This is a genomic window from Microbacterium sp. 4NA327F11 (assembly GCF_005503465.1).
Classification (GTDB): Bacteria; Actinomycetota; Actinomycetes; order Actinomycetales; family Microbacteriaceae; genus Microbacterium; species Microbacterium ginsengisoli.
In genome coordinates, this window is record NZ_SCOB01000005.1 from 114183 (window position 1) to 163712 (window position 49530).

Genomic DNA, 49530 nt, shown 5'->3' on the forward strand with positions numbered 1-49530 from the left:
CTCGTCTGGGTGCGCAGCACCAGGTGGCGATCCACCGGGTCGACGTAGAAGGTGTCCTGCATCTGGCGCGCCGGGTGGTCGGGGTCGACGTTCAGCGCGTCGAAGTTGAACCACTCGTGCTCGAGCTCGGGACCCTCCGCGATCTCCCACCCCATGCCGACGAAGATGTCGCCGATCTGCTCCTGCAGGAGGGTCAGCGGATGCCGCGCCCCCACGCGCGTGCGCTGCGGCACGGCGGTGATGTCGACGCGCTCGCCCTCGAGCTTGGCGGCGAGCTCCGCTTCGGCGAGCGCGGTCTCGCGGGCGGCGAGCGCCTGCGTGACCTGCCCGCGGGCCTGGCCGACGAGCTTGCCGAACTCCGCCTTGCGGTCCGCGGGCACGTCGCGCATGCGCGCGTTCAGGCGCGCCAGCGGCGAGCCCTCCGCGACGTGCGCCTGTCGCGCCGCCTTCAGTTCGGCGGAATCGGATGCCGCGGCGATCGCCGCGACCGCGGCCTCGGCCGCAGCCGTCACCGCCTCGGGCGTGATCTCGTTCTCGGGTGCGTCGGACACGGGAATCGAGTCTACCGAGCGCCCAGGCTGTCTCAGGGCGCGGGCGGGGCGCCTTCGGCGCGCGGGGCGGCGAGGGACTCCGTGGTCGTCGCGGGGGCCGCGGCATCCGTGCCCGTCGCTCGCGGCGACCGGCGGGTGCGGCGCTCGACGACGTACGCGACGTAGGAGAGCGCCAGGCACAGGGCGACGTAGATCGCGCCGGCGATCAGCGCCGAGGGGATCAGCGGCGAGCCGAACTGCGGATTCGAGCCCAGCAGACGCGCGTAGTAGAGCAGCTCGGGGTAGGTGATGATGAAGCCGAGCGCGGTGTCCTTGAGCGTGACGACCAGCTGCGCGATGATCACCGGCAGCATCGCGCGCAGCGCCTGGGGCAGCAGGATCAGGCGGAGCACCCCAGCCTTGCGCAGCCCGATGGCGTATCCCGCCTCCTTCTGACCGCGCGGCAGCGCCTCGACACCCGCGCGGATCACCTCGGAGAGCACGGAGCCGTTGTAGGCGATCAACGCGATCACCACCGCTCCGTAGCTCGGCAGCCGCAGCCCGAGCACGGGGAGCCCGTAGTAGAGCAGCAGCATGAAGACGAGCACCGGGATGGCGCGCAGCACCTCGACGACCGCGGTGACCGGGATGCGCACCCACGCGTGGTCGGAAAGACGCCCGATCGCGAGCACGAAGCCGAGCACGACCGAGCCGAGCGCGGCCGCGGCGAACGCCGACAGCGTCGCGATGGTGGCCTGTCCGAACTGCTCCCACACCCGGCTGTAGGTGAACAGCTCCCACTTCCGGGCAGAGAACTGACCGGTCTCGGCGAGACGCCAGATCGTCCAGGCGACGCCCGCGGCGACGACGAGCACGGTGACGACGCCGAGGATCCGGTTGCGCAGTCGCGCCCGAGGGCCGGGCACGTCGTAGAGGACGGAACTCATCGGGCCACCTTCCAGCGACGTTCGAGCACGCGCTGCAGCCACGCCAGCAGCAGCACGAGCACCACGAACACGACCATCACCCAGAGGATCGTGACGAGCTGGTTCTCCCCCAGCTCGCTCATGTTCGCGCGGATGTTGCCGAGGTTGACGACCGAGAAGCCGCTCGCCACGGTCGTGTTCTTCAGCAGGGCGATGAGCACGCTCATCATCGGCGGGATGACCGATCGGGTCGCCTGCGGCAGCACGACGTAGCCCATCACCTGCCCGAAACCCATCCCGAGGGCGCGCGCGGCCTCGGCTTGCCCGACCGGCACGGTGTTGATGCCCGAGCGCACGGTCTCGGCGACGTAGGTGGCCGTATAGATCCCGAGGGCGGTCGTCGCGAGCAGCACGAAGTCGGCACGGCCGGGCACGAGGAGCGGGACACAGAACGCGAAGAAGAACATCACGAGTGTGAGCGGGGTGTTGCGGATCCAGTTGACGTACACCGCGCCGACCGCGCGCGCGATCGGCACCGGGGAGACGCGCATGGCACCGACGATGAGCCCGAGGAGGAGGGCGATCGCGCCGCCGCCGAGGAACAGCACCAGAGTGCCGCGCAGTGCCTCACCCCACAGATCGGGGTAGTCGGTGAGGATGTTCACCGTCGTCGTCCTTTCGGAGGGAGCCGGGGCGGCCGCTGCGCGGCCACCCCGGCGATGATCACGAGACGGGATCGACGGCAGGCTGGGTGGCCTGCACGCCGGACGCGCCGAGGTTCTTCTCGAAGATCGCGGTCCAGGTCGACCCTCCGTCGGTGAACATCGTGTTGATGAATGCCGCGAAAGCGGTGTCGTCCTTCGCGAGCCCGACACCGTAGCGCTCGGTCGAGAACGGCTCCCCGACGACCTTCAGGTTGTCGGGGTCGGCCGCCGCGTACCCGATGAGAATGGCCTCATCGGTCGTCACCGCATCGGCCTGGCCGCTGATGAGGTTCTGGACGCACTCGGAGTAGCCGCTGAACTCGACCGTCTTCGCATCGGGGTGCTCGTCCTTGATGCGCTGGATCGATGTGGATCCGGTCGCCGAACAGACCGTCTTGCCGGCGAGCGCGTCGACGCCCGTGATCGAGTCGTCGGCCTTGCGCACGAGCAGTCCCTGGCCGGTCACGAAGTAGGGACCTGCGAAGTCGATCTGCTCCTTGCGACGATCGGTGATCGAGTAGGTCCCGACGTAGTAGTCGATCTGCCCGTTCTCGATGGCCTGCTCACGGTTCGCGGAGGCGATCGCGGTGTACTCGATCTTGCTCTCGTCGTAGCCGAGCGACGCCGCGATCCACCGGGCGATGTCGATGTCGAAGCCCGACCTCTCACCCGTGGTCGGGTCGAGGTAGCCGAGACCCGGCTGGTCCTCCTTGACGCCGATCTTGACGACGCCGGCGGCCGAGATCTTCTCGAAGGTCGGGCTGCCGGCGATCTCGACATTGCTCGCGACCTCGAACAGCGGCGCGGCCGAGGCATCCGCGCTTCCCGAGGCACCCGGGGTGCCGCTGTTGCACGCGGTGAGCGCGAGCGCCGCGACCGCGAGTCCCGCAGCCGCTCCCATCATTCGTCTGATGCGCATGTGAATCTCTCCTGTTTCGTATCTCTTCTTCTTCGTCCGGCGCCGGGGACGGGCGCGCGGGTCTGGGGGCGTCAGTGGGTGATGAGCTTGGAGAGGAAGTCCTTCGCTCGGTCGCTGGCGGGGTTCGTGAAGAACGCGTCCGGAGTCGCCTGCTCGACGATCTGGCCGTCGGCCATGAACACGACCCGGTCGGCGGCCTTGCGCGCGAAGCCCATCTCGTGGGTGACGACGATCATGGTCATCCCTTCGTGCGCGAGCGAGGTCATCACGTCGAGCACCTCGGTGATCATCTCGGGGTCGAGGGCGCTCGTGGGCTCGTCGAAGAGCATCACCTTGGGGGCCATCGCGAGCGCCCGGGCGATGGCGACACGCTGCTGCTGTCCGCCGGAGAGCTGCGCCGGCAGCTTGTCGGCCTGCGCCCCGACGCCGACGCGGTCGAGAAGTCGACGACCGGATGCCTCCGCCTCCGCCTTCTTCTGCTTCTTGACCTTGATCGGTCCGAGGGTGACGTTCTCGAGGATCGTGAGATGGGAGAACAGGTTGAACGACTGGAACACCATGCCGACGTCGGCACGGAGCGCCGCCAGCGCCCTCCCCTCGCTCGGAAGCGCCACGCCGTCGATCGCGATCGTTCCCGAGGTGATGGTCTCGAGCCGGTTGATCGTGCGGCAGAGCGTCGACTTCCCCGATCCGGAGGGGCCGATCACCACGACCACCTCGCCTCGGTTGACCGTCAGGTCGATGTCCTTGAGGGCGTGGAAATCGCCGTAGTGCTTCTGCACGCGCTCGACGACGACCAGCGGATCGCCGCGTCGCACGCTGATGTTCGATGTCGCCGGGCCGGGGGAATCCTGGGAAGACATGATGTCCACTCTATGAACGGGATGTGGACGATCGCGACCCGTGGCGGATTCTCCCAGGGGGATGTAACCTCCGCGGAACCTGCCTCGGCCGGCTTCCGCGACACGGCATCCGGCCGGTCAGCCGCGCTGGGCGAACGCCGATTCGTAGAGGCAGACGCTCGCCGCAGTTGCGAGGTTCAACGACTCGGCCTGCCCGTAGATCGGCAGGCGCAGCGCGGCATCCACCCACTCGAGCGCCTCATCGGGCAGCCCGTGCGCCTCGTTTCCGAACACCCAGGCGGTCGGGCCGTCGAGTTCCCCGGCTCGCCGCGCGTCGAGCAGATCGTCGCCCTTGACGTCGGCGGCGACGACGCGCAGTCCTGCCGCGCGTGCCGCGTCGATCACGTCTTCCAGTGACTCGACGCGCGCCACCGGCACGTGGAACAGAGACCCGGTCGTCGACCGCACGACCTTCGGGTTGTAGGGATCCACCGTGCGCCCGGTCAGAACCACCGCATCGGCGCCGACGGCGTCGGCCGCGCGGATGATCGTGCCGAGATTGCCCGGATCGCGGATCTCTTCGCAGATCGCGAGCAGTCGCGGTGCACGGGCGAGAACGTCGTCGATGGATGCCTCGTCCTGGCGGGCGACAGCGATGATGCCCTGAGGAGTGACGGTGTCAGCCATCGCCTCGATCACCGCGTCGGACGCGAGCTCTACGCGGAGCCCCGCGCGCGATGCCGCCTCGCGGAGGTCGGCGTGGCGATCCCAGGCGGCGGGCGTCGCATAGAGCTCGACCAGGCCGTCGGCACGGAAGGCGAGCGCCTCGCGCACGGCCTGCGGACCCTCGAGGAGGTACAGGCCGGTCTCGTCGCGCGCCGCCCGTTTGGCGAGCTTCGCGACCGCTCGGGCGCGCGGCGATCGGGGATTCTCGAGCACGCGGCCAGTCTAGAGCGGTGGGGTGCCTCGCCCGGGAACGACGAACGGGGCGCCCTCCCGAAGGAGGACGCCCCGTGCAGCGTGTGACGCTTAGGCCGAGACCTTGGGCGCGTTCACGTCGGCCGGAAGGGCGGCCTTCGCCGTCGCGACCAGCGACGCGAACGTCGCGGGCTCGTTCACCGCGAGGTCGGCCAGGATACGGCGGTCGACCTGCACACCCGCGAGGCCGAGGCCCTGGATGAAGCGGTTGTAGGTGATGCCGTTCTGACGGGCAGCGGCGTTGATGCGCTGGATCCACAGACGGCGGAAGTCGCCCTTGCGCTTGCGACGGTCGCGGTACGCGTAGACGAGCGAGTGGGTGACCTGCTCCTTCGCCTTGCGGTAGAGGCGCGACCGCTGGCCACGGTAACCCGAGGCGCGATCGAGGATGGTACGACGCTTCTTCTGGGCGTTGACGGCCCGCTTGACTCTAGCCATTTCTTGTCTTCCTCACGTGGGTCGGCGCGCTCAGCGGCCGAGGAGCTTCTTCGCGACCTTGGCGTCGCCCGGGGCGAGCACCTGCTCCTGCGACAGACGGCGGGTGCGCTTGGTGGGCTTGCCCTCGAAGTTGTGGCGCAGGTTGGCCTGCTGCTTCATGAGCTTGCCGGTGCCGGTGATCTTGAAGCGCTTCTTGGCACCCGAGTGGGTCTTCTGCTTCGGCATGTCGGTTTCCTTCTGTGTTGTGTCCCGCGGACGGGAATCGTGGCGCCCTACTCGGCCGGAACCGGAGCGGGCTGCTCGTCAGTGGGGGTGTCGCCGCGGGCGGCCGAACGGGCGGCCTCCTTGTTCGCGGCACGCTGGGCGTTCTGCTCCGCCTTCGCCTCGGACTTGTTCTTGTGAGGCGCGATCACCATGACCATGTTGCGACCGTCGATCGTGGGGTTCGATTCGACGGTGCCGAACTCGGAGACATCCTCGGCGAACTTGCGAAGCAGGCGCACACCCAGTTCCGGACGCGACTGCTCGCGACCGCGGAACAGGATCATCGCCTTCACCTTGTCACCCGACTTGAGGAATCCCTCGGCGCGCTTGAGCTTGGTGGTGTAGTCGTGAGCCTCGATCTTGAGGCGGAACCGCACCTCCTTCAAGACCGTGTTCGCCTGATTGCGCCGGGCCTCCTTGGCCTTCTGCGCGGCCTCGTACTTGAACTTGCCGTAGTCCATGATCTTGACGACGGGCGGCTTCGAGTTGGGGGCCACCTCGACCAGGTCGAGGTCTGCCTCCTGGGCCAGACGCTGCGCAACCTCGATACGGACGACGCCTACCTGCTCGCCGTTCGGACCCACGAGGCGGACCTCGGGGACGCGGATGCGCTCATTGGTGCGGGGATCGCTGATGCGGAACTCCTCTTACGTAGCGGGTGCCACCGCGACGCGGGTGCGAAGCGGGCGGAAGATTCGCACACTCCACCCACGCGACGTCACGACGTTCGCGCCCGCACGCGCCACAAGGCCGCCACCGGAGAACCGGAGCTGTGCGTTCGACCCGGTAACCTTGGGCGGCAAGCGCGGGTGGGATGTGATCCACTTTCGATCCGAAGCAGACGCTCGGATGCCCGCACAGTCTAGCAGAGAGAACGACGTGCACACGAGCCCCGACGACAACGCCTTCACCGACGACGAGCGCCACGCTCGCTGGGAGGAGCAGGAGCGCGCCGCGTCGAGCGCCGTGCGCGACATCGCCGACGTGGCCGCGGTCGAGATCATCACCACGACCGCCGTGCACCTCATGAGCGCGGCCGCCGTCAAGGTCGGCCTCGCCGACGACCCGGAGTCGCAGACCGACCTCGACGAGGCCCGCAAGCTCATCAACGCCCTGGCCGGCCTCCTCACCGCCGCCGCCCCCGAGGTCAGCGACATGCACGCGCGGTCACTCCGCGACGGCCTGCGCTCCCTGCAGCTCGCCTTTCGCGAGGCATCCGTCGTTCCCGACCCGATCGGCAAGGGACCCGGCGAGAAGTGGACCGGCCCGGTCACCTGACCCCGCCCCGGCGCGCACTCGTCCGGTCGCGATGGCAGAGCGGCGGCGCGACGCAGCTCAGCGCGCGCGGTGCAACTTGACCGACAGCGAGTCGACCAGGGTCGCCACCGCGTCATCGGCGGCCCACCGGCGGGCGAGTCGCGCGAGCACGGCGTCGAGCTCCTGCTGATCGAGGCCCGCCGCGAGATTCAGGTGCACGACGAGTTCGGAGCCCAGACCCCGCGCGCGCGGATCCCCGGGAGCCACCTGCAGATCGAGCACCGCGAGCTCGTGCGCGATGCTGCGCTGAAGGCCCAGGAACACCGCCGGCGAGGCGAAGGACGGCTCCCATTCCTCACCCTTGGCGATCGCCCACACGGCGGGGCGCCGCAGCACGAACTCTGTGTCCGAGCCCGGGTCGATCACGATCAGGTCGGTGTCGTCGTTCGCGGCCGCGAGCGCCGTGCGCACGCCGTCGGCGGGCACCGGGCGAGCCGCGGCATCCCAGGCGCTCATGGTCGCCACCGATGTGAACACCGGCAGCACGCGTCGCCCGTCGGGCGCAGCCACCGTGACGATCGACAGCTCCTGCGTCTTGTCGACGACGAGGCCGGTCGGGCCCACACCCTCGTCTCCCTTCTCGGCGATGAGCGGGATCAGCAGGCGCGCCGTGCGGTACGCGGTCGCGACGGCGACCTGATCGCCCTCGCCGGCATGGAAGGCCTCCAGCGCCGCCCGCAGAGCGGGGTCGGCCGAGCCGTCGTCGCCCGCGTGCGGGTTCGGCTCGAAGCTGCGACCCGCCCACGGAGTGCCCGCCGAATCGGTCAGGTGAGGATCGTGCGCCGAGCCGTGGTCGTGGCCGCAGGCCCCGCCGTGACCGGGATGCCGCGACTCAGGCTCCGGCGACATCCAGCGCCTCGCGCAGGGTGAACGCCCCCGAATAGAGCGCCTTGCCGACGATCGCGCCCTCGACACCGTGCGGCACGAGCTCGCGCAGCGCCGCGATGTCGTCGAGGCTCGAGATGCCGCCGGACGCGATGACCGGCTTCGGCGTGCGGTCGGCGACGGTGCGCAGCAGGTCGAGGTTCGGGCCGCGCAGCGTGCCGTCCTTGGTGACGTCGGTGACGACGTACCGCGTGCAGCCGGCCTCCTCCAGCCGGTCGAGCACGGCCCACAGGTCGCCGCCGTCGCGCGTCCAGCCGCGGGCGGCGAGGGTCGTTCCGCGCACGTCGAGGCCGACGGCGACCGCGTCACCGTAGCGGCCGATGACATCCGCCGCCCACTCCGGGTTCTCCAGGGCCGCGGTGCCGAGGTTGATGCGCGCCGCGCCCGACTCGAGAGCCGCCTCGAGCGAGGCGTCGTCGCGGATGCCGCCGGAGACCTCGACGTTCACACCCTTGACGTGCGTGATGACCTTGCGCAGCAGGGCCGCGTTGCTGCCCCGACCGAACGCCGCGTCGAGGTCGACGAGGTGGATCCACTGCGCACCCTGGCGGGCCCACTCGAGGGCGGCCTCGACGGGGTCGCCGTAGCTCGTCTCGCTGCCGGCCTCCCCCTGGGTGAGGCGCACAGCCTTGCCGTCGGCCACGTCGACCGCGGGAAGGAGGATCAGTTCGGGCGTGGAAGCGAAGTCGTTCATGGGTCCTCGGGTGAAGCGAACAGGCGGATGCCGCGGCGCGCCGACGCGCGCCCGGGAGAGGTTATCCCGCGGAGAGCGAGCCGATCCAATTGGACAGCAGTCGGATGCCGGCGGCCCCCGACTTCTCCGGGTGGAACTGGGTCGCCGACAGCGCGCCGTTCTCCACGGCTGCCAGGAACCGGGACCCGTGGGTCGCCCAGGTCAGCGACGGCGTGGGGAAGGGCGGCTGCACCTCGAGCGACCACTGCTGCGCCGCGAAGGAGTGCACGAAGTAGAACCGCTCGTCCTCGACGCCGGCGAACAGCGTCGACCCCTCGCCGGGCTCGACGGTGTTCCATCCCATGTGCGGGAGCACCGGGGCATCCAATTCGGTCACCACGCCCGGCCACTCCCCCAGACCCGGGGTGTCGTCGCCGCGTTCGACCCCGCGGCCGAACAGCACCTGCATGCCGACGCAGATTCCGAGCACGGGACGTCCTCCGGCGAGGCGCCGGTCGATGAGCTCGTCTCCCCCGCTGGCGCGGAGCGCCTCCATGACGGCTCGGAACGCGCCGACCCCTGGCACCACCAGACCGTCGGCCTCGAGCACGAGCGCGCGATCGGCGGTGAGGCGCGCGTCGGCGCCGGCCGCCGCGAGCGCCTTCACCGCGGAGTGCACGTTGCCCGACCCGTAGTCGAGCACCGCGACGAGCGGCGTGCGCGTCACAGAGCGCCCTTGGTGCTGGGGATGCCCTCGACGAGCGGGTCGAGCGCCTTCGCCTGACGGAACGCGCGCGCGAACGCCTTGTACTCGGCCTCCGCGATGTGGTGCGGGTCGCGACCCGAGAGCACGCGCACGTGCACGGTGAGGCCCGCGTTGAACGCGATCGCCTCGAACGTGTGGCGCACGAGCGAACCGGTGAAGTGGCCGCCGATCAGGTGGTGCTCGTACCCCTCCGGCTCGCCGGTGTGCACGAGGTACGGACGGCCGCTGATGTCGACCACAGCCTGCGCGAGGGCCTCATCGAGCGGCACGAGCGCGTCGCCGTAGCGCGAGATGCCGACCTTGTCGCCGAGCGCCTGGCGGATCGCCTGACCGAGCACGATCGCGACGTCCTCCACCGTGTGGTGCGCATCGATGTGCGTGTCGCCGCTCGAGCGCACGGTGAGATCGGTGAGCGAGTGCTTCGCGAACGCCGTCAGCAGGTGGTCGAAGAACGGGACGCTCGTGTCGATGCTGCTGCGCCCGGTGCCGTCGAGGTCGAGGGTGAGCTCGACCGACGACTCGCTGGTGCTGCGGGTGATCGACGCCGTACGGGATGCTGCGGGTGCGGCGCTCATGCGCCCGATTCTAGCGAGGCCAGGGCATCGAGGAACGCCGTCGTCTCCTGCGCGGTGCCCGCCGTCACCCGCAGGTGGTGCGGAATGCCGACGTCGCGGATCAGCACGCCCCGGTCGTACAGCGCCTGCCAGGTCGCCCGCGGGTCGTCGACGTCGCCGAACAGCACGAAGTTGGTCCACGACGGGTGGGCGCGGAAGCCCAGCGCCTCGACTGTCGCCGAGATGCGGTCACGCTGCGCGACGATCTCGTCGACCATCCCGAGCATGACGTCCGCGTGACGCAGCGCCGCCGATGCGGCGGCCTGTGTGAGCGCACTCAGGTGGTACGGCAGGCGCACGAGGCGCAGCGCGTCGATGATCGCCGGGTCGGCGGCGAGGTAGCCCACGCGCGCACCGGCGAAGGCAAACGCCTTGCTCATGGTGCGGGAGACGACCAGGCGCTCCCGGCCCTCGAGGAGCGAGATCGCCGAGACCGCGTCGCGCGGGGCGAATTCGATGTAGGCCTCGTCGACGATGACGATGCCGCGGCTCGCCTCGTAGACGGCGGTGATCACATCGATCGGCAGCGGCGTGCCGGTCGGATTGTTGGGAGCGCACAGGAAGACGACGTCGGGGTCAGCGGCGGCCACCTGGTCGGCCGCGGATTGCGGAGACAGCGTGTAGTCGCTGGCCCGGTCGCCGGCGACCCACTCGGCGCCGGTCGCCCGGGTGAGAAGCGGGTACATCGAGTACGTCGGCGTGAAGCCGAACGCCCGACGTCCCGGGCCGCCGAAGGCCTGCAGGACGTGCTGGAGCACCTCGTTCGACCCGTTCGCGGCCCAGATCTGCTCGGGGAGCAGCCCGTTGCCGAGATAGTCCGCAAAGCCCTCGCGCAGCGCGGTGAACTCGCGGTCGGGATAGCGGTTGACGTCGCGCAGCGCGCGGGCGATGAAATCGAGGATGTCGCTGGCGACCTCATCCGGAACCGGATGCGTGTTCTCGTTGACGTTCAGAGCGACGGGGAGCGCGACCTGCGGGGCGCCGTAAGGGACGAGCCCGCGCAGGTCGTCGCGTATCGGAAGGTCTTCGAGACGGGTCACCGTTCCATCGTAGAGGCGGGATACGCGCCGACCCGACGGTCGAGATCAGCGAGCCGGAGCGTACTCGGTGGGGATCGACAGCTGCTCGCCGGCCACCACCGTGCCGTTTCCGAGTGCGTTGAGCTGCACGAACGCGTCGACCACGTCGCGCGGATCTGCCTGCGGCGCGACGCGCTCCGCGATCGACCACAGCGAGTCACCGGCCTCGACCGTGACGGTCTGGTAGGTGCCCGCCGGAGCACCGGCGTCGCGCGACGCGAGAGCCGCCCCGCCCGACACGATGCCCGCCGAGACCCCGATGAGGAAAGGCAGTGCGGCGAGGAACACGAGCACGCGGCGGCCACGACGCGTCATCCGCAGTCGGGTGCGCGGTGCGAGCGTGAGCGGGATCGTCGTCATGTCTGCCTCCTCAGAGTGGTGAAGTGTCGCAAGACCGGACCCGGCCGGGGGCCGGTCTTGCGAACTTCTTTTCCGAATCTATCTTCGATATTGTCGAGTGTCAACCGGCTCTCGCCTTCGAGGACTTTCGAACGCGACACGCGTGCTCGCTCCCGCGAAGGGCGCCGAGAGCCGGATAGGTTTTCGACATCTGAAGCACATCACCGACCTCCGACATTCGAACGGGAACGACGAGGCGGCCCAGGGAAGGAGCGTGCGATGCCCGGTCGGGAGAAGCCGCAGACGCGTCGGCGCAAGAGCCTCAGCGACAAGCAGCTGGCGATCCTCGAGGTCATCCAGCGCTCCATCGCGCGCCACGGATACCCGCCGAGCATGCGCGAGATCGGCGACGCCGTGGGACTCAAGTCGCTCTCGAGCGTCACGCACCAGCTGAACCAGCTCGAGCTGAGCGGCTACCTGCGTCGCGACGCGGGCAAGACCCGTGCGATGGAAGTGCTCATCGACCTCCCCGGTACCGCGGCCGAGAACCCCGCCGACACGGCCCCCTCGGTCGGCGACGCCGCCATGGTGCCCCTCGTCGGGCGCATCGCCGCCGGCATCCCGATCACGGCCGAGCAGCAGGTCGAGGAGATCTTCCCCCTCCCCCGCCAGCTCGTCGGCAAGGGCGACCTGTTCATGCTCAAGGTGCAGGGCGAGTCGATGATCGACGCCGCCATCTGCGACGGCGACTGGGTGGTCGTACGCTCGCAGTCCACCGCCGAGAACGGCGACATCGTCGCCGCGATGCTCGACGGCGAGGCCACCGTCAAGGCCTTCCGCCAGCGGGACGGCCACACCTGGCTGCTGCCGCGCAACTCCGCGTTCGAGCCGATCCTCGGCGACGAGGCGGTCGTGCTCGGCAAGGTCGTCGCGCTCATGCGCGCGGTCTAACGACACCGAGACGACGAGAGGGCGGCGACCGGAAGCATCCGGTCGCCGCCCTCTGTCGTGCGAGGGGCGCTCAGCCCTGGGGCGCGCCCACCTCTTCGCGCACCGCGACGGTCGCGGCGACGAGGTTGCGCAACGAGGCCTTCGTCTCGGCGTAGCCACGGGTCTTCAGACCGCAGTCGGGGTTGACCCAGATCTGGCGGGTCGGGATCGCCTTGACCGCGCGCTCGAGGAGCTCGGTCACCTCTTCGACGCTCGGGATGCGGGGCGAGTGGATGTCGTAGACACCCGGGCCGATGCCGTGGCTGAAGCCCGACGCCGAGATGTCGTCGATCACGTCGCCGCGGCTGCGGGCCGCCTCGATCGAGGTGACGTCGGCGTCGAGGGCGGCGATCGCGTCGATCACGACGGCGAACTCCGAGTAGCACAGGTGCGTGTGCACCTGGGTGGCCGTCTCGGCACCCGCCGTCGCCAGGCGGAACGATCCCACCGACCAGTCGAGGTAGGCCGGCTGGTCGGCCTTCTTCAGCGGAAGCAGCTCGCGCAGGGCGGGCTCGTCGACCTGGATGATCGCGATGCCGGCCTGCTCGAGGTCGCCGATCTCGTCGCGCAGCGCCAGGGCGACCTGGTTCGCGGTCTCGCCCAGCGGCTGGTCGTCGCGCACGAACGACCACGCGAGGATCGTCACCGGGCCGGTCAGCATGCCCTTGACGGGCTTCGCGGTGAGCGACTGGGCGTACTCGGCCCACGCCACCGTGATCGGCGCCGGACGCGACACGTCGCCCCAGAGGATCGACGGACGCGTCGCACGCGAGCCGTAGGACTGCACCCAGCCGTTCTGCGTCACCGCGAAGCCGTCGAGGTTCTCGGCGAAGTACTGCACCATGTCGTTGCGCTCGGGCTCGCCGTGCACGAGGACGTCGAGACCGAGATCCTCCTGCAGCGTGATGACCGCGGCGATCTCGTCGCGGAGGAACCCGTCGTACTCGGCCGTGGTGAGCTCGCCCTTCGCGTGGCGGGCGCGGGCACGACGGATGTCACCGGTCTGCGGGAACGACCCGATCGTGGTCGTCGGGAGCGCCGGAAGGTGCAGCGCGGCATCCTGCGCCGCGGCACGCTCCGCGTAGTCGCCGCGCGAGAAGTCGGCGTCGGTCAGGGCGCCGGTGCGGGCACGCACCGCGTCGACACGCACGCCCGGTGCCGAACGACGGTCCTCCAGCGCCGCCGTCGCGGCGGCGAGGTCGTCGGCGATCGCGTCACGACCCTCGGCCAGGCCACGCGCGAGCACCGCGATCTGGCCGACCTTCTGGTCGGCGAACGCGAGCCACGAGACGAGACGCTCATCGAGCCCAGGCTCGTCGGCGACGTCGTGCGGCACGTGCTGCAGCGAGGTGGTGGTGCCGGCGACGACGGATGCCGCGCCCAGCCCCTTCAGCGCCTCGAGCTTCTGCCAGGCGGCCTCGAGGTCGCCACGCCAGATGTTGCGGCCGTCGACGACGCCGCCCACGAGGGTCTTGGACTCGAGCCCGGGGACGGCCGCCGGAAGCGCACCGCGGCCGAGGTCGATCGCGAGCGCCTCGACGGGGGCCGCGGCCAGAACCTGCCACGCCTCGGGCGAGAGCTGCGCGTAGCCGGCGGTCACGAGGATCGACGGGCGGTCGGCGGCACCGCCGAGCACGGCGTAGGCGCGCTCCGCGAGCGCCGCGAGAGCGGCGGGGTCGACGTCGACGCTCTCGCTGACGAGGGCCGGCTCGTCGAGCTGCACCCACTCGGCTCCGGCCGCCTTCAGCGACGCGAGCAGCTCGACGTAGACGGGCAGGAGGTCATCGAGGCGGCTCGTCGGAGCGAAGCCGGCGGGCGCGGCATCCGTCGCCTTCGCCAGCGCGAGGAACGTGACGGGGCCGACGACGACGGGGCGCGTGACGAAGCCGTCGGCGCGGGCCTCGGCGACCTGGCGGGCGAATCGGTCGCTCGTGAGCGCGAAGCGGGTCTCGGGACCGATCTCGGGAACCAGGTAGTGGTAGTTCGTGTCGAACCACTTGGTCATCTCCAGCGGCGCGTCATCGCCCTCGCCGCGGGCGGCCGTGAAGTAGGCCGACAGCGGCACACTGCCGTCACTGTCGCGCAGACGCGTGAAGCGGGCGGGCAGGGCGCCGACGGTCGCGGTGACGTCGAGCACCTGGTCGTAGTACGAGAACGACTCGGGGATCGAGGAGTCCGTGCGGCCGAGACCGAGCTCGGCGAGACGCTCACGGGTGGCGCGGCGGAGGTCGGCCGTCGTGGCCTCGAGGTCGGCCTCGGAGAGCGCGCCCGCCCAGTGCGACTCGACGGCGCGCTTGAGCTCACGGCGGCGGCCGATGCGGGGGTAGCCGAGGATGGTTCCCTCGGGCAGGGCGGGTGCAGTCATCGACGTGACTCCTTCACTGGGGTGGAGGCGGGGCCGGAGGCGCCCGCGGTGAGAATACCTGCTTCACGGAGGACCGAGAGCACGGTGTCGTGGTTGTTGAACGCGTAGAGGTGCACACCGGGCGCTCCCCCGGCCAGCACCTCCTCGGCGAGACGCGCGGCGTGCGCGATGCCGATCTCCCGCTGGCCCTCGGCGGTCGGCTCGACCTCGAGCGCGATCGCAAGGTCGGCGGGGATCTCCTCGCCGGTCAGCTGCAGCACACGGCGCAGCCGTGCCGGGCCGGTGATCGGCATGATCCCCGGCAGGATCGGGATGGTGACTCCCGCCGCACGGGCGCGGTCGACGAACCAGACGTAGTCGTCGGCGTGGAAGAACAGCTGGGTGATGGCGAGGGTCGCACCGGCGGCCTGCTTCGCCAGCAGCGCGTCGATGTGCTCGCGCGGGTGCCGCGACCGCGGGTGGCCGTTCGGGAAGGCCGCGACGGCGATGTCGACCCGCGGGCGCGGATCGACGCGGGCGGCGCCGGGCATGCCGGGGATCCCGGACTCCTGGTAGGGGGCGCGCTCGGCCTGGACGCGGTCGATGAGCTGCACGAGCTGGGCGGCGCTCTCCAGGTCACCCAGGTACACGTCGTCCTCGGAGGTGCCCGCGGGCGGGTCTCCGCGCAGCGCGAGGAAGCTGCGGATGCCGGCGTCGAGGAACTCGCGGATGAGACGGTTGGCACCCGCATAGGTGTTGCCCACGCACGTGAGGTGCGCCAGCGGCTCGACATCGGTCGTGGCGCGAATGTGACGCAGCACCTCGAGCGAGCGTCCGCCGGTGGATCCGCCGGCACCGTACGTCACCGAGATGAACCGCGGCCCGACCTCGGCGAGGCGCGCGATCGTCTCGTGCAGAGCCGCCTCTGACGCCGCCGTGCGAGGAGGGTACAGCTCGAACGAGAACGGCGCAGGCGCGGGCACGGAGTCGACGGAAGAGGTCATTTCACACGGTGGAAGAGGTGCGCAGAATGCGCATACGGGTGGGATCAGAGCATAAAGCACCGAGCGATGTGCGCAGCCGTGTGTGACGCCCGGAGTCACGCGAGCACCGCGCACGCGTCTCCCGCTCCGCGCCGAGCGGGCGGATGCCGCGGCCCGCGGCTAGCGTGGAGGGATGCCGCAGACTCTCCCCCACGGCTCCTGGCCGTCGCCGCTGTCCGCCTCCGACATCGCCGGTTCCTCGCCCCGCTTCGACGGCGCGCGCCTGGTCGGATCGGAGATCTGGTGGGGCGCGTCGGTGCCCGAGGAGGGCGGCCGCGGCACCGTGCGCCGGCGATCCGCGGGCGGAGAGGTGGCGGAGATTCTTCCGGCACCGTGGAGCGCACGCTCGGCGGTGCACGAGTACGGCGGCGGCGCGTGGGCTCCTCGCGGCGACGGCGGGCTGGTGTTCGTCGAGAAGGGCGACCAGCGGGTCTACTCGCTCACCCCGGGTGAGGAACCTCAGCCCCTCACGCCGGGCGGGCTCGGACAGCGCTTCGGTGGACTCACCGTCACGGGCGGTGCGCTGCTCGCGGTGCGCGAGACCCAGGACGCGCGCGGCACGACCCACGACGCCGTGCGCATCCCGCTCGACGGATCTGCCTCCGACGACCCGACCGCGCTGCAGGTCGTCGCATCCGGCACCGACTTCGTCGCCCAGCCCGCGCTCTCCCCCGACGGGGGTGAGATCGCCTGGATCGGCTGGAACCACCCGCACATGCCGTGGGAGCGCAGCGAACTCCGGCGCGCTCCGCTCGGGCGGCCGGACGAGGCATCCGTCGTCGCCGGCGGCGCGAGCGCGCCGGTGCAGCCGACGTGGGAGCCGGACGGCGCGCTGCTCTACTCCGACGACGAGACCGGGCGCTGGAACCTCCGTCGGGTGCGCGGCGGCATGGTGACGGAGGTCGCGCCCGCCGACGCCGACACCGGCGGCGCGCTGTGGGTGCTCGGCAGTCGCTGGTTCGCGCCGCTCGGTGGCGGCCGCATCGCCGCCCTCCGCACCAACGGCCGGGACGAGCTCGACGTCATCGAGGCGGACGGGACGAGTCGCGGCATCCCGCTGCCGGTCTCGAGCCACCTGCTCATCGAGGATGCCGCGGGCTCGCGCGTGCTGCTCACGGGCGCGGGCTCGGCCGTGTCGAGCGGACTGTGGCTCGTCGACGTCGAGACCGGCGCCGCGGAGGCCGTGGTCGGCGGCGCCGCACCGCTGCCCGACGCCTGGCTGCCGACCCCGCGTGCGGTCACCTACCCCGGTCCGCACGGGCCTGTGCACGCGTTCGTCTACCCGCCGACCGCTCCCGGAATCGTGGCGCCCGCCGGCGAGCGCGCGCCGTATGTGGTCACCGTGCACGGCGGACCCACCTCCCACGTCGCGGGGGGCTTGTCGGGATCGATCGCCTACCTCACGAGCCGCGGCATCGGCGTGCTCGACGTCAACTACGGCGGGTCCTCCGGCTACGGACGCGCCTACCGCGAGCGCCTCGACGGTCAGTGGGGCATCGTCGACGTCGACGACGTCCTCGCCGCGGTGGCCGGTCTCGTCGCGGAAGGCGACGCCGACGCCGCCCGCATCGCGATCGCCGGCGGCTCCGCCGGCGGATGGACCGTGCTCGCCGCCCTCGCCGGCAGCGACGTGTTCGCGGCGGGCATCTCGCGCTACGGCGTGGCCGATGCGCGCGCCCTGGCCGCCGACACTCACGACTTCGAGTCGCGCTACCTCGACGGCCTCATCGGTCCCCTGCCGGAGGCGGAGGCCGTCTATCTCGAGCGCTCCCCGCTGTCACACACGGACCGGTTCGCGGCGCCCGTGCTGCTGCTGCAGGGCGCCGACGATGCCGTGGTGCCGCCCGCCCAGTCGGAGGCCATCCGCGACGCGCTGGCGGCGCGCGGCATCCCGCACGCCTACCGTCTCTACGAGGGAGAGGGGCATGGCTTCCGCCGCCGGGAGACGATCATCGACGCCGCCGAGACCGAGCTCGCCTTCCTCGGCGCCGTGTTCGGATTCACTCCACCGGGGGTGCCGCCGCTCGCGCTCGACTGAGCGCCGAAGGGTCGCCGCTCACGACTGACGGACCTGAACGCTCAGCGCGCGAACGGGGCGAGCTCAGCGGCGAGACGCTCGGAGACGTGAGCGTGCAGCAGAGTGCCGGTCTCCTCGTGCGACTGGCTCACGATGAGCCCGGTGTCGTGCACCGCGGAGACGAGGTCCCCGCGACCGTAGGGCACGAGCGCCGTGATCTCCACCGCCGGCAGCGGCAGCGCGGCCTCGACAGCGGCGCGCAGCTCGGCGATGCCCTCACCCGTGCGCGACGACACGAAGTACGCGCCCGGCACGAGTCCGCGCAGCACGAGGCGCGCGTCGGCATCGACGAGGTCGGCCTTGTTGAAGACGACGAGCTCCTGCGTGGCGCGCGCGCCGACTTCGCCGATCACGTCGCGCACGGTCGCCAGCTGCGCTGCCGGGTCGGGGTGGGAGCCGTCGACGACGTGCACGATCACATCGGCGTCGCCGACCTCCTCCAGCGTGGAGCGGAACGCCTCCACGAGCTGATGCGGCAGGTTGCGCACGAACCCGACGGTGTCGGTGAGCGTGTAGACGCGTCCATCGGATGCCTCGGCCCGCCGCACTGTCGCATCGAGCGTCGCGAACAGCGCGTTCTCCACGAGCACACCCGCGCTCGTAAGCCGGTTCAGCAGGCTCGACTTCCCCGCGTTCGTGTAGCCGGCGATCGCGACGGACGGGATCGTGTTGCGCTTGCGCTCGGCGCGCTTCGCATCGCGGGCCGGCGCGAAGTCGCGGATCTGCCGGCGCAGCATTGCCATGCGGGTGCGGATGCGGCGGCGATCGAGCTCGATCTTCGTCTCACCCGGTCCGCGCGAACCCATGCCGGCGCCGCCGGCGCCCACCTGGCCACCGGCCTGACGGCTCATCGAGTCACCCCACCCGCGCAGGCGCGGGAGGAGGTACTCGAGCTGGGCGAGCTCGACCTGGGCCTTGCCCTCACGAGACTTCGCGTGCTGGCTGAAGATGTCGAGGATGACGGTGGTGCGGTCGATGACCTTCACCTTCACGACGTCTTCGAGTGCACGCCGCTGGCTCGGTGCGAGCTCGGTGTCGGCGATCACGGTGTCGGCGCCGACCGCGGCGACGATGTCGCGCAGCTCCTCGGCCTTGCCGCGACCGACGTAGGTCGCGGGGTCGGGGTGCGGCCGACGCTGCAGCACGCCGTCGAGCACCGCGGCACCCGCGGTCTCGGCGAGCGCGGCGAGCTCGCGCAGCGAGTTCTCGGCGTCCTCCTGCTCACCCTGCGGATGCACGCCGACGAGCACGACGTTCTCGAGTCGCAGCTGCCGGTACTCGACCTCGGTGACGTCCTCGAGCTCGGTCGAGAGCCCGGGTACGCGCCGCAGCGCGGCGCGCTCCTCACGGTCCCACTGCTCGCCGTCGGTCTCGCCGCCGTACGCGGTCGACGCGTCCTGCAGAGCCTGCGCGGACCCGAGCTCGTCGAAGCGACGCACTCCCGCCCGCGCCTCCGCCCGAGCGAGCACCCGCTCCACGGCGTCATCCTGTCGACTCGCGTGCGCGGTGTCGATGTCGTCCGTCATCAATTCCTTTCGAGGATGCCCCGTGGCCGCGGCATCCGCTCACTCTAGCCTCCCGCCCAGACGCGCTCTCCGCTACGCTCGCACCATGCCGAGCGACCACTACTTCAGTGCGTCTCCGGCCAGTCCCGAACAGCAGCGGCTGATCACCGTGACGCTCGCGGGACGCGACGTGCAGGTGACGACCGCGAACGGCGTGTTCAGTCCCGATCGCCTCGACGCCGGGACGTCCGTGCTGCTGGCGAACACGCCCCCGCCGCCTCCCGGAGGTCATTTCCTCGACCTCGGCTGCGGGTGGGGTCCGATCTCACTGTCGCTGGCGATCGAGTCGCCGCGCGCCACCATCTGGGCGGTCGATGTCAACCAGCGGGCCCTCGGACTCGTCCGCGCCACCGCGGAGCGCCTGGGCCTCGAGAACGTCAACGCGGTGACGCCCGACGATGTTCCCGACGACGTGGTGTTCCGCACGATCCGGTCGAACCCGCCCATCCGCGTCGGCAAGAACGAGCTGCACGACATGCTCGAGCGCTGGATCCCGCGGCTCGACGAGCGCTCCGACGGCTGGTTCGTCGTCGCCCGCAACCTCGGGTCGGACTCCCTGCAGCGGTGGATCTCGGCGACCTTCCCCATGGGCTACAGCGTGCACCGCGCGGCGACCGCGCGGGGGTACCGCGTCCTCAAGGTGCGCCGACACGGCACCCCGCCGACCGAGGCGATCGCGCTGCCCTACCCGGTCGACTGATCGGGCGCTTGTCGGCCGATTCCCCGCGGTCGCGCTCGAGGCGATAGCCCGCCGCGAGCGACGTCCGTCGAACGCGCACCCGCCGGTCAGGCGAGCGCGACCTCGCCCGGAGCACCCGCCGGTCAGGCGAGCGCGACCTCGCCCGTGTAGGTGAGCACGGCTGGGCCGGAGAGCAGCACGTGACCGTCGACGACCCGCACGCCGAGTTCGCCGCCCGGCACGGCGACGCGCCAGCGGTCGGGGGCGGCGGGGCCCGCCCAGTGGCGCACAGCGAGGGCCGCGGCGGCGACGCCGGTGCCGCAGCTGAGCGTCTCGCCGACACCGCGCTCGAACACCCGCATGCGGATGGAGCCGACCCCGTCGACCACGAGAGGCTCTCCCGGAACGACGAACTCGACGTTCGCGCCCGCCGCCGGTGCGGGCGTCAGCTGGGGAACGTACGCCAGCTCGAGGCCGTCGAGCTCGTCATGCGAAGGAAGTGCGACGACCACGTGCGGGTTGCCCACGTCGATGCCAAGACCGGGTCGCGCCACCGGCAGACCCTTGGCCTGCACCAGAACGTCGGTCTCGTCGACGACGAACACACCGAGGTCGACCTCGAAGCCGTCGCCGTCGCGACGCACGGTCTTGGCGCCGGCGCGCGTGCCGATGCGCTGCTCGCCGAATGTCGCGAGTCCCGCCTGCTCGAGGTAGCGGGCGAAGACACGGATGCCGTTGCCGCACATCTCGGCCGCCGAGCCGTCGGCGTTGCGGTAGTCCATGAACCACTCGGCTCCCGATGCCGCCGCCTCGGCGCCCTCCGCGATCGCCGCGGAGCGCACGACACGCAGCGTTCCGTCGGCGCCGATGCCGAAGCGGCGATCGGTGAGAGCCGCGACCTGGGCGTCGGAGAGGTCGACGACGCCGTCGGGGTCGGCGATGATCACGAAATCGTTGCCGGTCCCCTGGCCTTTGGTGAACGGCAATGCGGGCATGGGTCGAGTCTACGGGCGCCGTGCGAGGGCCGCGTCGAGGGCGTCGGATGCCGCGGCATCCGGCTCGACCCACGCAAGACCGTCGTAGCGGCGGAACCAGGACACCTGCCGCCGCGCATAACGGCGGGTGAGCGCCTGGGCCTGGGCGATCGCCTCAGCCTCGGTGAGCACGCCGTCGAGCTGATCGAGCGCCTGTGCGTAGCCGATCGCGCGGCGCGCGGTGACGCCCTCGTCGAGTCCGTCGGCGCGCAGCCGTTCGGCCTCGGCGACGATGCCGTCGCGCCACATCCGCTCGACGCGGGCGTCGAGGCGGACGACGAGCTCGTCGCGCGCGACCCCGGGGGCCATGAGCAGGGTGTCCGCGCGCCACAGCACCGGGGCATCGGGAAGCGCTGCACCGTGCGTCGCCTCGCCCTGCGCCAGCACTTCGAGCGCGCGCACGATGCGCCGCCCGTTGGCCGGGTCGATGCGCTGCGCCGTGGCCGGGTCGAGATCGCGCAGACGCGCGAACAGCACGCCGGGTCCGTCCTCCGAGAGCTCCGCCTCGAGGCGCTCGCGCACGGCCTCGTCGCGCGGAGGGAAGCGGAAGTCGTAGATCACACCGGAGACGTAGAGTCCCGAGCCGCCGACGAGGATCGCATCGGCGTCGCGCGCGTGGATCTCATCGATGAGACGCCGAGCCTCGGTCTGGTACCAGGCGACCGCGGCGTCGTCTCGCACGTTGAGCACGTCGAGCAGGTGATGCGGGATGCCGCGGCGCTCGGCGACCGTGAGCTTGGCGGTGCCGATGTCCATGCCGCGGTAGAGCTGCATCGCGTCGGCGTTCACGATCTCGGCGGCACCGCCGGTCGCGGCGAGGTGGTCGGCGAGCCGCAGCGACAGATCGCTCTTGCCGGTGCCGGTGGCGCCGACGACCGCGATGACGCGGCCGCTCACACCCCGACGCGGAGCGTAGGCAGCCCCAGCCGCACGGGCGCGCCCGGTGCGGACTCGCCATGGGGCGACGGGATGCCGCACGCCTCCGCCTGCCCGCGATCCCAGGCGTCACCGGCACGGGTGCGACGGATGCGCAGGGCGCCCTGCTCGCCGTCGGCGAGGAGGTAGAACGGCGCCGCCTGCGTGATCTCGACGGTCACGACGTCGCCCGGGCGCGGTTCGGGCGAACCGGCGGGCACCGCGAAGTGCACGAGCCTGTTGTCTTCGGCGCGTCCGGTCAGACGCAGGGTCGCGGCATCCTTCTTGCCCTCACCGGTGGAGACGAGCACGTTGACGGTGCGTCCCACTTGGCGTTGGTTCTCCTCGAGGGAGATGCGGTCCTGCAGCGCGACGAGGCGCTCGTAGCGCTCCTGCACGACCGCCTTCGGCACCTGGTCGGGCATAGTGGCCGCCGGCGTACCCTCGCGGATCGAGTACTGGAAGGTGAACGCGCTCGCGAAGCGGGCCTGCTCGACGACGCGCAGGGTGTCCTCGAAGTCCTCGTCGGTCTCGCCCGGGAAGCCGACGATGATGTCGGTCGTGATCGCCGCGTGCGGGATGCGGGCGCGCACCCTGTCGAGGATGCCGAGGAAGCGCTCGCTGCGGTACGAGCGGCGCATGGCCTTCAGGATGCGGTCGGAGCCGGACTGCAGCGGCATGTGCAGCTGCGGCATGACAGAACCGGTCTCGGCCATCGCGTCGATGACATCGTCGGTGAACGCGGCGGGGTGGGGGCTCGTGAAGCGGATGCGCTCGAGACCGTCGATCTCGCCGGCGGCACGCAGGAGCTTGCCGAACGCCTCGCGGTCGCCGAACTCGACGCCGTAGCTGTTGACGTTCTGACCGAGGAGCGTCACCTCGATGGCGCCGTCATCGACCAGCAGCTTGATCTCGCTGAGGATGTCTCCGGGTCGCCGGTCGCGCTCCTTGCCGCGCAGGCTCGGCACGATGCAGAACGTGCAGGTGTTGTTGCAGCCCACGGAGATCGACACCCAGCCGCTGTGGGCGCTGTCGCGCTTGGTCGGGAGCGTCGAGGGGAACACTTCGAGCGACTCGAGAATCTCGAGCTCGGCATCGCCGTTGTGGCGTGCGCGCTCGAGAAGGGTCGGAAGGGAGCCCATGTTGTGCGTGCCGAAGACGACGTCGACCCACGGCGCCTTGTCGAGGACGACCTGCTTGTCCATCTGGGCGAGACATCCCCCGACGGCGATCTGCATGCCGGCGCGGGCGTCCTTGCGGGCCTTCAGGTGGCCGAGGGTGCCGTACAGCTTGCCGGCGGCGTTGTCGCGAACGGCACAGGTGTTGATCACGACGACGTCGGCATCCTCGCCGTCGGCCGCGCGCACGTACCCGGCGCTCTCGAGAGAGCCGGAAAGCCGCTCGGAGTCGTGCACGTTCATCTGGCAGCCGAATGTGCGCACCTCGTACGTGCGCGCGTGCCCGTCGACGTCGAGGGCTGCCGACGACGGCGCGATGAGAGTCGGGGTACTGCGAGGGGAGGTCATGATGCCTGTCATTCTACGGTCGGCTCCACGACAGACGGCCTGACCAGCACGCGACGGAGTCAGTCGGTGAATCGCACCCCGGAGGTACGGGGTCGCTCGCCCAGGGCCTGCCGCGCGACCCGCATCGACGTCGCCCCGTTGAAGCCGCGGCGCTGCAGTTGTCCGACGAGACGGCGCAGCCCCACCTCGGGAGGGAGTGAGCGCAGGGTGCGGGCCTTGCCGAGCGCGAACTCGAGCGCGCGCTCCTCCTCGTCATCGGGCAGCTGGTCGATCGTGACGTCGATCACCTCGCGTTCGAGACCGCGCTGCACGAGCGCCTGGCGTACGGCGCCCCTCCCCTGCCGCTTCTGAAGCCCCTTGTGCACGAGCTGCTCGGCGAGGGCCGCGTCATCGAGGTAACCGCGATCGACGCAGGCGTCGATGATCTCGTCGATCTGCATCTGATCAAGTCCTTCGGCCCGCAGCACACCGTGGGCCTCACGCACCGACAGACTCCGCCCCCGCAGGCGCTTCAGCAGGGTCTGCTCCGCCGCCGCAGCGTCGATCGCTGGTGGCGGTGTCTCGCCGTCACCGGGGCCTGCGATCGCGCGACCCGACGACGGGCTGCGCCTGCGATCCGGCGCGCGCGTCGAGTCGTCGACGGCTCCCAGCGCGTGCAGCCCCCGGGCGGCCGGTGCCGTCCAGGTGGTGTGCCACCGCGTGTCGGGTTCGGCAGGCGCGTCGGGAGAGGCATCCGTCGAGGACGACGCCAACGTCGGACGCGGCAGGCCGGCCGACGCGGAGCGCCCGAAGAGGGGTATGACGGGGGCGAGCCCGTCGGGCTCGCCCCCGGGAGGTACCGTCATGATCAGGCCGGACGACGCTTCGCGAGCTCGTCTTCGACGGCGGCATCGGCGTCCTTCGGGACGCCCACGCCGAGCTTGGCCTTGATCTTCTGCTCGATGTCAGCCGCGATGTCCTCGTTCTTGAGCAGGAACGACCGGGCGTTCTCCTTGCCCTGACCGAGCTGCTCGCCGTCGTAGGTGTACCAGGCACCCGACTTCTTGACGATGCCGTGCTCGACACCGAAGTCGATGAGGCTTCCTTCGCGCGAGATGCCCGTGCCGAACAGGATGTCGAACTCCGCCTGCTTGAAGGGCGGCGCCATCTTGTTCTTGACGACCTTGACGCGAGTGCGGTTACCGACCGCGTCGGTACCGTCCTTCAGCGTCTCGATGCGGCGGATGTCGAGGCGTACCGACGCGTAGAACTTGAGCGCCTTCCCGCCGGCAGTGGTCTCGGGCGAGCCGAAGAAGACGCCGATCTTCTCGCGCAGCTGGTTGATGAAGATCGCGGTGGTCTTGGTCTGGTTCAGGCCACCGGTGAGCTTCCGGAGCGCCTGCGACATCAAGCGCGCCTGCAGGCCCACGTGCGAGTCGCCCATCTCGCCTTCGATCTCGGCCTTGGGGACGAGGGCGGCGACCGAGTCGATGACGACCAGGTCGATTGCGCCCGAACGCACGAGCATGTCGGCGATCTCGAGCGCCTGCTCACCGGTGTCGGGCTGCGAGACGAGCAGCTGGTCGATGTCGACGCCGAGCTTCGCGGCGTAGTCGGGGTCGAGCGCGTGCTCGGCGTCGATGAATGCGGCGATGCCGCCCGCGCGCTGCACGTTGGCGATCGCGTGGAGGGTCAGCGTGGTCTTACCCGACGACTCCGGACCGTAGATCTCGATGATGCGGCCGCGAGGAAGACCACCGACGCCGAGGGCGACGTCGAGGGCGATGGAACCGGTGGGGATGACTTCGACCGGCGCGCGCTCGTCGCTGCCCAGCCGCATGACCGAGCCCTTTCCGAACTGGCGGTCGATCTGGGCGAGGGCCGACTCGAGGGCCTTCTCGCGCTCGACGGGTGATGGCATGGCGTACTCCTTCTGCTCGCGTTCCGCTGCCTGTAGGCTGCCGGGCCGCCCCCACGGTGAGGGTGTTCCCGGCAAGGCGTCTGGTGTCGTTCGACGTCCCTCACGCTAGGCCGCATCTCCGACATCGGTCGGGGGCGTTGCGGCATTCCGTGAGGGCGACGAGAACGTCACCGGATGTGAAGGAGACTACGCCGACATCGAACGGATCTTCGACGACACGCCGAACGACACACCGTCATTCATCGGAGCGACGGACGGGTCAGTGACGCTTCGGCTCGAGGCGTCCGGCGCCGTGGCGGCGCGAGAGCGGGACATCCGTCGCCTCACACAGGGCGAGCCAGACGTCGCGCGTCGCCAGGCCGGCATCGAGCGCCTCGACGGGGGTGCGCCCGCCGAGCTCGGAGAGCACCAGGTCCGCGACGATCGCGGGACCGCGCGCTCCGAATTCGTCGGACACCGCGCGTTCGAATTCGCTGCGTCGCACCTCAGCGCAGCGAGAGCTCGGGCTCGACCGAGGCCACCAGCTCGTCGGGGACGACATCGGGGAAGACCTGCAGACCCTCGAGCACCAGGAGTCGGTCGGCGACTTCGCGCATGATCATCGCGATCGATACATCGAGCGCATCGGCGACCGCGGCGAGGATCTCGCTCGACGCCTCCTTCTGCCCGCGCTCCACCTCGCTGAGGTAGCCGAGCGCGATGCTCGCGCGGCTGGCCACCTGACGGAGGGTACGGCCCTTCTGCTGGCGCAGGTCCCGCAGGACTTCGCCGATCTCATGACGTACCAGGATCATTCGGGTCCCCTCCTCACTCATCTCGGGTCGCGGTCCGGGGGGACCACGCTACCTCACCGGTTGCAGTCAATCTAACCCGCGCCGCTGGGCATCGGGCCAGAATCACCGAATGTAACCGACCGGAAACAGGCCCTATTCCCCTCGCCACGGTGACCCCTCAGAGGGCGTCGAGAGCGAGCCGGATGACGCGGCGCACCGTCTCGGCACGGATGCCGTCGCGGTCGCCGTCGAGCTGCAGCGATTCGACACGCGTGCCGAGGGGGGTGGACACGGCGATGTGCACGGTTCCCACCGGCTGCCCGTCGGGCGAGGTCGGCCCCGCGATGCCGGTCGTCGCGATGCCGACCTGCACCTCGACTCCGGGGAGGGCGAGCGCGCCGCGCACCCCTTCCGCCATCTGGCGGGCGACCTTGGGCTGCACGGCGCCGTGGAGCGCGAGCACCTCGGCATCGACGCCGAGCAGCGTGGCCTTCAGCTCGGTCGCGTAGGCGACGATTCCGCCCTGCACGTGAGCGGATGCCCCGGGCACCGCGACGAGCTGGGCGGTCACTGCGCCGCCCGTGAGCGATTCCGCGACACCGATGCGCCAGCCGAGGTCGTCGAGCCGGGCGATGAGGCGGGCCGCGTCGGAGGCAGGCGCCGCCGGTCGGGAGCGCACGAGCGTCTCCTCCGCGTCGGCGCTGCCGTCGTGCGCGTCGATGTCGGTCACGTGGCCGACCGCCGCGCCGCGCGGGCGCCGCGGATCTCGGTCACGAGGTAGTCGATGCCGCTCGCGATCGTGAGGATGACGGCGATCCACATGGTCGCCACGACGAACCATGAGACCCAGCCGCCGAGCACCGTCCACAGCGGCGCGATGGCGAGCGTGATCGCGACGGCCTGGGCGACGGTCTTGAGCTTGCCCATCCACGCTGCGGCGAGCACGTGGTCGCTGATGACGATGAAGCGGTAGACGGTGATGCCGATCTCGCGCACGAGGACGATGATCGTCACCCACCAGGGCAGCTCGCCGAGGATCGAGAGGCCGACGAACGCGCAGCCGGTGATCACCTTGTCGGCGATCGGATCGAGGATCTTGCCGAGGTCGGTCACGACCTCGTACTTGCGGGCGAGGTACCCGTCGATGCCGTCGGTCGCGATCGCGACGACGAACAGCAGAGCGGCGGCCCACCGCAGGCCTCCGTCGGTGCCGCCGTCGGAAAGAAGCAGCCACAGGAAGACCGGCGCGCAGAGGATGCGCGCGATGGTGATCGCGTTGGGCAGCTGTCGCGGAATCGTCGTCATGGTCAGTCGCGGCCGGTCAGGCTCCAGGCATCCTCGTCTCCGTCGGAGTCGAGGACATCGTAGCCGTCGAACTGCCGCTCAACCGGATCGTCGGCGTAACGCTCATCGATCCCAGCGGGGGCGGATGCCGCGGTCGGCACGTCGTCGCCGCGCAGACGCGCGAGCACCTCGGGCAGCTGCTCGGGGGTGACCAGCACGTCACGCGCCTTCGAGCCCTCCGAGGGCCCGACGATCTCGCGGGACTCGAGGAGGTCCATGAGGCGTCCGGCCTTCGCGAACCCGACCCGCAGCTTGCGCTGCAGCATCGAGGTCGAGCCGAACTGGGAGCTGACGATCAGCTCGGCGGCGGCGAGGAGCAGCTCGAGGTCGTCGCCGATGTCGGCGTCGATCTCCTTCCTCTCCGCGGCGGCCTGCACGTCGGCACGGTAGTCGGGGCGGGCCTGTCCGGTGACGTGGGCGACGACCTTCTCGATCTCCGCCTCGCTGACCCACGCGCCCTGCACGCGCAGCGGCTTGGACGCCCCCATCGGCAGGAACAGCCCGTCGCCCTGTCCGATGAGACGGTCGGCGCCCGGCTGGTCGAGGATGACGCGCGAGTCGGTGACGCTCGTGACCGCGAACGCGAGCCGCGAGGGCACGTTGGCCTTGATGAGACCCGTGACGACGTCGACGCTCGGACGCTGGGTGGCGAGCACGAGATGGATGCCGCTGGCCCGGGCGAGCTGCGTGATGCGAACGATCGAGTCCTCGACGTCGCGCGGGGCGACCATCATGAGGTCGGCGAGCTCGTCGACGACGACCAGCAGGTAGGGGTAGGGCTTGAGCACGCGCTCGGAGCCGGCCGGCAACTCGACCTGACCGGCGACGACGGCGCGGTTGAAGTCGTCGATGTGGCGGAACCCGAACGACGCGAGGTCGTCGTACCGCATGTCCATCTCCTTCACGACCCACTGCAGCGCTTCGGCCGCCTTCTTCGGGTTCGTGATGATGGGGGTGATGAGGTGCGGCACGCCGGCGTACGAGGTCAGCTCGACGCGCTTCGGGTCGATGAGCACCATGCGCACGTCGGCGGGCTTGGCGCGCATCAGCAGGCTCGTGATCATCGAGTTCACGAAGCTCGACTTGCCGGAACCGGTGGAGCCCGCGACCAGCAGGTGGGGCATCTTCGCGAGGTTGGCGACGACGTAGGAGCCGCTGACGTCCTTGCCGACGCCGATCGTCATGGGATGGGTCTGCTGCTGCGCGGTCGAGGAACGCAGCACGTCGCCGAGGGTGACGATCTCGCGGTCGGTGTTGGGGATCTCGACGCCGATGGCGCTCTTGCCGGGAATCGGGGCGAGGATGCGCACCTCGTTGGAGGCCACCGCGTAGGCGATGTTGTTGGTGAGCGCCGTGATGCGCTCGACCTTCACACCGGGGCCGAGCTCGATCTCGTACTGCGTGACTGTCGGTCCGCGGGAGAAGCCGGTGACCCGCGCATCGACCTGGAACTGGTCGAGCACCCCGGTGATCGCCCGGACGACCTCGTCGTTCGCCGCCGAACGCGCCTTGCCGGGCGCGCCGGGCGCCAGGGTCGTCACGGCCGGCAGCCGGTAGGGGGCGGCGGGCGGGAGGCCCGCGGCATCCGATCCGAAGCCGACCACATCGGGCAGTGCCTCCTGCGGGCCGGTGTCGCCGTCGTCGACGAGGGAGGTCGCCGCGTTGCGAGCCGCCTGCGTGCGCGCCGCGCGGATGATCGAGGGATCGACGACCTCGGTGATCGCATCGGTGGGCACCGGTGCGACGGCCTGGTCGAACCCGCCCTGGGCGTCATCGGTCGTGAAGAGCAGCTCGGTGAGGTCCTGCGACGGGGAGGTCGAGGCATCCTTCTCGCGACGCCCGCGGTTGCGACGCCACGCCGGCAGCGTCTCATCGGCCGCCTCGGCGGAGGCGTCGGGCTCGGACACGCGCTCGGTGCCGAACATCCACGCGTACAGGTCGCCGAGCCTGCGGCCGATGCGGTTCGGCGGGGTCTTGGTGAGGATCAGCACGCTGAGCGCGGCGAGGAGCCCCAGGGCGAGGTACGCGCCGATCGGGGAAAGGAGGTAGGCGAGCGGCTCGGCCACCATCCAGCCGAAGAGGCCTCCGGCGCCGCTCAGCGCCGGAAGACCCTGGGAGGGAGCAGGCCGTCCGCCGGCCACGTGGCAGAAGCCCGCGATCGCGACGACGAACAGCAGGAAGCCGATGCCGATGCGACCGTTGTCGTGCACCGAGGCCGGATGACGGAACAGCCACCCGGCGAGGAGCACGAGCAGCACCGGCATGAGGAACGCGAGCCGTCCGACCAGCCCGCCGACGCTGTAGGCGGAGACGGAGGCGGAGACATCCGTGCCGATGAGGAACCACTCGACCACGGCGCCCGCGACCGCGAGGACGACCAGGAGGAACGGGAGACCGTCGCGGCGCTGCTCCTTCTCGAGCGTCTCGGGCCCGAACGCGCGGAACAGCCCGCCGACGCCGTGCGCGAGCCCCATCCAGGCGCGCACCGCGAGGGCCGGCCTGTCAGGCTCGCCGACGTAGCCGCGCGGGGTCGGTTCGGGCTTGCGAGCGCGCGACGCACCGCTCTTCGCGGGCGCGCGGCCGCTCGAGGTGGCGCTGCTGCTCCTGGGCATGCCTCCACGGTAGGCGTCCGGGCCGACACTGGCCGGTAGCGACGCGGATGCCGCGGCCACACGCCGCCGCGACGCCCCTCACGCCCGCGTGCGGTGGGAGGATGCCGGAAGGCCCGCGCCGACGCGGGCACGGAGGATCCCCCATGACCCCACCCCGCCCCGTCGCCGTCTACGGCGGCCGACGCATCCCGTTCGCACGCTCGAACACGGCCTACGCCGACGCATCCAATCAGGACATGCTCACGACCACGCTGCAGGCCGTCGCCGACGCGTTCGACCTGCACGGCGAGCGCATCGGCGAGATCGCGGCCGGAGCCGTGCTCAAGCACTCGCGCGACTTCAACCTGACCCGCGAGTCGGCGCTCAGCACGACCCTCTCCCCCGCCAGCGCCGCGTTCGACGTGCAGATGGCGTGCGGCACCGGGCTGCAGGCGGCGGTGACCGTCGCGAACAAGATCGCGCTCGGGCAGATCGACTCGGCGATCGCCGGCGGGGTCGACACGACATCCGATGCCCCCCTCGCGCTCGACGAGGGGCTGCGTCATCTGCTTCTGCGCGCCAACCGGGCGCGCTCGTTCGGTGCTCGGGCGAAGCTGTTCGCCGGCTTCCGCCCGCGGATGCTGCGCCCCCACGTGCCCAGCAACGGCGAGCCGCGCACGGGCCTGAGCATGGGCGAGCACACCGAGCTCATGGTGAAGGAGTGGGGCATCACCCGCGCCGCGCAGGACGAGCTCGCCTACGCGTCTCACCGCAACGCCGCCGCCGCGTGGGAGGCGGGGTTCTTCGACGATCTCGTCGTGCCGTACCGCGGGCTCACCCGCGACAACAACCTGCGCACCGACATCTCCCTCGAGCGGCTCGGCGCGCTCTCCCCGGTCTTCGATCGCACGAGCGGACGCGGCACGCTCACGGCCGGCAATTCGACGCCCCTCACCGACGGCGCGTCGGCGGTGCTGCTCGGCACGGAGTCGTGGGGTGCCGAACGGGGCCTTCACCCCCTCGCGTACGTCATCGACGCAGAGACGGCCGCCGTCGACTTCGCCGGCCCCGGCCCGGAGGGCCTGCTGATGGCACCCGCCTACGCGGTCCCGCGCCTGCTCGCGCGCAACGGGCTCACCCTGCAGGACATCGACGTGTACGACATCCACGAGGCCTTCGCCGGACAGGTGCTGTGCACGCTCGCGGCGTGGGAGGACGCCGACTACTGCCGCACCCGGCTCGGACTCGACGCCCCGCTCGGGCCCATCGACCGCACGAAGCTCAACATCAAGGGTGGGAGCCTCGCCACGGGGCATCCGTTCGCGGCGACCGGCGGGCGCATCCTCGCCGGCACCGCGAAGATCCTGCACGAGCGGGGCGGCGGCACCGCACTCATCTCGGTCTGCGCGGCCGGCGGCCTCGGCGTCACCGCGCTGCTGAAGGCGGCGTGACGACGAGCGGATGCCTCACCGCAGCCGCTTCACCATGATGTCGCGGCCGCTCGTGGGCTGAGTCACCGCGAAGCCCTCGGAGCGGTACAACGTGGCGGCGAAGTTGCCGCGCTCGACGCTGAGGCTCAGACGCTGATAGCCGGCGGACGCGGCATGGGCGGCGAGACGCTGGAGCAACGCGCGGCCCACACCGTGCGCCCGCCAGATCGGACGCACCCCGATGATCAGCTCGGGCACACCGGTGGCGACATATCCGAAGCCGGGGTCCGAGCGCGGAAACATGCGATACCAGGCCGCACCGATCGGCTCACCGGTGGGCGAGGTCGCGACGAATCCCGCGTCGCCGGGGCGCATCCAGCCGGCGAGATAGCGGCTGTGCTCGGGCGAGCCGAGCACCTCGTGCCGAGGGCGCGCCGAACCCGGTCGCCAATTGGCCGCTTCCACGACCATGTCGGCGAGAAACGCTCCGTCCGACCTCGTCGCCGGCCGGATCGCGAACGACTCGGGCATGCCTCAGATCGTAGTCCCGCCGATGCCCGCGCCCGATCCGCTCAGGCCTCGATGACCAGCGGCACGATCATCGGGCGACGACGCAGCGACTGGTTGACCCAGCGACCGATCGTGCGCCGCACGACCTGCGACAGTGCGTGCGTGTCGCGCACGCCCGACTGCACAGCCTCGGTGAGAGCAGCCGCGATCTTCGGCTTCACCGTGTCGAAGACCGAGTCGTCCTCGGCGACACCGCGCGCGTGGACATCAGGCCCGGAGACGATGCGGCCGGTCGCGGCATCCACCACGACGATGACGGAGATGAACCCCTCCTCGCCGAGGATGCGGCGGTCCTTCAGGTCGGCGTCGGTGATCTCGCCCACGCTCGAGCCGTCGACGTAGACGAAGCCCACGTCAAGCTGGCCGACGATGCGCGCTCGGCCGTCCTTCAGGTCGATGACCGTGCCGTTCTCGGCGAGGATCGTGCGCTCCGGCTCGACGCCGGTCTCCTGCGCGAGCTTCGCGTTGGCCATGAGGTGGCGGTACTCGCCGTGCACCGGCAGCACGTTGCGGGGCTTGAGGATGTTGTAGCAGTAGAGCAGCTCGCCCGCGGCGGCATGACCCGACACGTGCACCTTGGCGTTGGCCTTGTGCACGACGTTCGCGCCGAGCTTGGTGAGTCCGTCGATCACCCGGTAGACGGCGTTCTCGTTGCCGGGGATGAGGCTCGACGCGAGGATCACAGTATCGCCCGGTCCGGGTTCGATGGCGTGGTCGAGGTTCGCCATGCGGCTGAGCACCGCCATGGGCTCGCCCTGCGATCCGGTCGACATGAAGACGACCTGGTCGTCGGGAAGGTTCTGCGCCTTCTTGTAGTCGATGAGCACGCCGTCGGGCACCGTCAGGTAGCCCAGGTCCTCGGCGATCGTCATGTTGCGCACCATGCTGCGTCCCAGGAAGGCGAGCCGACGGCCGTGAACGGCAGCGGCGTCGAGCACCTGCTGCACGCGGTGCACGTGCGACGAGAAGCTCGCGACGATCACGCGGCGCGGGGCCTTGGCGATGACCTGGTCGAGCACGGGGCCGATCGAGCGCTCGAGCGGCGTGAAGCCCGGGACATCCGCGTTCGTGGAGTCCACGAGGAAGAGGTCGACGCCCTCCTCGCCGAGCCGAGCGAACGCCCGCAGGTCGGTGAGGCGGCCGTCGAGCGGCAGCTGGTCCATCTTGAAGTCGCCGGTGGCGAGCACGAGGCCCGCGGGTGTGCGGATCGCGACGGCGAGCGCGTCGGGGATGGAGTGGTTGACGGCGACGAACTCGAGGTCGAACGGACCGACCTTCTCGCGCTGCCCCTCGGCGACGGTCAGCGAATACGGCTTGATGCGGTGTTCCTTGAGCTTCGCCTCGGTGAGGGCGAGCGTCAGCTGCGAGCCGATGATCGGGATGTCCTGGCGCAGCCGCAGCAGGTAGGGGACGGCGCCGATGTGGTCCTCGTGGCCGTGGGTGAGCACGACCGCCTCGATGTCGGCCAGCCGGTCCCGCAGCGGACCGAGGTCGGGGAGGATCAGGTCGACGCCGGGCTGGTGCTCCTCGGGGAAGAGCACGCCGCAGTCGACCACGAGCAGACGCCCGTCGTACTCGAACACGGTCATGTTGCGGCCGACCTCGCCGAGTCCGCCGAGGGGCGTGACGCGCAGGGTGCCGGTGTCGAGGGCGGGCGGATCGTAGACCTGGGTGGGCATGCAGAGCCTTTCCGGGATGCCGCGCCTCGCGCGCATCCGTCATCTCGCCGCGGGGGCGGCGTCTCGGTATGGCCGCTCACGCGGCTTTTGTGTCCGCACTCGCGGCGGACGGTGTCAGCGGGTCGTGCCGTGGACCTTCGGCAGCGCGCCGCCCGCGGCCGCGTTGCGGTCGGGGCGGAAGTTGGAGAAATCGGCGCCGGGCACGCCGGTCACGAGGGCGAGCTCGTCCTCGATGATCGCGGCCTCCCATTCCTCGGGGCCGACGAGCGGCAGGCGCACGCGGGGGCTGCCGATGCGGCCGAGGCCGTGGAGGATGTACTTCGCACTCACCGTGCCGGGCACATGCGTCATGACGGCACGCACGAGCGGTTCGAGGCGCTGGTGCTCGGCGGTCGCCGCCGCGAGGTCGCCGCGGTTCACCGCGTCGACGATCGTGCGGTACGGGGTGGCCGTGATGTTCGCGGTGACGCCGATGAGTCCGGTCGCGCCGATCGCGAGGTGCGGCAGCACGTTCGCGTCGTCACCGGAGAAGTAGAGCAGATCGGTCTGGTTGAGCACACGGCTGACCTCGCTGAAGTCGCCCTTGGCGTCTTTGATCGCGAGGATGTTCGGGTGCTTCGCGAGACGCAGGATCGTCTCGTACTTGATCGGCACGCCGGTGCGACCGGGGATGTCGTAGAGGATCACCGGCAGGTCGGTCGCGTCGGCGACCAGCCGGAAGTGCGTGAGGATGCCGGCCTGCGTGGGCTTGTTGTAGTACGGCGTGACGATCATGATGCCGTCGGCGCCGGCCTTCTCGCTGGCCTTGTAGAGCTCGATCGCGTGGGCGGTCTCGTTCGAGCCGCCCCCGGTGATGATCTTCGCCCGACCGGATGCGACATCCTTGCCGACCTCGACGAGCTTGAGCTTCTCGGGGTCGGTGAGGGTCGAGGTCTCCCCCGTCGTGCCGGTGACGACGATGCCGTCGGCTCCCGCGGTGATCACGTCGTCGATGTGCTTCTCGACGGCGGGCCAGTCGACCTCGCCGTCGGCCGTCATCGGGGTGACGAGCGCGACGAGCACCTGTCCGAAGGGATTGCCCGTGTGCGTCATGGTCACAAGGCTATCGGTTCACACGGCCCTGGATTGCGGGAATCAGCGCCCCCGCTGGCCGATGCGGGCGGCGATCGCATCGGGGAGGAGCGCGGTCAGGCGCACCAGGATCTTGTACCGCAGCGACGGGATCGAGACGGACTTGCCACGGGCGACATCCCGCAGCGATTCCGAGACGACGAGTGACGCATCGAGCCAGAGACCCGAGGGCACTCCTTCGTTCCCGGGCGCGAGCCCCATGCGCTCGTGGAAGCTCGTGTGCGTGAAGCCCGGGCAGACGGCGGTGACCGTCACGCCCCGAGGCGTGTACTGCACGTTCGCCCAGCGGCTGAACGAAATGAGCCAGCCCTTGCAGGCGCCGTAGGTCGAGCGCGGGAGGAAGCCGGCGACCGAGGCGACGTTGACGATGCGCCCGCGGCCGCGCTCGAGCATCGCACCGAGGGCCGCATGGGTCAGTCGCAGCGGCACCTCCACGTGGAGCTTCAGGTGGGAGACCTCGAGCTCGACGTCGTTGCGCTCGAACGCGAGCGGCAGACCGAACCCGGCGTTGTTGATCAGCAGCTCGATCGGACGAGCGCGATCGCGCAGGCGCGCCTCCACCTTCGCGCGCTCGCGACGCTTGAGAAGATCGACGGCCAGCGTCTCGACCTCGACACCGTAGCTGCCGCGCAGCTGGCTGGCGAGCTGCTCGAGCGCATCATGACTGCGGGCGACGAGCACGAGGGAGGCCCCGCGCTGTGCGAGCTGGCGAGCGTACTCGGCCCCGAGGCCCGCGCTCGCGCCGGTGATGAGAGCCGTGCGCGCCATGGCGCCAGCCTACGTGGTGCGCCCGCGCGTCACGAGCGGGCGGCCGGCCGGCCGCGGCATCCGTCAGGGGGCGACGCGCCCGTTCGCGGTGAACGCGGCGTGCGTGAGGGGCATGAGCTCGCGCCAGTACGCCTCCATCTGCTCCGCGCACATCTCGATCTCACGCTGCGGGAACGACGGGAACCGAGTGCCCTCGACCTTGGTGCGCAGCGAGAGGAAGTTCATCAGCGAGCGGGCGTTGACCGTCACGTACATCGACGAGTAGATGTTCAGCGGCAGCACGATGCGCGCGACCTCACGGGCGACGCCCGCCTCGAGCATGCGCTGATAGGCCTCGAAGGCGGCGATCGAGGCGGCCCGAGTCGTCTCGGCCACCAGCGCGACCTGCTCGTCGCTGCCGGGGAGGAACTCGTACGCGCCGGGCTTGCCGACCTGCAGCAGGTTGCGCTCGGGGCCGGGCACGTAGAACACCGGACGCAGCTCGCGGTAGCGGCCCGACTCCTCGTTGTAGCTCGCGATGCGGTGGCGCATGAACTCGCGGAACACGAAGATGGGCGCCTGCACGTAGAAGGTGAGCGAGTTGTGCTCGAACGGCGAGCCGTGACGGTCGCGCATCAGGTAGTTGATGAGGCCACGATCACGGGGCGAGGCCTCCTCCCCGGATGCCGCAGACTCCAGCGTCTGCTCGCCCTGCGTCGACACCCGCGCGGCGAAGAGGACATCGGCGTCCGACGCGCTCGCACGCACGAGCTCGACGGTCACGTCGCTGCGGAACTGGATCTCGGGGCGCGCATCGGCATCGGTCACAGCCGACAGACTAGCGCCGCGGATTGTTACGCCGAGCTGTCACACTCCGTCGATCAACCCCGACCCTCGGTCGTCGCGGGTAGCGTTTCTCAGATGGATCCGATCATCGTCGCCCTCGTGCTCGTCGGCCTGGTGGCCGTGGCGAGCGTGTTCGGCGTGCTGTCGAAGCGGAGCCTCGGCCGATCCACGCGCATCGAGTCCGGGGATGTGGTCAACCCGCAGCGACTCGGGTTCGACGAGCTCGGCGAGCAGGCCACCCTCGTGCAGTTCTCCACCGAGTTCTGCGCGCGCTGCCCGGGCGTGCACCGGGCCCTCGGCGAGATCGCCGGCGCCCACCCGGGCGTGCGCCATGTCGACATCGACCTGACGCACCGTCCCGACATCGCGAAGCGCTTCAGCGTGCTGCAGACCCCCACAACCCTCATCCTCGACGGCTCCGGACGCGTGCGCACGCGCTTCACCGGCGCAGCCCCCCGCACCGCCGTCGAGCTGGAGCTCACCCGCCTTCAGAAGGAGAACACCCGTGTCTAACTCCCCCGCCGGGATCGATCCGCGCGGACCGCGGTTCGCGGCATCCATCACGACGGTGCTGCTGATCATCGACGTGTACCTGGCGCTGATCGGCACCGCCACCCAGACCGGCACCACCCTCGCGCAGCGCGTGACCGACCCGGCATTCCTGCTGCTGGTCGTGATCGCGCTGCTGTTCCTGTGGAGCGTCGCCTCGCCGCGCACCGCCCCGTGGGGCGCACTGTTCCGCTCTGTCGTACGCCCGCGGCTGAAGCCCCCCACCGAGCTCGAGGACCCGCGTCCGCCGCGCTTCGCGCAGGGCGTCGGACTGTTCGTCAGCGTCGTCGGCATCGTGCTGCACCTGATCGGTGTGCCGTGGGCGCTGCCGATCGCCGCGGCGGCCGCCTTCGTCGCCGCATTCCTGAACGCGGTCTTCGGCCTGTGCCTCGGATGCGAGCTCTATCTGCTGCTGCAGCGCGCGGGCCTCATCGGTCGCCGCTCGACCGCGGCGGTCTGACCGACGTCAAGCCCCTCGTGCCCGTCGCCCGCCCCGCTTAGGCTGGCGACGGCGCCGGATCGCGGCGCGCCATCCGATCGAAGGAGCACCGCATGAGCGTCACCAGCGAAGCCAGCACGTCGTGGAAGGGCTCCCTCGCGGAGGGGTCCGGCGAGGTCGCGTTCGAGAGCTCCAACCAGGGACCGTTCGCGGTCAACTGGAAGGCCCGGTCTGAGGGATCGTCGTCGGTGACGACTCCCGAAGAGCTCATCGCCGCGGCACACTCCTCGTGCTTCAGCATGGCGTTCTCCCACGCCCTCACGCAGAACGGCACCCCGCCGGAGAGCATCGAGGCGACGGCATCCGTGACCTTCATCCCAGGCACCGGCATCACCGGCAGCCACCTCAACGTGCACGCGGTCGTGCCGGGCATCAGCGCCGAGGACTTCGACCGTCTCGCGGGCGAGGCGAAGGCCGGATGCCCCGTGTCCCAGGCCCTCTCGGGCATCGAGATCACCCTCGAGGCCACGCTTGCCTGACACCTCCGATCGGGTCGTGCTCGCCGGCGCGTCCGGGCTCATCGGAACGGCTCTCGCCGATGCGCTGCGTGCGGACGGCGTGCCGGTGACACGACTCGTCAGGCGCGAGGCGACCGCAGCCGACGAGGTGTCGTGGGCGCCAGAGACGGGCGGGCTCGATGAGTCCGTGCTGGCCGGGGCGCGCGCCGTGGTCTCCCTCGGGGGCGCGAGCGTCGGCAGGTTCCCGTGGTCGGCGTCGTACAAGCAGCAGCTGCGGCGGTCGCGCCTGGAACCCACCGAGACCCTGGCGGCCGCCCTCCTGCGTCTGGGAGCCGGCGCGCCCGCGTTCGTCTCCGCATCGGCCGTCGGCTACTACGGCTCGGAGCCGGGACGGGTGCTCACCGAGAGCTCGGCGGCCGGCGACACGTTCCTCGCCCGGCTCTGCGTCGACTGGGAGGCGGCCGCGGCGGCTGCGGCTTCCGTCACCCGGGTCGCGCTGCTGCGCACGGCTCCCGTCGTGCATCGCGATGGCGTGCTGAAGCCCCTGATCCTGCTGACCCGGTTCGGCCTCGGCGGCCCGATCGGCCGCGGCACGCAGTCGTGGCCGTGGATCTCGCTCGAGGACGAGGTGCGGGCGATCCGTGCGGTGATCGACGGCGAGATCTCGGGCCCCGTGAACCTCACGGGCCCGACACGGGCGACCGCGAACGATCTGGGCTTCGCGCTGGCCCGGCGCATGAACCGGCCGTTCCTGCTACGGGCGCCGGCATGGGCGATGCGCCTCGTGCTCGGCGCCGACGCGACCGATGCGCTGCTCACGAGCGATGCCGACGTGCGCCCGCAGACCCTCCTCGACGCCGGGTTCACGTTCACTCACCCGACCGTCGACGACGCGGTCGCCGCCGCGGTACCGGCCGCCTGACGCCGCCGGCCGGAAACCGCCCCCGACGGGATCCCGGTCAGGTCGAGGGGATGCCGCGGCGTGCCCGCCGCTCGAGGGCGATCGCCCGACGGATCGCGGCGCGCGCCCGGCGCCGGTCGCCGGAGCCGTCGTACGCGAGCCCGAGGCGGTACCACGCCCGCCAGTCCTCGGGGGCCGCCTCGACCTCCTCGCGATAGCGCGGGAAGGCGGCGTCCGCCTCTGCCCGCACGACCCGTCCGCTCGGCAGCGTCGTGAGCTCTTCCTCGGGGAGATCCGCGTCGGATTCGAGGGTGCGTCCAAGCACCGCGGCGCGATGCCCGAACCACAGCTCCCGCCCGAGCGCCCAGACCGCGAGGAGCGGGAAGAAGATGAGGGCGACGCCGAGAGCGATCGCGATGGGCTCGCCGGTCGCGATGAACAGCACTGCCCGCTGCCCGACCAGAACGATGTAGAGAAGCAGTGCGGCGCTCATGATCGCGACGCCGATGCGGGTCGTCATACGTCTGTCGCCCGCGCGACCTGACCGGGCACGCCGTCGGCGATACCGGGGCCTGACGTCGTCGGCGTGGCGCCGGGCAGACGGATGCCGAGGTCGACGAAGCTGTCGAGCCCGATCACGACGCCGCGGGCGTCGCGCGCGGCGCCGAGGGCCAGGCGGATGCCGGGAGCGTAGGCCGCGGCCGGGTCGGCCGTGTCGTGCACGATCGTGAGCGTCTCCCCCGGGCCGGACAGCACGACCTCCTGGCGTGCCACGACACCCGGGCGCCGCAGCGAGTGCACCGGAACGCCCGCGACCCGCTGACCGCGCGCCCGCTGGTCGACGTGCGGCGCCTGCACCGGCCCCACCTCGGAGCGCGCCGCCGCGACCATCTCCGCCGTGCGCACGGCGGTGCCGCTCGGCGAGTCGACCTTGGTGTCGCGGTGGGCCTCGACGATCTCGATGGACGCGAAGAACGGCGCCGCGACGGCGGCGAGCGCCGAGCCCACGACGGAGCCGAGCGAGAAATTGGGGATGAACACGGCACCGGTGCCCTGTGCGTCGACGAGCGGCCGCACCGCCGCGATGCGCTCGGCCGACCAGCCGCTCGTGCCGACGAGCACATTGATGCCGCGCTCGATCGCCGCGCGGACGACGTCGATCGAGACCGCGGGGGTCGAGGCATCCACCACCAGGTCGGCGCCGTCGATCGCGGCGATGTCGTCGCGTGAGGAGAGCACCGCGTGCACGGCGAAGTCGGGCTCGGACTCGACGACCTCGAGGATGACGCGACCGAGCTTTCCGGTCCCGCCGACGATGGCGACGCGTGTGGTCATGGGATCAGCCTACGGGCGGCCGGTACGCTCGAGCGCATGGCCAGCGCTCGCGTCGTCTCCCCCGCTGATCCCGATGTGCACGCCCTGCTCGAGGAGTACTTCTCGATGCGCACCGACACCTTCCCCGGCGGCGGCTACAGTACGACGTTCCCCGACCCGGCGGCGTTCGTGCCACCCGCGGGCGTGTTCCTCGCGATCGACGAGGACGGTGTCGCGGTCGGGTGCGGCGGCGTGCGCCGCATCGCCGATGGTGAGGCCGGCATCCGGTACGAGGTGAAGAACGTCTTCGTCTCACCGACCGGCCGGGGGCGCGGGTGGGGACGCCTGCTGCTCGATGCCCTCGAGGACGAGGCGCGCCGGCTCGGCGCCGCCGAGCTCGTGCTCGACACCCACCACTCTCTGACAGCCGCGGCAGGTCTCTACGCCTCGAGCGGGTTCGTCACGATCCCGCCGTACAACGACAACCCCAATGCGACGCGCTGGTACGGCAAGCGGCTCTGAGTGGCGAGCGGATGCCGCGGCATCCGCTCAGACCAGGGGCACCTCGGGCAGCCCCGTGCGCAGCTCGAACGGCAGGTGAGCGAGGTCGTTGTGCGACACGAGCACCCATGGACGGCCCGTGCGCTGAGCGAGCACGGTGAGGCCGCAGTTGGCCTGGTTGAGGGTCATCCATCGCCACTCGGGCGCCTCCATGACCTCCCGCACGAACCAGGCGATCACGACGTTGTGCGTGATGATCAGCTCGTGAGAGGCCTGCGGCTTGCGACTCAGGAACATCGCGGTCGCGTCGCCCATCTGCGCGCGCCCCGCATCGATCTCCTCCTCGCTCACCCCGCCGAAGAAGGGCTCGAAGATCGGCGGCATCTCGGGACTCGGACCGCTCGGAATGCAATCGAACAGCAGCGATGACGGTTGCGGGTCGATCGACGGCAGTCGTTCGGCGATCACCCGCGCCGTCTCAGCCGCGCGTAGCAGCGGCGAATGCCACACCGCATCGAACGGAACCCCCGAGAGGCGGTCGGCGATGAGCTCTGCCTGCCGGCGGCCGCGGGGCGAGAGCGGGCCGTCTTCAAGACCGTGCTGAGCGTCCTGATGCTCACCGTGCCGCACGAGGTAGAGGTAGTGCGTCACGTCTCAGCTCTCTTCATCGGGATCCGGGGGCCGCAAGGCCGCCTTCCACCCTAATCGAGCTTTCAGTCGAGGGCGCGGGCGAGTTCGGCGAGGTGCGCGCGCGTCAGGCGCACCCCGACACCCTGCACGAGATCACTCACCCGATCGGCATCCTGCGCGTTCACGACGGGTGCCACGACCGAGCTCTGCGCGAGCAGCCAGGCGATCGCGATCGCCGCGTTCGACACGCCGAGCTCAGCGCCGATGCCGTCCATCGCCCGCAGCACACGGGTGCCGCGCCGGTTGAGGTTGGAGGCGAGCTGCGCGGCGCGCACACTCAGCACGATGCGCTGGCGCTGCCTCTGCGCACCCGAGAGGAAGCCGTGCTCGAGCGGATGAGACGGGGTCAGCGCGATCTGCTGCGCACCGACGACGAGCCTCATGTCGCCTTCGAACTCGCTGCGCCTCACCAGGTTGTACGGCACGTCGGCCACCGTGAGACGCGGATAGCCCGCGGACGCGTAGATACGCGCCTCGACGAGAGCCTCGGGCCGCAGGCCGTACGCCCCCACCGCGCGCACCTTGCCCGCGCCGACGAGCCAGTCGACCGTGGCGAGCACCTCTTCGAGCGGAGTCGAATCGCGCGTCGCATCGAGGTAGAGCACGTCGATCACATCGACGCGCAGACGGGTGAGCGTCGCCTCGACGCCCCGCACGAGTGCCACCGGCCCGAGACCCGGGTGGTCTTCGTGCGCGCCCACTCTCGCGGTCACGACCACGCTCTCGCGCAGGCCCCGGGACTCGATCCAGCTGCCGACGATGTGCTCGCTGCGTCCGGCGCCGTAGCTGTCGGAGGTGTGCACCGCATTTCCGCCGAGCTCGACGTAGCGATCGAGCGCCTGGTGAGCGGTCGGCAGGTCGGTTGTCCACCCGAAGTCGCCGCCGCCGAGGATCAGCGGGAAGACGGAGAACCCTGATTCCCCGAGCGGAATACGAAGCCCGGCCCCCACGGCCGGACCCTGCACGGGGATCGGCGCCGACGGGTGCGGCGTCTCGGGCGCACGCGAGCGACCGAGGAGTCGGTCGTCCCAGGCCATGCGCAGCCCCCTTCTCGCGCCGGCGACGCGGTCGCCCCCCGCGCGTGATTCGAGGCTAGGGCACACCGGAGTGCCCGAGGCGCTCCCACGCGTCCGAGGAGTGAACGCGCCATAACGCTTTGATCACGCCTCTTCCGGCCCGAAACGGCGACTGCCCGCCCGGAGAATCCGGGCGGGCAGTCGTCAGGGACGGTGATCAGTCCTCGGCGGGAGCCTCTTCGGCATCCGCCGCGGCCTGGTCGTCGAGCACCGGCTCGAGCGACAGCTTGCCGCGGTCATCCACCTTCGTGATGCGCACGAGCAGCTTCTGACCGACCGAGAGGACGTCCTCGACGTTCTCGACACGCTTCCCACCGGCGAGCTTGCGCACCTCGCTGACGTGCAGCAGGCCGTCCTTGCCGGGAAGGAGCGAGATGAACGCACCGAAGGTCGCGATCTTCACGACCGTGCCCAGGAACTGCTCGCCGACCTCCGGGTTGTGAGGGTTGGCGATCGCGTTGACCTGCGCACGCGCGGCCTCGGCCGACGCGCCGTCGACAGCACCGATGTAGACGGTGCCGTCCTCCTCGATAGAGATGTCGGCGCCGGTCTCGTCCTGGATCGCGTTGATCGTCTTGCCCTTGGGGCCGATGAGCTCGCCGATCTTGTCGACCGGGATCTGCACGCTGATCACGCGCGGAGCGGTCGGCGCCATCTCATCCGGACCGTCGATCGCAGCCGTCAGCACCTCGAGGATGCGCAGACGCGCGTCCTTCGCCTGGGTGAGGGCGCCCGCGAGGACCTCCGACGGGATGCCATCGAGCTTCGTGTCGAGCTGGATCGCCGTGACGAACTCGCTCGTGCCCGCGACCTTGAAGTCCATGTCGCCGAGCGCGTCCTCCGCGCCCAGGATGTCGGTCAGCGCCGCGTAGCGGGTGTGACCGTCGACCTCGTCGGAGACGAGACCCATCGCGATGCCCGCCACCGGAGCGCGCAGCGGCACACCGGCGTTCAGCAGCGACAGGGTCGAGGCGCACACAGAGCCCATCGACGTCGAGCCGTTCGATCCGAGGGCCTCGGAGACCTGACGGATCGCGTACGGGAACTCCTCGCGGGTCGGCAGCACCGGCACGAGCGCGCGCTCGGCGAGGAAGCCGTGCCCGATCTCGCGACGCTTCGGGCTGCCCACGCGGCCGGTCTCACCGGTCGAGTAGGGCGGGAAGTTGTAGTGGTGCATGTAGCGCTTGCTCGTCGTGGGCGACAGCGAGTCGATCTGCTGCTCCATCTTGAGCATGTTCAGCGTCGTGACACCCAGGATCTGGGTCTCACCGCGCTGGAAGATCGCGGAGCCGTGCACACGCGGGATGACCTCGACCTCGGCGTCCAGCGGACGGATGTCGGCGAGGCCGCGACCGTCGATGCGCACACCCTCGGAGAGGATGCGGCCGCGCACGATCTTCTTCGTGACCGACTTGTAGGCGGCACCCACCTCGGCGAGGGCCGCGACCGGGAGCTCGCCCGCCTCGACGGCGGCGGCGACATCCGCCTTCACACGGTCCTTGATCGCGTCGTCGGCGTTCTGACGCTCGATCTTGTCGGCGATCTGGTAGACGCCCTTGAGCTCGTCGTACGAGCGGGCCGCGACGAAGTCGTAGACCTCGGGCGAGTAGGGCAGGAACACCGGGTAGGGCTGGATCTCCTTCGCGGCCGTGTTCGCCAGGGCGGTCTGGGCCGCGACGAGCTCGGTGATGAAGGGCTTGGCGGCCTCGAGACCCTGCGCGACGATCTCCTCGCTGGGCTTGGTGGCGCCGGCCTTGATGAGGTTCCAGCTGTGCTCGGTGGCCTCGGCCTCGACCATCATGATCGCGACGTCGCCGTCGGGCAGCACACGGCCGGCGACGACGAGGTCGAAGACGGCGTCTTCGAGGAGCTTGGCGGTCGGGAACGCGACCCACTGGTCGGCGTGCTCGCCGTGACCCGGGATGAGCGCGAGGCGGACACCGGCGATCGGGCCCGAGAACGGCAGGCCGGAGATCTGGGTGGAGGCCGACGCGGCGTTGATCGCGAGGGCGTCGTAGAACTCACCCGGGGCGATCGAGAGCACGGTGATGACGATCTGCACCTCGTTGCGCAGGCCGTCGACGAACGACGGACGCAGCGGGCGGTCGATGAGACGGCAGACGAGGATCGCCTCGGTCGAGGGACGGCCCTCGCGGCGGAAGAACGAGCCTGGGATCTTGCCGGCGGCGTACGAGCGCTCCTCGACGTCGACGGTCAGCGGGAAGAAGTCGAAGCCTTCACGCGGCTGCTTGCTGGCACTGGTGGCCGACAGCAGCATCGTCTCCTCGTCGAGGTAGGCGGCGACCGAACCCTGCGCCTGCTGGGCGAGGCGTCCGGTCTCGAAGCGGATGGTGCGGGTGCCGAAGCGGCCGTTGTCGAGGACGGCTTCGGTCGCGGTGATTTCAGGACCTTCCAAGAGGTCTCTCCTTCTTTGTTTATCCTCGCGGGCGCGTGTCGCCGGCGAGGGCATGCGAAGGAGCAGGAACAGGCAGTTATGAGCGCGGGCAGTGTGATGCCTGACGCCTGCGCTGGCCACCAGTAGAAGATCACCCGCCGCCGGGGCCGCAGCATCCGGATCGAGGAACCCACCACAGGGGACCAGCTTCCTGCCGGCCTGCTCCTGTGCTCGCGTGTGCGAGCAGGTGTTCAGTTGTGAGGATGCCACAGAGGCATCCGCGCCGATCTTACCAGTCCGGCCCGTCTGAGCGGGGGTGCGGGTACGGACACCCGCACCCCCGCTGCCGTTCAGCGCACGCCCGCGGGGATGCGCTCGGGCGCAGGCTCGGCCACCGGGGTGGCACCTGCCGGGCCGTGGTCGTCGCCGACGCCGCCCGAGAACGGCAGCTCGCCGCGCAGCACTCGGCGCATCCGGTCGGCGTCGATCTGCTTGGTCCAGGTGCCGATGAGCACCGTCGCGACGGCGTTGCCGGTGAAGTTCGTGACCGCCCGCCCCTCGGACATGAACCGGTCGATGCCGACGATGACGCCGACGCCGCCGACGAGGTCCGGGCGGAACGCCTGAAGTCCGCCCGCGAGGGTTGCGAGACCGGCGCCGGTGACGCCCGCCGCACCCTTGGACGCGATGATCATGAACACCAGCAGGCTGATCTGCTCACCGATCGACATCGGCGTGCCCATGCCCGTCGCGATGAACAGCGACGCCATCGTGAGGTAGATCGCCGTGCCGTCCAGATTGAACGAGTACCCGGTCGGCACCGTGATGCCGACGACCGGCTTCGAGACGCCGAGGTGCTCCATCTTGGCGATCAGCCGCGGCAGCGCCGACTCGCTCGAGGAGGTGCCGACGATCAACAGGTACTCGCTGCCGAGGTAGCGGATCAGCGAGAACACGTTGACGCGGGCGACGACGGCGAGCAGGGAGCCGAGCACGACCGCGATGAACAGGAAGCACGTGACGTAGAACGCCACGAGCACCACGCCGAGGCTCAGGATCGCCTGCACGCCGGTCTTGCCGACCACCGCCGCGATGGCACCGAACGCGCCCACCGGGGCGAGCCACAGGATCATCCCCAGCACCCGGAACACGAGCGCCTGCAGGTTCTTGACGAAGTCCATGATGGGCCTGCCCCGCTCCCCCATGCCCTGCAGCGCGAAGCCGACGAGCAGCGCGAGGAAGAGCACCTGCAGGACGCTGCCGCCGGTGAACGCCGAGAAGAAGGTGGTCGGGATGATGCCGAGGATGAAGTCCTGCGTGCTCGTGCCCTCGGTGCTCGGCGCCGCATAGGTCGCGCCCTTGATGTTCAGGCCCTCGCCCGGGTGGATGAGGTTGCCGACGACGAGGCCGATCGCGAGTGCGAACGTCGACATCGCGAGGAAGTAGACGAGGGCGAGACCGCCGATCTTGCCGACCGTCGCGGCCTTCGCGATCGAGCCGACCCCGACCACGATCGTGCAGAAGATGATCGGCGCGATCATCATCTTGATGAGGCTCACGAAGCCGGTGCCGATCGGCTCGAGCGCCCGGGCGAACCCGGGGGCGGCGAGCCCGAGGATCGCGCCCAGCACGACGGCGGCGATGACCGCTACGTAGAGCCAGGTGTGCTTGTCGAGGCGCCGCAGCCGCGGAGGCGGAGCGGGGAGGGCGATGCCGGTGGTGCGGGGAATGCGAGCCATGAGGGCCTCCAGGGTCGAAACGTCGTCGTCTCACCCACGCGAGCCGCGCGGGGTGTGCCCAGCGTCGGCGGAGGGCGCGGCATCCGGAACTTATGGTCGTAGTGAACGCGCCCCCACCCGGCGCTGATCGGGGAGGATCGGACCGTGGCGATTCGACGACGAGCGCGCAGCGCGGCATCCGTGGTGTTCGTCGCGCTCGTGATCGCGGTCATCGTGGTCACCGCCGCTCTCGCGGCGGTGCTGCTGTGGACGACGCAGCAGTCGGTGACCGCCGAGTCGGAGCGCGTCACCCGCACCCTGGCACTCGCGCTGGCCGACACGCCCGCGGTGCAGAACGCGCTCGCCGACGACACCCGCACGGCCGCGACGGCGGTGCTGCAGCCGGTCGCCGCACGGGTCATGACGGATGCCCGCATCGACTTCATCACGATCATGGAGCCCGACGGCACCCGCGTCACCCATCGCGACGTGTCGGTGATCGGCGAGACCTACATCGGCACGATCCCGCAGCCGCCGGCGACCTTCACCGAGGAGTACACCGGCACGCTCGGCCCGTCGCTGCGCACCATCACGCCCGTGTACGACGACGGACGGCTGGTGGGGTGGGTGTCGGTCGGGGTCACGACCGGCAGCATCGGCGCACTCTTCCTCGAGCGGCTCCCCGTCGTCGCGATCGCCGCGATCGTGGCCGTCGCCGCCGGTTTCGCCGTCGCGCTCGTCGTGCGCCGGGTGACTCGACGCGTGACCGGCGACCTGTCGGCCCGGGGCGTGCGCGAGACCCTCTCCTCGTACGAGTCGATGCGCACGCTCGGCGAGGCCCTGCGTGCGCAGACCCACGAGCACGGCAACCGCATGCACACCGCCGCCTCCCTGGTGGAGCTCGGCCGCATCGACGAGGCGATCGCGCTCCTGACCGAGGCGTCGCGGCAGTCGCAGGCGCTCGTCGACGTCGCCGCAGGCACGTCCGGCGACCCGGCGGTGGGAGCGCTGCTGCTGGGCAAGGCGTCCCAGGCGGCGGAGCGGGGCATCCGCTGGGAGACCCACATCGATGCGGAGGCTCCCGGCGGCCTCCTGCCGCCGATGGAGATGGTGTCGCTGGTCGGCAACCTCGTCGACAATGCGCTGGATGCCGCGGCTGCGGGCCTCACACCCCGATGGGTGTCGACGCGGCTGAGCCCCGACGTATCGGGTACCGGGCTCATCATCGAGGTCGCCGACAGCGGGGCCGGGGTGCCGGCGGAACTGCGCGAGCGCATCTTCCAGCGCGGGTTCTCGACGAAGGCCTCGAGCGCGGGCGGACGCGGGGTCGGCCTGGCGCTTGTCGGCGCCCTCGTGCGCGACGCGGGCGGCACGGTCGAGATCGGCACGACGCCGAGCCGGTTCACCGTGACGCTGCCGGGCGGAGGCGCCGCGTGATCCGCGTGATGATCGTCGACGACGAGGCGCTCACCCTCGAGCTGCACCGGTCGTACGTCGAACGACTGCCCGGTTTCGAGGTCGTCGCCGAGTGCACGTCAGCGCGCGCGGCCCACCGAGCGCTGGTCGAGCAGCCGCCGCCGGGCGGCATCGACCTGGTCCTGCTGGACGTCACCATGCCCGACGGCACCGGCGTGGACGTCCTGCGCCAGGCTCGCGCCGCCGGCGTCGACGTGGACGTCGTTGCGGTCACGAGCGTGCGCGACGCCGAGGTCGTGCGGCAGATGGTCGCTCTCGGTGCGGTGCAGTACCTGGTGAAGCCGTTCACCTTCGCGGCGTTCCGCGAACGGGTCGAGCCGTTCCGCGACTATCGCGAGCGGGTCGCGTCGGCGACGGGTGCGGCCACCCAGAGCGAGATCGACGGCGTGCTCGGCGCGTCGCGGCCGCGGGTCGCGGCATCCCTTCCGAAGGGGCTCGCCGAGACCTCGCTGCGGCGGGTCATCGATGCGGTGCGCGAACACGGGCCGCTCTCGGCCGCCGAGGCCGGCGAACTGCTCGGGATGTCGCGGGTGTCGGCGCGCCGCTACCTCGAGCACCTGGCCGGGGAAGGGCGCATCGAGCGCGCCGCCCGGTACGGCAGCCCGGGCCGTCCCGAGTCGGAGTACCGCTGGGTGCGGTGAGGCGCACGAGGTGGCGGGGTCCCGTCGAGCCGGTTAGCGTCGGTCACATGGTGGGATCGATCGGGCACATCGCTCACCGCGCCGGCGCGGTCGCGGTGGCCGCGGTGCTCGGGCTCGTGGTGGGAATCTCCGCACCGACCGCGGCCGACGGCGCGGAGAACGATCCCACGTGGGCGCAGGTGCAGGCGGCCAAGTCATCGGTGGCCGCGACGCAGGCCGAGATCACCACGATCCAGCAGATCCTCGCGAGCGCGCAGCAGGAGGCGGCGGCGACCTCGACCGCGGCGATGACCGCCACGGCAGCCGCCGATGCGGCCGCCGCCGAGCTCGCGACCGCGACCGCGCGCGCCGACGACCTGGCGGTGCAGAGCGCGACAGCGGATGCCGCGGCCCGCCGCGCCACCACTGCGGCCGCGACACTCGCAGCCACCCTCTACCGCACGCGGACCGACGGCCCGGTGCTCGCGCGGCTGCTCACGAGCGCCGCCCCGACCGACCTGCTCTCCCGACTCTCTCTGCTCGATCGCCTCGGCGCGACCTGGCAGGTCGTGCTCGGCGAGGCGACCCGCACGGCCGGCCTTGCATCGACGCTGCGCACGCAGGCGGATGCCGCGCAGGCAGCTCGCGCGCAGGCGGCCGACGCGGCGACGGCCACCGCGCAGGCCGCGCGGGCCGCGGCGGCGGCGGATGCGGCATCCGTCAGCCGCACCCTCGCACGGCAGGCGACGCTCATCGCCCAGCTCGCCTCGCTGAAGAACACGTCGGCCGCACTCGAGCAGCAGTACCTGCTCGCGCAGCAGGTCGCGGCGCAACCGCCGCAGACGGCACCGAGCGGCGGGTCTGGGTCGGGGTCG

The 49530-nt window shown here is 70.8% G+C and carries 52 protein-coding genes (1 of these 52 cut by a window edge); 13 read left to right on the top strand and 39 right to left on the bottom strand.

From position 1 onward, the window contains the following. From pheS to infC, 9 genes are all read right to left on the bottom strand, one after another. Positions 1-551, bottom strand: partial view of a phenylalanine--tRNA ligase subunit alpha gene (gene pheS, locus FFS51_RS05080; RefSeq protein ID WP_056209559.1) — the 5' portion only. It extends 496 nt beyond the left edge of the window; 551 of the gene's 1047 nt are visible here — the first part of the coding sequence; it begins with the start codon at positions 549-551; the stop codon falls past the left edge of the window. Positions 552-583: 32 nt separating this feature from the next. Continuing rightward, positions 584-1477: an amino acid ABC transporter permease gene (locus tag FFS51_RS05085; protein ID WP_056519487.1), complete on the bottom strand. Its 894-nt coding sequence runs from the start codon at positions 1475-1477 to the stop codon at positions 584-586. Beyond that, positions 1474-2121 (bottom strand): amino acid ABC transporter permease, encoded by a 648-nt coding sequence (locus FFS51_RS05090; protein WP_056519490.1) that lies wholly within the window; start codon positions 2119-2121, stop codon positions 1474-1476. Before FFS51_RS05090 ends, FFS51_RS05085 begins: the two co-directional genes overlap by 4 nt. Before the next feature lie 58 nt (positions 2122-2179). After that, positions 2180-3079 carry a glutamate ABC transporter substrate-binding protein gene (locus FFS51_RS05095; protein ID WP_056209341.1) on the bottom strand — a complete coding sequence of 300 codons (900 nt, stop codon included), beginning with the start codon at positions 3077-3079 and terminating at the stop codon, positions 2180-2182. A gap of 71 nt (positions 3080-3150) precedes the next feature. After that, on the bottom strand, positions 3151-3942 hold the full coding sequence (locus FFS51_RS05100) for an amino acid ABC transporter ATP-binding protein (protein WP_056519567.1): 792 nt from the start codon (positions 3940-3942) through the stop codon (positions 3151-3153). 117 nt (positions 3943-4059) lie between these two features. After that, a complete protein-coding gene (locus tag FFS51_RS05105; RefSeq protein WP_045247626.1) occupies positions 4060-4860 on the bottom strand; it encodes a TrmH family RNA methyltransferase in 801 nt (266 codons plus the stop codon). Positions 4861-4950: 90 nt separating this feature from the next. After that, entirely contained in the window at positions 4951-5337 is a 387-nt protein-coding gene (rplT, locus tag FFS51_RS05110) for a 50S ribosomal protein L20 (RefSeq protein ID WP_056209345.1), read from the bottom strand. Between the two features lie 30 nt (positions 5338-5367). Then, complete coding sequence (gene rpmI / locus FFS51_RS05115; protein ID WP_045247624.1) at positions 5368-5562, bottom strand: 50S ribosomal protein L35; 195 nt, start codon at positions 5560-5562, stop codon at positions 5368-5370. Positions 5563-5609: 47 nt separating this feature from the next. After that, positions 5610-6236, bottom strand: coding sequence for a translation initiation factor IF-3 (gene infC / locus FFS51_RS05120; RefSeq protein WP_082483203.1), 627 nt, complete (start codon positions 6234-6236; stop codon positions 5610-5612). Between the two features lie 214 nt (positions 6237-6450). Here infC and FFS51_RS05125 point away from each other — a divergent pair, with 214 nt between their 5' ends. Then, complete coding sequence (locus tag FFS51_RS05125; protein WP_056209350.1) at positions 6451-6879, top strand: DUF1844 domain-containing protein; 429 nt, start codon at positions 6451-6453, stop codon at positions 6877-6879. Positions 6880-6936: 57 nt separating this feature from the next. Here FFS51_RS05125 and FFS51_RS05130 read toward each other — a convergent pair whose 3' ends face one another. From FFS51_RS05130 to FFS51_RS05155, 6 genes are all read right to left on the bottom strand, one after another. Further along, entirely contained in the window at positions 6937-7767 is an 831-nt protein-coding gene (locus FFS51_RS05130) for an SseB family protein (protein WP_137877715.1), read from the bottom strand. Further along, positions 7751-8497: a bifunctional 1-(5-phosphoribosyl)-5-((5-phosphoribosylamino)methylideneamino)imidazole-4-carboxamide isomerase/phosphoribosylanthranilate isomerase PriA gene (gene priA / locus FFS51_RS05135; RefSeq protein ID WP_045247621.1), complete on the bottom strand. Its 747-nt coding sequence runs from the start codon at positions 8495-8497 to the stop codon at positions 7751-7753. The genes FFS51_RS05130 and priA overlap by 17 nt, the downstream gene beginning before the upstream one ends. A 61-nt stretch (positions 8498-8558) precedes the next feature. Continuing rightward, positions 8559-9203, bottom strand: coding sequence for an imidazole glycerol phosphate synthase subunit HisH (gene hisH, locus FFS51_RS05140; protein WP_137877716.1), 645 nt, complete (start codon positions 9201-9203; stop codon positions 8559-8561). Next, the gene (gene hisB, locus FFS51_RS05145) at positions 9200-9817 is read right to left on the bottom strand and encodes an imidazoleglycerol-phosphate dehydratase HisB (RefSeq protein ID WP_137877717.1); all 618 of its coding nucleotides are present in this window, start codon (positions 9815-9817) and stop codon (positions 9200-9202) included. The genes hisH and hisB overlap by 4 nt, the downstream gene beginning before the upstream one ends. Beyond that, a complete protein-coding gene (locus tag FFS51_RS05150) occupies positions 9814-10896 on the bottom strand; it encodes a histidinol-phosphate transaminase (protein WP_137877718.1) in 1083 nt (360 codons plus the stop codon). The genes hisB and FFS51_RS05150 overlap by 4 nt, the downstream gene beginning before the upstream one ends. A gap of 45 nt (positions 10897-10941) precedes the next feature. Continuing rightward, on the bottom strand, positions 10942-11295 hold the full coding sequence (locus FFS51_RS05155) for a LysM peptidoglycan-binding domain-containing protein (RefSeq protein ID WP_137877719.1): 354 nt from the start codon (positions 11293-11295) through the stop codon (positions 10942-10944). A 258-nt stretch (positions 11296-11553) separates the two neighbouring features. Between FFS51_RS05155 and lexA the strand changes: the two genes are divergently transcribed. Then, positions 11554-12225 carry a transcriptional repressor LexA gene (lexA, locus tag FFS51_RS05160; protein WP_045247616.1) on the top strand — a complete coding sequence of 224 codons (672 nt, stop codon included), beginning with the start codon at positions 11554-11556 and terminating at the stop codon, positions 12223-12225. 70 nt (positions 12226-12295) lie between these two features. On the opposite strand, the gene metE is transcribed toward lexA, so the two are convergent. Next, entirely contained in the window at positions 12296-14629 is a 2334-nt protein-coding gene (gene metE, locus FFS51_RS05165) for a 5-methyltetrahydropteroyltriglutamate--homocysteine S-methyltransferase (RefSeq protein ID WP_137877720.1), read from the bottom strand. Continuing rightward, positions 14626-15612 carry a methylenetetrahydrofolate reductase gene (locus FFS51_RS05170; protein WP_137877721.1) on the bottom strand — a complete coding sequence of 329 codons (987 nt, stop codon included), beginning with the start codon at positions 15610-15612 and terminating at the stop codon, positions 14626-14628. The genes metE and FFS51_RS05170 overlap by 4 nt, the downstream gene beginning before the upstream one ends. Positions 15613-15784: 172 nt before the next feature. On the opposite strand from FFS51_RS05170, the gene FFS51_RS05175 reads away from it, so the two are divergent. Next, a complete protein-coding gene (locus FFS51_RS05175; RefSeq protein ID WP_137877722.1) occupies positions 15785-17689 on the top strand; it encodes a S9 family peptidase in 1905 nt (634 codons plus the stop codon). A 41-nt stretch (positions 17690-17730) separates the two neighbouring features. On the opposite strand, the gene hflX is transcribed toward FFS51_RS05175, so the two are convergent. After that, on the bottom strand, positions 17731-19254 hold the full coding sequence (gene hflX, locus FFS51_RS05180) for a GTPase HflX (protein WP_056519496.1): 1524 nt from the start codon (positions 19252-19254) through the stop codon (positions 17731-17733). Between the two features lie 85 nt (positions 19255-19339). Between hflX and FFS51_RS05185 the strand changes: the two genes are divergently transcribed. Continuing rightward, the gene (locus FFS51_RS05185; protein ID WP_137877723.1) at positions 19340-19993 is read left to right on the top strand and encodes a class I SAM-dependent methyltransferase; all 654 of its coding nucleotides are present in this window, start codon (positions 19340-19342) and stop codon (positions 19991-19993) included. 122 nt (positions 19994-20115) lie between these two features. Here FFS51_RS05185 and dapF read toward each other — a convergent pair whose 3' ends face one another. The 10 genes from dapF to FFS51_RS05235 form a co-directional block, all read right to left on the bottom strand. Then, entirely contained in the window at positions 20116-20967 is an 852-nt protein-coding gene (gene dapF / locus FFS51_RS05190; RefSeq protein ID WP_137877724.1) for a diaminopimelate epimerase, read from the bottom strand. 9 nt (positions 20968-20976) lie between these two features. After that, positions 20977-21903 (bottom strand): tRNA (adenosine(37)-N6)-dimethylallyltransferase MiaA, encoded by a 927-nt coding sequence (gene miaA, locus FFS51_RS05195; protein WP_137877725.1) that lies wholly within the window; start codon positions 21901-21903, stop codon positions 20977-20979. Continuing rightward, positions 21900-23447 carry a tRNA (N6-isopentenyl adenosine(37)-C2)-methylthiotransferase MiaB gene (gene miaB, locus FFS51_RS05200; protein ID WP_137877726.1) on the bottom strand — a complete coding sequence of 516 codons (1548 nt, stop codon included), beginning with the start codon at positions 23445-23447 and terminating at the stop codon, positions 21900-21902. Before miaB ends, miaA begins: the two co-directional genes overlap by 4 nt. 59 nt (positions 23448-23506) lie before the next feature. After that, the gene (locus FFS51_RS05205; RefSeq protein WP_137877727.1) at positions 23507-24292 is read right to left on the bottom strand and encodes a regulatory protein RecX; all 786 of its coding nucleotides are present in this window, start codon (positions 24290-24292) and stop codon (positions 23507-23509) included. A 2-nt stretch (positions 24293-24294) separates the two neighbouring features. After that, the gene (gene recA / locus FFS51_RS05210; protein WP_056209378.1) at positions 24295-25347 is read right to left on the bottom strand and encodes a recombinase RecA; all 1053 of its coding nucleotides are present in this window, start codon (positions 25345-25347) and stop codon (positions 24295-24297) included. A gap of 259 nt (positions 25348-25606) precedes the next feature. Further along, positions 25607-25831, bottom strand: a complete 225-nt coding sequence (locus FFS51_RS05215; protein WP_045247605.1) for a DUF3046 domain-containing protein — start codon at positions 25829-25831, stop codon at positions 25607-25609. 1 nt (position 25832) lies between these two features. Beyond that, positions 25833-26141 (bottom strand): helix-turn-helix domain-containing protein, encoded by a 309-nt coding sequence (locus FFS51_RS05220; RefSeq protein WP_045247604.1) that lies wholly within the window; start codon positions 26139-26141, stop codon positions 25833-25835. A 157-nt stretch (positions 26142-26298) separates the two neighbouring features. After that, complete coding sequence (locus tag FFS51_RS05225) at positions 26299-26850, bottom strand: CinA family protein (RefSeq protein ID WP_048809035.1); 552 nt, start codon at positions 26848-26850, stop codon at positions 26299-26301. After that, positions 26847-27425 (bottom strand): CDP-diacylglycerol--glycerol-3-phosphate 3-phosphatidyltransferase, encoded by a 579-nt coding sequence (pgsA, locus tag FFS51_RS05230; RefSeq protein ID WP_137877729.1) that lies wholly within the window; start codon positions 27423-27425, stop codon positions 26847-26849. The genes FFS51_RS05225 and pgsA overlap by 4 nt, the downstream gene beginning before the upstream one ends. A 2-nt stretch (positions 27426-27427) precedes the next feature. Further along, on the bottom strand, positions 27428-30076 hold the full coding sequence (locus FFS51_RS05235; protein WP_137877730.1) for an FtsK/SpoIIIE family DNA translocase: 2649 nt from the start codon (positions 30074-30076) through the stop codon (positions 27428-27430). Between the two features lie 143 nt (positions 30077-30219). On the opposite strand from FFS51_RS05235, the gene FFS51_RS05240 reads away from it, so the two are divergent. Next, positions 30220-31506 (top strand): acetyl-CoA C-acetyltransferase, encoded by a 1287-nt coding sequence (locus tag FFS51_RS05240; RefSeq protein WP_137877731.1) that lies wholly within the window; start codon positions 30220-30222, stop codon positions 31504-31506. 15 nt (positions 31507-31521) lie between these two features. On the opposite strand, the gene FFS51_RS05245 is transcribed toward FFS51_RS05240, so the two are convergent. The 5 genes from FFS51_RS05245 to thyX form a co-directional block, all read right to left on the bottom strand. Next, complete coding sequence (locus FFS51_RS05245; protein WP_056209389.1) at positions 31522-32016, bottom strand: GNAT family N-acetyltransferase; 495 nt, start codon at positions 32014-32016, stop codon at positions 31522-31524. Between the two features lie 41 nt (positions 32017-32057). After that, positions 32058-33734: a ribonuclease J gene (locus FFS51_RS05250; protein WP_137877732.1), complete on the bottom strand. Its 1677-nt coding sequence runs from the start codon at positions 33732-33734 to the stop codon at positions 32058-32060. A 114-nt stretch (positions 33735-33848) separates the two neighbouring features. Beyond that, positions 33849-34826, bottom strand: a complete 978-nt coding sequence (gene dapA / locus FFS51_RS05255) for a 4-hydroxy-tetrahydrodipicolinate synthase (RefSeq protein ID WP_045247710.1) — start codon at positions 34824-34826, stop codon at positions 33849-33851. 42 nt (positions 34827-34868) lie between these two features. After that, positions 34869-35633 carry an SDR family NAD(P)-dependent oxidoreductase gene (locus FFS51_RS05260; RefSeq protein ID WP_056209395.1) on the bottom strand — a complete coding sequence of 255 codons (765 nt, stop codon included), beginning with the start codon at positions 35631-35633 and terminating at the stop codon, positions 34869-34871. A 63-nt stretch (positions 35634-35696) separates the two neighbouring features. After that, the gene (gene thyX, locus FFS51_RS05265; RefSeq protein ID WP_045247597.1) at positions 35697-36440 is read right to left on the bottom strand and encodes an FAD-dependent thymidylate synthase; all 744 of its coding nucleotides are present in this window, start codon (positions 36438-36440) and stop codon (positions 35697-35699) included. Positions 36441-36533: 93 nt separating this feature from the next. Here thyX and FFS51_RS05270 point away from each other — a divergent pair, with 93 nt between their 5' ends. The 4 genes from FFS51_RS05270 (at position 36534) to FFS51_RS05285 (ending at position 38886) form a co-directional block, all read left to right on the top strand. Further along, positions 36534-36971: a TlpA family protein disulfide reductase gene (locus tag FFS51_RS05270; RefSeq protein ID WP_045247596.1), complete on the top strand. Its 438-nt coding sequence runs from the start codon at positions 36534-36536 to the stop codon at positions 36969-36971. Next, entirely contained in the window at positions 36964-37467 is a 504-nt protein-coding gene (locus FFS51_RS05275) for a DUF4395 domain-containing protein (protein WP_045247595.1), read from the top strand. The genes FFS51_RS05270 and FFS51_RS05275 overlap by 8 nt, the downstream gene beginning before the upstream one ends. 92 nt (positions 37468-37559) lie before the next feature. Then, complete coding sequence (locus FFS51_RS05280; RefSeq protein ID WP_045247594.1) at positions 37560-37985, top strand: OsmC family peroxiredoxin; 426 nt, start codon at positions 37560-37562, stop codon at positions 37983-37985. Then, positions 37978-38886 (top strand): TIGR01777 family oxidoreductase, encoded by a 909-nt coding sequence (locus FFS51_RS05285; protein ID WP_137877733.1) that lies wholly within the window; start codon positions 37978-37980, stop codon positions 38884-38886. The genes FFS51_RS05280 and FFS51_RS05285 overlap by 8 nt, the downstream gene beginning before the upstream one ends. Before the next feature lie 37 nt (positions 38887-38923). On the opposite strand, the gene FFS51_RS05290 is transcribed toward FFS51_RS05285, so the two are convergent. After that, on the bottom strand, positions 38924-39385 hold the full coding sequence (locus FFS51_RS05290) for a hypothetical protein (RefSeq protein ID WP_137877734.1): 462 nt from the start codon (positions 39383-39385) through the stop codon (positions 38924-38926). Then, complete coding sequence (dapB, locus tag FFS51_RS05295) at positions 39382-40200, bottom strand: 4-hydroxy-tetrahydrodipicolinate reductase (protein WP_137877735.1); 819 nt, start codon at positions 40198-40200, stop codon at positions 39382-39384. The genes FFS51_RS05290 and dapB overlap by 4 nt, the downstream gene beginning before the upstream one ends. A gap of 36 nt (positions 40201-40236) precedes the next feature. Between dapB and FFS51_RS05300 the strand changes: the two genes are divergently transcribed. After that, on the top strand, positions 40237-40701 hold the full coding sequence (locus tag FFS51_RS05300) for a GNAT family N-acetyltransferase (RefSeq protein ID WP_137877736.1): 465 nt from the start codon (positions 40237-40239) through the stop codon (positions 40699-40701). 27 nt (positions 40702-40728) lie between these two features. Here the strand turns inward: FFS51_RS05300 and FFS51_RS05305 are convergent, their stop codons facing one another. The 4 genes from FFS51_RS05305 to FFS51_RS05320 form a co-directional block, all read right to left on the bottom strand. Then, positions 40729-41331, bottom strand: a complete 603-nt coding sequence (locus FFS51_RS05305) for a histidine phosphatase family protein (protein ID WP_045247589.1) — start codon at positions 41329-41331, stop codon at positions 40729-40731. A gap of 62 nt (positions 41332-41393) precedes the next feature. After that, positions 41394-42407, bottom strand: a complete 1014-nt coding sequence (locus FFS51_RS05310) for an aldo/keto reductase (protein ID WP_137877737.1) — start codon at positions 42405-42407, stop codon at positions 41394-41396. 196 nt (positions 42408-42603) lie between these two features. After that, complete coding sequence (locus FFS51_RS05315) at positions 42604-44862, bottom strand: polyribonucleotide nucleotidyltransferase (protein WP_045247587.1); 2259 nt, start codon at positions 44860-44862, stop codon at positions 42604-42606. Between the two features lie 329 nt (positions 44863-45191). Beyond that, a complete protein-coding gene (locus FFS51_RS05320; protein WP_137877738.1) occupies positions 45192-46580 on the bottom strand; it encodes a cation:dicarboxylate symporter family transporter in 1389 nt (462 codons plus the stop codon). Between the two features lie 144 nt (positions 46581-46724). Between FFS51_RS05320 and FFS51_RS05325 the strand changes: the two genes are divergently transcribed. The 3 genes from FFS51_RS05325 to FFS51_RS05335 all read left to right on the top strand — a co-directional run. Continuing rightward, a complete protein-coding gene (locus tag FFS51_RS05325) occupies positions 46725-47996 on the top strand; it encodes a sensor histidine kinase (protein ID WP_137877739.1) in 1272 nt (423 codons plus the stop codon). After that, positions 47993-48676: a response regulator gene (locus FFS51_RS05330; protein WP_045247586.1), complete on the top strand. Its 684-nt coding sequence runs from the start codon at positions 47993-47995 to the stop codon at positions 48674-48676. Before FFS51_RS05325 ends, FFS51_RS05330 begins: the two co-directional genes overlap by 4 nt. A gap of 47 nt (positions 48677-48723) precedes the next feature. Further along, positions 48724-49530 (top strand): hypothetical protein (locus tag FFS51_RS05335; protein WP_137877740.1); only part of this gene is annotated, 807 nt, incomplete at its 3' end.

Bases quoted from the DNA above. Each gene is read 5' to 3' on its own strand.
- rpmI (WP_045247624.1), bottom strand. From the start codon at position 5,562: ATGCCGAAGCAGAAGACCCACTCGGGTGCCAAGAAGCGCTTCAAGATC.
- rplT (WP_056209345.1), bottom strand. From the start codon at position 5,337: ATGGCTAGAGTCAAGCGGGCCGTCAACGCCCAGAAGAAGCGTCGTACC.
- dapB (WP_137877735.1), bottom strand. From the start codon at position 40,200: ATGACCACACGCGTCGCCATCGTCGGCGGGACCGGAAAGCTCGGTCGC.
- dapA (WP_045247710.1), bottom strand. From the start codon at position 34,826: ATGACGCACACGGGCAATCCCTTCGGACAGGTGCTCGTCGCGCTCGTC.
- metE (WP_137877720.1), bottom strand. From the start codon at position 14,629: ATGACTGCACCCGCCCTGCCCGAGGGAACCATCCTCGGCTACCCCCGC.
- FFS51_RS05245 (WP_056209389.1), bottom strand. From the start codon at position 32,016: ATGCCCGAGTCGTTCGCGATCCGGCCGGCGACGAGGTCGGACGGAGCG.
- hflX (WP_056519496.1), bottom strand. From the start codon at position 19,254: ATGACGGACGACATCGACACCGCGCACGCGAGTCGACAGGATGACGCC.
- dapF (WP_137877724.1), bottom strand. From the start codon at position 20,967: ATGCCCGCATTGCCGTTCACCAAAGGCCAGGGGACCGGCAACGATTTC.
- FFS51_RS05095 (WP_056209341.1), bottom strand. From the start codon at position 3,079: ATGCGCATCAGACGAATGATGGGAGCGGCTGCGGGACTCGCGGTCGCG.
- FFS51_RS05100 (WP_056519567.1), bottom strand. From the start codon at position 3,942: ATGTCTTCCCAGGATTCCCCCGGCCCGGCGACATCGAACATCAGCGTG.
- FFS51_RS05260 (WP_056209395.1), bottom strand. From the start codon at position 35,633: ATGGCGCGCACGGCTCTCATCACCGGCGCGAGCGCGGGCCTCGGGGCC.
- miaB (WP_137877726.1), bottom strand. From the start codon at position 23,447: ATGACCTCCCCTCGCAGTACCCCGACTCTCATCGCGCCGTCGTCGGCA.
- pgsA (WP_137877729.1), bottom strand. From the start codon at position 27,425: ATGACGACGATTCCGCGACAGCTGCCCAACGCGATCACCATCGCGCGC.
- FFS51_RS05280 (WP_045247594.1), top strand. From the start codon at position 37,560: ATGAGCGTCACCAGCGAAGCCAGCACGTCGTGGAAGGGCTCCCTCGCG.
- FFS51_RS05235 (WP_137877730.1), bottom strand. From the start codon at position 30,076: ATGCCCAGGAGCAGCAGCGCCACCTCGAGCGGCCGCGCGCCCGCGAAG.
- FFS51_RS05125 (WP_056209350.1), top strand. From the start codon at position 6,451: ATGCCCGCACAGTCTAGCAGAGAGAACGACGTGCACACGAGCCCCGAC.
- FFS51_RS05320 (WP_137877738.1), bottom strand. From the start codon at position 46,580: ATGGCTCGCATTCCCCGCACCACCGGCATCGCCCTCCCCGCTCCGCCT.
- hisB (WP_137877717.1), bottom strand. From the start codon at position 9,817: ATGAGCGCCGCACCCGCAGCATCCCGTACGGCGTCGATCACCCGCAGC.
- FFS51_RS05290 (WP_137877734.1), bottom strand. From the start codon at position 39,385: ATGACGACCCGCATCGGCGTCGCGATCATGAGCGCCGCACTGCTTCTC.
- FFS51_RS05130 (WP_137877715.1), bottom strand. From the start codon at position 7,767: ATGTCGCCGGAGCCTGAGTCGCGGCATCCCGGTCACGGCGGGGCCTGC.
- FFS51_RS05205 (WP_137877727.1), bottom strand. From the start codon at position 24,292: ATGACGGTACCTCCCGGGGGCGAGCCCGACGGGCTCGCCCCCGTCATA.
- FFS51_RS05085 (WP_056519487.1), bottom strand. From the start codon at position 1,477: ATGAGTTCCGTCCTCTACGACGTGCCCGGCCCTCGGGCGCGACTGCGC.
- FFS51_RS05220 (WP_045247604.1), bottom strand. From the start codon at position 26,141: ATGATCCTGGTACGTCATGAGATCGGCGAAGTCCTGCGGGACCTGCGC.
- FFS51_RS05240 (WP_137877731.1), top strand. From the start codon at position 30,220: ATGACCCCACCCCGCCCCGTCGCCGTCTACGGCGGCCGACGCATCCCG.
- FFS51_RS05300 (WP_137877736.1), top strand. From the start codon at position 40,237: ATGGCCAGCGCTCGCGTCGTCTCCCCCGCTGATCCCGATGTGCACGCC.
- FFS51_RS05270 (WP_045247596.1), top strand. From the start codon at position 36,534: ATGGATCCGATCATCGTCGCCCTCGTGCTCGTCGGCCTGGTGGCCGTG.
- priA (WP_045247621.1), bottom strand. From the start codon at position 8,497: ATGAACGACTTCGCTTCCACGCCCGAACTGATCCTCCTTCCCGCGGTC.
- FFS51_RS05250 (WP_137877732.1), bottom strand. From the start codon at position 33,734: ATGCCCACCCAGGTCTACGATCCGCCCGCCCTCGACACCGGCACCCTG.
- FFS51_RS05175 (WP_137877722.1), top strand. From the start codon at position 15,785: ATGCCGCAGACTCTCCCCCACGGCTCCTGGCCGTCGCCGCTGTCCGCC.
- FFS51_RS05185 (WP_137877723.1), top strand. From the start codon at position 19,340: ATGCCGAGCGACCACTACTTCAGTGCGTCTCCGGCCAGTCCCGAACAG.
- recA (WP_056209378.1), bottom strand. From the start codon at position 25,347: ATGCCATCACCCGTCGAGCGCGAGAAGGCCCTCGAGTCGGCCCTCGCC.
- lexA (WP_045247616.1), top strand. From the start codon at position 11,554: ATGCCCGGTCGGGAGAAGCCGCAGACGCGTCGGCGCAAGAGCCTCAGC.
- FFS51_RS05155 (WP_137877719.1), bottom strand. From the start codon at position 11,295: ATGACGACGATCCCGCTCACGCTCGCACCGCGCACCCGACTGCGGATG.
- FFS51_RS05170 (WP_137877721.1), bottom strand. From the start codon at position 15,612: ATGACCTCTTCCGTCGACTCCGTGCCCGCGCCTGCGCCGTTCTCGTTC.
- FFS51_RS05310 (WP_137877737.1), bottom strand. From the start codon at position 42,407: ATGGCCTGGGACGACCGACTCCTCGGTCGCTCGCGTGCGCCCGAGACG.